This window comes from Tabrizicola sp., from assembly GCF_016792905.1.
In the GTDB taxonomy this organism is placed as follows: domain Bacteria; phylum Pseudomonadota; class Alphaproteobacteria; order Rhodobacterales; family Rhodobacteraceae; genus Tabrizicola.
Window position 1 is genome coordinate 1 of the sequence record NZ_JAEULP010000036.1, and the last position, 54370, is coordinate 54370.

A 54370-nucleotide genomic window follows, 5' to 3' on the forward strand; every position below is an offset into this window, starting at 1 on the left:
CCACATCGCCAAACTCATGAACGACCGCCCCCGCAAAACCCTCGGATGGAAAACCCCCACCCAAGCCCTCGCCGAAGAAATCGCTCTCGCCGCCAAAAGTGTTGCAGTTGGAACTTGAGTTAACCAAGTCTGAACGTCCGCGAACAACCTATTGAAAAAACTATCAGAATCGAAAATGTCCACCGTGGACACATCTCACCCGTTTACATCCACCACCACCCGACCCTGCACCTCTCCCTTCAGGATCGCCGCCCCGAGAGCTGGCAGGTCGGCAAGCACCGCCGGCCGCACCATCGCCTCCAGCTTCCCCATCGGCAGGTCGGTGATGATCCGCCCCCAGGCCCGCACCCGCCGTTCATAGGGAACCGTCACGGAATCGATCCCCAGCAAGTTCACCCCCCGCAACAGAAACGGTATCACGCTGGCGGGCAGCGCAGCCCCCCCCGCCAGCCCCACCGCCGCGACCGAGCCGCCGTATTTCATCTGCCCCAGCACGCGCGCCAGCATCGCGCCGCCCACGGCATCGACGCAAGCAGCCCAGGTCTCGCTCTCCAAGGGCCGCTTCACCGTTTCGGCCAGCTCCGCGCGCGGCACGATACGCGACGCGCCGAGGCCCTTCAGATACCCCTCCGTCTCCGGCCGCCCCGTCACCGCCGCCACCTGATAGCCAAGCTTCGCCAGGATCGCGACCGCCACCGACCCCACGCCCCCCGCAGCCCCCGTCACCAGCACCTCGCCCTTCGCCGGGGTCAGCCCATGCTCCTCCAGCGCCATCACCGCCAGCATCGCCGTGAACCCCGCCGTCCCCACGGCCATCGCCTGCCTTGTCGTCAGGCCCGAGGGCAGCGGCACCAGCCAGTCCGCCCGGACCCGCGCCTTCTGGGCATAGCCGCCCCAGTGGACCTCCCCCACCCGCCAGCCGGTCAGCACCACCTTGTCACCTGGCTTGTAGCGGGCATCGTCCGAAGCCTCGACCGTCCCGGCAAAGTCGATCCCCGCCACATGCGGCCAGGCCCTGACGATCCCCCCGCCGGTCGAAGACAGCGCCAGCCCGTCCTTGTAGTTCAGCGTGGAGTACTCGACCGCCACGGTCACATCCCCCGGCGGAAGCGCGCTGTCCTCAAGTTCCCGCAGCCGGGCCACGGCTGCGTCGCTTTCCTTCTCCAGAACCAGCGCGCGGAACATGTCGGACCTCCCTGTCGAACCACCCCCACTGCGCCTCGCCTCCCACGGATTGTCAACCCGAGGCCACTGCCGCACTCTGCCGACAAACGGGAGACCACAATGACCCAGGAACGGATCGGCTTCGCAGGCTTGGGCCTGATGGGCCACGGCATGGCAAAGAACATCGTGACGAAGGGCTACCCCCTGACCGTCACCGCCCACCGCAACCGCGAAGCCGTGGATGACCTGGTCGGCAGGGGCGCGATCGAGGCCTCACTGGAAGACCTCGCTGCAAGCTCCACCATCATCTTCCTCACCCTCCCCGGCTCGCCGCAGGTCTCCGAAGCCGTTGCCCGCATGGCCCCGCACCTCAAACCCGGCACGGTGATCGTCGACTGCTCCACCTCTGACCCCACCGTCACCACCCGCCTCGCCGCCGACCTTGCGACCCGAAAAGTCCACTTCGCCGACGCCCCACTCTCCCGCACCCCGAAAGAGGCCTGGGAGGGTACGCTCGACTGCATGGTCGGGGCCGACGACGCCATCTTCGCCCGCATCCAGCCCGTCATCGCAACCTGGGCCGCGAAGATCGTCCATATCGGCCGGGTCGGCGACGGCCACCGGATGAAGCTGCTGAACAACTTCCTCTCGCTCGGTTACGCCGCAATCTATGCCGAGGCGCTGGCCTTGGCGAACAAGGTCGGCATCTCCACCGCCACCTTCGATTCCGTGATCCGTGGCGGCCGGATGGACTGCGGCTTCTACCAGACCTTCATGGGCTATGCCCTCGAAGGCAACCGCGAGGCTCACCGCTTCACCCTTTCGAACGCCTACAAAGACCTGCGCTATCTGGAGTCGATGGCCAACGCCGCCACCGTCACCACCACGATGGCGAGTGCGGCAAAGAACAGCTTCGCCGGGGCCGTGGCGCAGGGAGGAGCGGGGCCGGAGGACTATGTGCCCCACTTGACGGATATTGTCGCAAGGGCGAATGGGGTGACGCGCTAGAGTTTCGTGGAGATACCTGCATCCTTAAGGATGCCATTCGCCGTATGTCGGCTGAGAATCTTGTGAGGAACCGTCACTGTCGGCCTACCGTCGTCGTGGCACCATTTCTGATGCTTTGATCCGCCGTCGTGGTAATAACCCGCTTCTCGTAACAGGCGCACGACCTCGTCGTAGTAACCCTTGACCACGTCAGGCTGCCGCAGCGCCGCCGGTCTGCGGTGCGCGGAACCTGATCCAGGGGATCAGCTCGGACAGCGACCGCTGCGCAAGGTCGCGCTTGGTGATATGGTTTTCCACGATCAACTGCGGACCAAGCTCGGCGGCGGCTGCTTCAAATTCCTCTAGCGTCGCGGCCTCAACGTGCAGGCCAATGATGTCGCTCTCCGAAACCCAGACTCCGGCCTCGGCGTCCCAGACGGCCCTGACATAGAACTCAAGGGGTTTCATCAGTTAGGCTCCCAGACCGCTGCCCGCAGTTTCCTGCAGGACTTGGGCCAAGATATGGCCCCGTTTGTCCGGGATGCAACAGGAAGGTTAGCAATGCGTTGCCGACCCGCCCCTCACCCGCACTTCGAATGTCCGCAGGACCCGCAGGTCAGGCACCCCTCCACCATCCGCAAATCATAGCTCCCGCAGGACGGGCAGGCCTTCCCCCTCGGGGCCTCGCCCACCCGCAGCACCTCGGCCTTGGGGTCGGACTTCAGCCCCAGCCCCTCGCCCTCGATGAAGCCGATGTCGATCAGGTGGCGCTCGATCACCCCGCCGATGGCCGCGAGGATCGAGGGGATGTAGCGCCCCTCCATCCAGGCCCCGCCGCGGGGGTCGAAGACGGCTTTCAGCTCCTCGACCACAAAGGAGATATCCCCGCCGCGCCGGAACACCGCCGAGATCATCCGGGTCAGCGCCACGGTCCAGGCGAAATGCTCCATGTTCTTGGAGTTGATGAACACCTCGAACGGCCGCCGGTGCCCCGCCGTCACGATGTCGTTGATCGTGATGTAAAGCGCGTGTTCCGAGCCCGGCCATTTCACCTTGTAGGTCTGCCCCTCCAGGGCGGCAGGCCGGTCCAGAGGCTCCGAGAGATAGACCACTTCGCCCCCCGTCACCGGCTGGGCCGCGGCGGGGGTATCGGCCTTCTCGCTGACGGTCAGCACCGAGCCCGTCACCTCGTTCGGGCGATAGGTGGTGCAGCCCTTGCAGCCCTGATCCCAGGCGGCCATGTAGACCTCCTTGAAGGCGTCAAAGCTGATGTCGGGCGGGCAGTTGATGGTCTTCGAGATCGACGAATCCACCCATTTCTGCGCTGCCGCCTGCATCCGGACGTGATCCAAGGGCGGCAGGGTCTGGGCGTTCACGAAATGCTCCGGCAGCGGCGCGTCGCCGAACTTCTGCCGCCACAACCGCACCGCGTAGTCGACCACTTCCTCCTCGGTCCGCGAGCCGTCCTTCTGCAGGACCTTCCGGGTGTAGGCATAGGCGAAGACCGGCTCGATCCCGGAAGACACGTTCCCCGCATATAGCGAGATCGTCCCAGTCGGGGCAACCGAGGTCAGGAGCGCGTTGCGGATGCCGTGCTTGCGGATCGCCTCGCGCACATCCTTGTCCATCTGCACCATGTTGCCCGAGGCGAGATACCCTTTCGCCTCGAACAACGGAAACGCCCCTTTCTCCTTCGCCAGATCGACCGAGGCCAGATAGGCCGCCCGCGCGATGGCGTGCATCCAGATTTCCGTGACTTTCGCCGCTTCCTCCGACCCGTAGCGCAGGCCGACCATCAGCAGCGCATCCGCCAGCCCCGTGACCCCCAGCCCGATCCGCCGCTTCGCCTGCGCCTCGGCCGCCTGCTCCGGCAGCGGAAAGCGCGAGGCATCGACCACATTGTCCATCATCCGCACCGCGACCCGCACCAGATGGTCCAGCGCCGCCATATCCATCGAGGAATGTGCCTCGAAGGCATCCCTAACCAGCCGGGCCAGGTTGATCGACCCCAGCAGGCAGGCGCCATAGGGCGGCAGGGGCTGCTCGCCGCAGGGGTTGGTCGCGGCGATGGTCTCAGCATAGCCAAGGTTGTTCATCGCGTTGATGCGGTCGATGAAGATCACCCCGGGTTCGGCATAGTCGAAGGTCGACCGCATGATCCGGTTCCACAGGTCGCGCGCCTCGACCGTCTTGTAGACGCGGCCACCGAACACCAGCTCCCACGGCCCATCCGCCTTGACCGCCGCCATGAAGGCATCCGTCACCAGCACCGACAGGTTGAACATGCGCAGGCGCGCCGGGTCCTTCTTGGCCTCGATGAAAGCCTCGATGTCGGGGTGGTCGCAGCGCATCGTCGCCATCATCGCGCCGCGCCGTGATCCCGCCGACATGATCGTCCGGCACATCGCATCCCAGACATCCATGAACGACAAGGGCCCGCTCGCATCCGCCGCCACCCCCTTCACCTCGGCCCCGCGCGGGCGGATGGTCGAGAAGTCATAGCCGATCCCACCGCCCTGCTGCATCGTCAGCGCGGCTTCCTTCAGGCTGTCGAAGATGCCGACCATCGTGTCAGGGATCGTGCCCATGACGAAGCAGTTGAAGAGCGTTACCTGCCGCCCCGTCCCCGCCCCAGCCGTGATCCGCCCGGCGGGAAGGAACCTGAACCCCTCAAGCGCCGCGTAGAACTCCGCCTCCCACTTCGCCGTGTCCTTCTCCACCTCGGCCAAGGCCCGCGCGATCCGCCGCCAGCTGTCCTCGACCGAACCGTCGATGGGTGTCCCGTCCGCTTCCTTGAAGCGGTACTTCATGTCCCAGATCTGCTCGGCGATAGGGGTGTCGAAACGCGACATCGGGGCGAATCTCTCTGTCTCTTGTGGATAACCGTGGCGAAGGGCCCAAGATACGCCCCTGCCCCCCTCGGGTCAACTTGAAGCCCCCGTCGCAAGCCCTATGATCGGCCCATGATCAACATCCTGAAACTCTGCGTCGGGGCCGACTCGGTCGAGGATCTCACGGACTGGCAGACCAGCCAGCGCCCGCACTGGCCCGAGGGCCGGGCGATCCACGTCACCCGCATGTGGCCGAAGCGCGCGGCCGAGGTGCTGGACGGCGGCTCGCTCTACTGGGTGATCAAGGGCGTCGTCCTCTGCCGCCAGCGCATCCTGGACCTGCAGGAGGTGAACCTCGGCGACGGCATCCCGCGCTGCGCCCTGGTGCTGGACCAGGAAGTCATCCGCACCGAAGCTGCCCCCCGACGCCCCTTCCAGGGCTGGCGCTACCTGGACCCGAAGGACTCGCCCCGCGACCTGGCGAAAGTCCGCACCAAGGACGACATCCTGCCGCCTGCGCTGGCCCAGGCGCTCGCCGAACTCGGGCTGCACTAGCTGCCGACAAGACCACTGGCCCTTGCCCGCAAAACCGGCGACAACCGCGCCCATGTCCCGCCCGCTTCTCCTCGCCGCTCCGGTTATCTTCCTGCTCCTCTGGTCGGCCGGGTTCGCCATCGCCAAGATCGGCCTCCTGCACGCCGGACCCTTCACGCTCCTCGCGCTCCGCTACCTGATCGCCGTCCTCGTCCTCCTGCCGCTGATCCCGCTGCTGAAGCCGACCTTCCCGAACAGTCGCGCCGCCTGGCACATCGCCGTCACCGGCTTCTTCATCCAGGTCGCCTATTTCGGCCTCTGCTACATCGCCTTCAAGTCCGGCGTCTCGGCGGGGGGCGTCGCCATCATCGTCTGCCTGCAACCGATCCTCGTCAGCCTGATCGCCCCTTCACTGGTCGGCGAAAGCGTCGGCCGCCTCCGCTGGATCGGCCTCGCCCTCGGCCTGACCGGCGCCCTCACCGTGATCCTCGCCCGCTCCGGCATCGCGCATGAGCCGCCGCTCGGCCTTCTCGCCGCCGTGGGTGGCCTGATCGGCATGACCGCCGCCACGCTCTACGAAAAGCGCCATGGCACCGCGACCCATCCGATCCCCGCGAACCTGATCCAGTATGCCGTCGGTGCCGCCTTCACCCTGCCCCTCGCGCTTGCAACTGAGGGGATGCAGGCCGACTGGACGCCGGAACTGTTCGGCGTCCTCGCCTATCTGGTGATCGGCAACTCGCTGGTGGCGATCACGCTCCTGCTGGCCATGATCCGCGCCGGAGAGGTCGCCCGCGTCTCGGCGCTATTCTACCTCGTCCCGCCGCTTTCGGCGCTCTTCGCCTGGCCGCTCTTGGGCGAGGCGATGCCGCCCCTCGCCTGGGCCGGGATGGCGCTGGCCGGGATCGGCGTCACGCTGGCGCGAAAGTAGGGTGGGTGCCAACCCACCGCCCTTTCAAAACGGCGCCCCGGCAACCCCCAGCTTCGCAGCAAGCCCGGCATAGACCAGCCGGTCTTCCGCCGACCACTCCGCCACCCGGCTGGCCCACAGCACCGCCTCGCTCTGATGGATCAGCCCGTCCGACAGGATGCGCAGGTGGTTCGCCCGCAAAGTTTCCCCCGACGAGGTGATGTCGGCGATCGCCTCGGCAGTCCCGTTCAGCACCGTGCCCTCGGTCGCGCCCTGGCTGTCGACCAGCTGATAATCCGCCACGCCCTGCGCCTGCAGGAAGTCGCGCACCAGCCGGTGATACTTGGTGGCAATCCTCAAGCGGTGGCCATGCGCCTTGCGGAACGCCGCCGCCGCCGCGTCGAGGTCATCGACCGTCTCGACGTCGATCCAGACATTCGGCACCGCGATCACCAGATCGGCCTGGCCGAAGCCCAATCGCGCCACTTCGGCCACTTCGTCCTCGCCCAACTGCTCGCGGACAAGGTCCGAGCCCGTGACCCCCAGATGAATGCGCCCCGCCGCCAGCTCGCGCGGAATCTCCCCCGCCGAAAGAAGCACCGGCACCGCGCCCGCGACCCCTTCGATCACCCCGGAATATTCCCGGTCGGACCCCGCCCGCCGCATGACGACCCCGCGCGAACCGAACCAGTCGAAGCAATCCTGCATCAGCCGCCCCTTGGAGGGCACTCCCACCCGGATCATGCCACCGCCCCCTTCAGCCGCGCGACAAGTCCCGGCCGGATCACGCCGCCAACCGCCGGAATGAAGGCCCCCGCGCCAAGCACCGCCGTCAAGGCGTCATACCTGCCGCCACTGGCAACGGGGGGCATCCCGTCCTTCAGGAAGCTGAAGACGAAGCCATCATAATATTCGAGCGCGGTCCTGCCATGACTCGCCTCGAAAGCCAGAGTTGAGACATCGACCCCCTTCGCCGCAAGCGCCTCCAGCCGGGCCGCGAAACGGTCCACCGCCGGAGCAATCGCAGGAAGCATCGGGGCGATCCCGCGCAGGTGACTCAGCGCATGGGCCGCCGGGGCCTCCAGGCTGAGGAGGTCATAGAGGAGCGCCGCTTCGGTCGCCTTGATCGGCGGCGTCCCGGCATCGGCCACCAACGCCTCGGCCCGCGCCGCAATCTCTTCGGGCCCGCGCAATCCGACGAAGCTGCCCGCCTCCTCGATCAGCTGTGCAGGCGAGCCCGCCTTCAGCCGTTCCAGCAGCGCGAGCCGCCCCGCCGGGACCGGCGCCCGACCGGCGAACCGGTCCAGGAGCGCCTTGAACCGCACTGGCCGCCAGACATGCCGCAACAGCGCCGCCTTCCGCCGCTCGGTCGTCTCCAGCCCCCGGACCGCGGCCATCAGGATGCCGATGTCGCCGGTGACGGGCCGCAGGTCCAGCCCGCTCAGGAGGTCGCGGAACAGCGCGAAGACCTCGGCATCTGCCGCCTCGGGAGAGGTGCGGTCGAAGACCTCATAGCCCACCTGCAGATATTCGCTGGCCCGCCCCGACCCCCGCGCCTGCTTGCGGAACACCTCGCCCAGATAGGCATAGCGCGCAGGCTCCGCCCCATGCGCCATATGCGCCTGCACCACCGGCACGGTGAAATCCGGCCGCAGCATCATCTCGCCCCTTACGGGATCGTCCGTCACATAGGCCCGTGCGCGAATGTCCTCGCCGTAAAGGTCCAGGAGCGTCCCAGCCGGTTGCAGGATGTCGGCCTCGACCGGCACCGCCCCCGCTGCAACGAAGCCCGCCATCAGGCGCTCGCCCTCGGCCCGGATCGCGGCCTTGGGGGTCATTGGCCAAGCATCTTTCTGACAGCAGCCACAAGCTCGGCCCTGGGCACCTCGACCTGCGCGGGCCGGTCCTTCCATTCCTCCAGCGTCGCGCTTTCCGCGATCTTCGCGCCAAGGATCAGGTCCTTCAGGATCACGCTGCCATTGTCAGCCTCGTTGCCACCCTGGATCACCGCCACCGGCGACTGCCGCTTGTCAGCGTATTTGAGCTGGTTGCCGAAGTTCTTCGGATTGCCCAGATAGACCTCCGCCCGGATGCCCGCCGACCGCAGCTCTCCGACCATCGCCATGTAATCCGTCATCCGGTCGCGATCCATCACCGTCACGACGACCGGCCCCGCCGTATCTCCAGTGCTGCGCCCCTTGGCGCGGAGGGCCGCCAACAGCCGGTCGACCCCGATCGAGATGCCGGTCGCGGGCACGTCCTGCCCGGTGAACCGCTTCACCAGCCCGTCATACCGCCCGCCCCCGGCGACCGAGCCGAACTGCCGCTTGCGGCCCTTCTCGTCAAGGATCTCGAAAGTCAGCTCCGCCTCATAGACCGGCCCGGTATAGTAGCCCAGCCCCCGCACCACGCCGGGGTCCAGTACGATCCGGTCCGGGCCGTAGCCTTGGGCTTCCAGAAGCGCTGCTATCCCTTCCAGCTCGGCCACCCCTTCAGCCCCGACAGCCGAGGCTCCCACCAGTTCGCGAAGCCGGGCCACCGTCTCGGCCCCGGTATCGCGCTTGGCCGTGGTGAACCCCATCACCACCTCGGCCTGCTCTGCCGACAGCCCGGCCCCCTTGGTGAAGTCGCCGCTTTCATCCTTCCGGCCCTCGCCCAGGAGCGCCCGCACTCCCTCCGGCCCCAGGCGGTCGATCTTGTCGATGGCCCGCAAGACGATGCCGCGTTCGGCTTCCCTATCGTCTCCGGCCAGCCCCGCGACTTCCATCACGCCGTTCAGGACCTTCCGGTTGTTCACCTTCACCAGGTAGTCACCCCTCGGGATGCCGACCTCTTCCAGGCAGTCGGCCAGCATGGCGCAGATTTCTGCGTCGGCGGCGACGGACCCCGACCCCACCGTATCGGCGTCGCACTGGTAGAACTGGCGGAAGCGGCCGGGGCCGGGTTTCTCGTTCCGCCAGACCGGCCCCATCGCGTACCTGCGGTAGGGGCTGGGGAGGTCGTTGCGGTACTGGGCGGCGACGCGGGCGAGGGGGGCGGTGAGGTCGTATCTCAGGGCCAGCCAATCGGCATCCTCGTCCTGCCAGGCGAAGACGCCCTCGTTGGGGCGGTCGACGTCGGGGAGGAACTTGCCGAGGGCCTCGACCGTCTCGACCGCCGAGGTCTCCAGCGGGTCGAACCCGTAGCGGTGGTAGACCCCGGCGATGCGGTCGAGCATGGCTTTCCGTTCGGTGACCTCGGCCCCGAAATAGTCCCGGAATCCCTTCGGGGTCTCGGCGCGGGGGCGGCGGGGGGGCTTGTCGGCCATGGGGAGGACCTTCGCTTTTGATCGCCGCCCGTGTATCGGAAGGGGGGAGAGGCGGCAAGCGGGGGCGGGGATGGGTACGGTCGATCTGGAAGAGAAGGTGGCCCACCTGATCCGGGCGGTGGAGGACCTGTCGGACGTAGTGGCCCGGCAGGCAACCGAGATCGCGGGGCTGGAGCGGCGGGTTCGGCTTCTGATGGAGCGGGCGGCGGAGGAGGAGGCCCTGCGGGGGGAGACCCCGGAAGCGAACGTCCGCCCGCCTCACTGGTGAGGGGTGTCCACGGTGGACAGATTTTTCGAAGCAATGAAATCAATGACTTGGTCGCGGACATTTACCAGATCTTAGGAAATGGCCGCAGCGTCCGCGATGGATCGACGGCACCTTTCGCTGGGCTTGGGTGCAGAAGTCGGCCGCTTTGACCGCCGAGTTCACACAATGAAAAGCACCGTCGGGTTTCCTGTGGCGAACCCGGAGGTCCCATGTGCCGCTCTTGCTTTGAAAGCTTCATCCGCAACGGAGGAACCAAGACGTTTGTCTTGACCCTTGGCAATCGAGCAACTCTAGAATTCAAGGAGGACGCTTCTGCACAGGCCGACGCGGTTCGCGACTGGGTCGATGAGAACTGGAACCAGTCCTTCGGCGCGACCTCGCAAGCTATCCTGAAGACCAAGCCATTCGAATTTTCTGCTGCCGGTCTTTCGGACCTTGACCAAGAGACACTTCGCGCCGAGGCAGTTGCCGAAGTTGCGGACGCGATGACGCGCGAAGGCTTCACGCTGGAGGATGCGGAAGGCCGGCAGCGGGCGCTTGCGGTGCTGTTCGGTTTCCTCAACCGGGTCCAGCAGGAGGCGATGGGGATCGACTTCTATGTCTGGACCACGCAGAACGACAAGCGGGTCCGGGAGGGACATGCGGAGCGGGACGATAAGGTTTTCCGTTGGGACGATCCGCCCGAGGGCGGACATCCTTCGGAGGATTTCGGGTGCAGGTGCTATGCGCGAGCCTTGGGGATCGAGGGATATTGGGAACGTGTAAAGCCGTCAGTTGACGCCTTTGCTTTTGAAGCCCCCGGGCTGGAGGATAGCATCGACTACATGTATCTCGATTCCGAAGACAATGTGACCGTGGGCATAGGAACGGTGCTGGCGTCGGCGGACGCCGCGGCGGCATTGGGGTTTCGGAACCGGGAAACAGACAACCCCGCAACGGACGAGGAAATACGGGCTGAGTTTGGGCTGATCGACACAATGGCTGGTTCAGAGAAGATCGCAGCAGGATACTATCGCGAGTTTACAAGCCTTTATCTTCCTCAAGCAGAGATAGATCGACTCGTAGTCGATCATATGCGGGGAGATTTTGACGCCCTGTTAAGGGTTTTCCCCTATTTCGGGAACTACCCGGAGTCGGTGCAGATAGCGCTTTGGGACATGAGCTACAACCTGGGTATGGGTGGTTTGCGCGGCAAGTTTCCGAAGTTCTGTCAGGCAATCCAAGATGAAGACTGGGAAAAGGCGGCGGCGGAATCGCACAGGGAGCGCATTGCGGATGAAAGGAATGAGTTTGTTTTCGGTCTGCTCATGGATGCGGTGGAGCTATAGAGTTTCGCTACCTATCCTGATCTCTCTCGGTTCGACTTTGCCCGCCGTTGCAGAGGAGGCAGTCATCCATGTGGGTCCCAATTTCTTGGACCTCGTTTATCTCCCCATGCTTGAGCACAAGACTGTCGGAGAAATCCGACACCGCGAAAACCTGGGCGTCGAGGCCTATGTTCGGGGGATCGGCAGCTGCGAGGAGCTATTGGCCATCCCGAAAGGCGCCGAACCAGCATATGACAACAGCCAGCGCATCTATTCGGTCATCACACGAATCAAGGTCGAATGCTGGGCGTTGGGACAAGTGGATGCGGGCGCGATGGTTGCGGTGTTGGAAGATGCAGACAAGTTGGATGAAGGGGTAGTCTGGAGGATAAGGGAATTCTTTGAAACCTTGCCCGGGCAGCTTGCCTTCCCGGGCGATGTCCTGACCCGGCAGAATGGTTCTACAGTCGGGTGCAACCATCGAGACCTCTGCGCACTCTCAGCGCCTGATGAAAGCGAATGGGGGGATTATAGCATGCACTTTCACTTGTTTTTGGTTGATGGAGACAGAAAGTACATTGCCGTCATGGATAGCTATGAGGGGCGGCCCGGCTTTGTGTTCGGCGTTGTCTGGAGCGACAGCAAAGGCCGGGTGCTGGATATTTTCCCCCGATTGAATTGACTGGCCAGATCGCCGAATGATCGGTGTTCTGACAATCCCCTTGATTGGCGAAGTCTTGTCTTCGCCTGACCGCACTCACTCCCCGCCGAACCACTCCTCCACCTTGTCCAGCACATCGTCGATCAGTCCGGGGCTCTTCGCCTGCGGGCCGGTGAAGCGGAGGAGGTAGCCGCCGTGGCAGGCCTCCCGCGTGATCGTCAGGCTCTGGCGGAGCTTCAGGAGCCTCCGGGGGCGGCGGGTGGTGGGGTTGGTGGGCTCTCGCAACACATCCATGAGGACCGGGCTGAGAGTGGACCATTGGGTCTCGGCCGACTGGCCCATGACGGAGTGGAGGGTGGCGGTGAGGAGGTCCTCGTGGCCGGACTGGAGCGCGGCGGCGAGGGTGTCGAGCTGGCGGATGGTGAGGCTGGAGGGCTCGGTGAGGAGGGGGGCGAGGGCTTCGGCGACGCTCACATGGTTGCGGATGCGGGTGCGGGTGGTGCGGGGAGTGCTGGGGAAGAGGGCGGCGATGGCAGTGTCGGGGGTGTCGAAATGGCCCTCGGCGATGGCGTTGAGGATGAGAGTGGCCTTCTCCCACGGGGTGACGGGTTCGCGGATTTCGTTTTCCGTCACCATGCTGGCGAGAGCCTGGGCGATGGTCTGGGGGGCGCGGAGGAAGGCGGGGATCGTGGGGTGGCCGAGGGCACGGGCTGCGGTGAGGCGGCGGAGGCCGGAGATGAGGCCGTAGCGGTGGCCGTCCTTCGGGGTGGAGAGCTGCCAGACCTCGATGGGGGTGCGGAGGCCCTCGGTGGCGATGGAGTGCTGGAGGAGGTGGAGGGCGGCAGGGTCGAGGGCGGTGCGGTCGCGGAGGAGGGCGTGGGGGGCGATTTCGGTGAGGGGGAGGTGGTGGAGGGGGTCCATGGCGCTGTTCTCCTTTGGCGGGAGGGAAGCGCGGCGGGGTTAAGGCGGGGTAAGGGGAGCGGGCGGTTACATCATCCACTCGACGGGCAGGCGGGCGAGGAGGGCGAGGGCGGCGCGCTTGAAGGCGGTGGTGCCGGGTTCGTCGCCGAGGGGGATGGCGCTGTCGGTGCCGGTCCAGGTGAGGTCGCCTGCGGGGCCGAGGCCGACCTGCCAGGTGGTGGCGGCGCCACGGTCGAGCGCGTCGCTGATGGTGGTGGCGAGGGCGGGGCTTTCGATCCAGAAGCCCATCTCGCAGTTCAGCCAGACGGAGCGGGGGTCGAAGTTGAAGGAGCCGACGAAGACGGCGCGGCGGTCGATGGCGAAGACCTTGGCATGCAGGCTGGCGCCGGAGCTGCCGAGGAGGCCCAGGGCCTTGCGTTCCTCCTCGGTGCGGGGGGTGCGGCGGAGTTCGTAGATCTGGACGCCGGAGGAGAGGAGGGGCTGGCGGTACTTGCCGTAGGCGGCGTGGACGGGGAGGACGTCGGTGGCCTCGAGGCTGTTCGTCAGGATGCGGACGCGGAGGCCCTGGCGGGCGGCATAGGCGAGGCGTTCGGTGCCCTCGCGGCCGGGGACGAAATAGGCGGAGATCACGTCGATGGACTGCCGGGCCTGGCCGACGAGCGGGCCGAGGGCAGTGGCGACAAGGGTGCCGGCGGGGGCCTCGCCGAGCGCCTTGCGCGGATCGTCGGAGAGCAGGGTGACGGGGACCCAGTCGAGGGCGAGGGTCTTGGCGAGCATGTCCTGCACCAGGCGGCTGTCGCTGACCGACTGGGCATAGGTGGCGGTGTCGGGGTCGGCCTGGGCTTCGGCGGAGGCGGTGTCGAGGGCGGCGAGGTCGGAGGGCGGGGTGACGAGAAGCTCGTGCGGATAGGCGCTGGCGCTGTTCCAGTAGGCGTCGAAATCCCGGGCGACAGGGTCGACGACGGCACCGGTGGCGAGGACGTCGAAGTCGGAATACTGCACCTCGGTATCGCGGGCGAAATAGATGTCGCCGATGTTGCGACCGCCGACGATGGTGGCGACGCCGTCGACGGTGAAGGACTTGTTGTGCATGCGCCGGTTGATGCGGGGGAAATCCAGCGGATAGGACAGGGCGCGGGGCGAGCGCAGGGAGAAGGGGTTGAAGACGCGGACCTCGACGGTCGGCAGGATGTTCAGGGCGGCAAGTTCGGCATCGAGGTCGGGGGTGCCGTTGTCATCGACCAGAAGCCTGACGCGGACGCCACGGTCGGCGGCGGCCTTCAACTCATGCAGGAGGGAGAGGCCGGTGCTGTCGCGCTGCCAGATGTAGTAGCGGGCATCGATCGACTGTTCGGCGGCGCGGGCCAGCACCATGCGCGCGGCATAGGCCTCGATCCCCGGCCAGAGCGGACGGATGCCGCTGAGCCCGGGATGGGTGGCGCCCTGTGGCAGGAGGGACCGGCCGAGCGCGGTCTGCGGGTCAGGGGCTAGGGCGTGGGTTTCGGTCCGCCCCTCGTTCGAGGGCAGGCGCAAAAGGTAACGGGCCAGGGCGAGCGCCACCACAAGAAGGACAAGGATGACCACAAGGCGGCGCATCAGATTTCCTCCACCGCGAGGACGCCCTGCACGGCCTTGATCGCGCCCTTGATCTGCGGCGTGACGGGGTATTGACCGGGAAGGTCGATGTCGATCTCGCGGCCTTCGGCGTCTGTGACGCAGAGGGTGATGGCGGCGCGGGTGCGGCCTTCAACCTTGGCGAGGAGGGAGGCGAGGGACGGCACGGCCTCGGGCCTGGCAAGGTGGATGCGGAGGTCTTGGGCGCCTGCGGTGGCGGTGGCGGCATCGATGGGGGTTATGCCTTGCGCGAGGAGCTTGAGACTGTCGCCTTCAAGCTCGGCCTTGACGGTGAGGACGACGTTCGAGCCTGCGTCGAGGTGATCGCGCGAGGCTTCCAGCACCTCGGAGAAGCAGGTGACTTCGTAAAGCCCGGTCGGGTCGGAAAGCTGGACGAAGGCGAAGCGGTTGCCGCGCGCGGACTTGCGTTCCTGTCTTGATGACACACTGCCCGCCAGCTTGGCGATGCAAGGGCCGTTTGCGGCTTTCGCGGTGACTTGCGCGAGGGTTTCGACGCCCTTCTTGCGCAGCGCGGACATGTAGTCATCCAGCGGGTGGCCGGAGAGATAGAAGCCGATGGCCTGATGTTCCTGGGCCAGACGTTCCACCGGCAGCCAGTCGTCGCGGAATGGCAGGCGGGGTTCCGGGATGTCCGCCCCAGCGCTGCCGAAGAGCGAGTTCTGGGCGGACGAAGCGGCCTCATGAATCGCGGCGGAATAGGCGCCGAGGGAATCCAGCGCCTCGAACACACGGGCGCGGTTGGGGTCGAGCTGGTCGAAGCATCCGGCGCGAGCGAGCATTTCGAGGGGTCGCTTGCCGATGCGTTTCAGGTCGACCCGGCGGGCGAAGTCGAAAAGGGTGGCGAAGGGTTTGTCGCGGCCTTCGATTTGGCGGGCCTGCACGATCAGCTGCATCGCATCGACGCCGACATTCTTCAGCGCGCCGAGGCCATAGACGATGGCCCCATCGCGGACTGTGAAGGTGGCGAGGGAGTCGTTGACGGAAGGCGGCACCGTCTTCAGGCCCAGCTTGTCGACCTCACGCTTGTAGACGGCGAGCTTGTCGGTGAGATGGATATCGCAGTTCATCACCGCCGCCATGAATTCGGCGGGGTAGTTGGCCTTGAGATAGGCGGTCTGGTAGCTGACCACGGCATAGGCGGCGGCGTGCGACTTGTTGAAGCCGTAGTTGGCGAATTTTTCGAGGAGGTCGAAGACCTCGCCCGCCTTTTTCGCGTCGATGTTGTGGGTGGCCTTGCAGCCCTCGATGAACTTCGGGCGTTCCTTCGCCATCTCTTCGGCGATCTTCTTGCCCATCGCGCGGCGGAGGAGGTCGGCGCCGCCAAGGGAATAGCCGCCCATGACCTGGGCGATCTGCATCACCTGTTCCTGATAGACGATGATGCCTTGGGTTTCGGCCAAGATGTGGTCGATGGTCGGGTGGATCGACTCAAGGTCGCGCTGGCCGTTCTTGACCTCGCAATAGGTCGGAATGTTCTCCATCGGGCCGGGACGGTAGAGGGCCACGAGCGCCACGATGTCCTCGATGCAGGTGGGCTTCATGCGCCGCAGCGCGTCCATCATGCCGGAGCTTTCCACCTGGAACACCGCCACCGTCTTGGCGCTGGCGTAGAGGTCGTAGCTGGGCTTGTCGTCGAGCGGGATCAGGTTGATGTCGAACTCGATCCCCCGCAGCTTCAGGAGGTCCATCGCGTTCTGGATCACGGTCAGGGTCTTCAGGCCGAGGAAGTCGAACTTCACCAGACCGGCGGCCTCGACCCATTTCATGTTGAACTGGGTGGCAGGCATGGTCGAGCGCGGGTCGCGGTAGAGCGGCACCAACTGGTCAAGCGGGCGGTCGCCGATCACCACGCCTGCGGCGTGGGTCGAGGCGTTGCGGTAGAGGCCTTCGATCTGGGCGGCGTAGTCGAGGAGGCGGCCGACGACCTCTTCCTTCGCGGCCTCGCGCAGGCGGGGTTCGTCGGCCAGCGCCTTGGTGATCGAGACGGGTTTGACGCCTTCGACCGGGATCATCTTGGACAACTTGTCGACGTGGCCGTAGGACATCTGCAAGACGCGGCCCACATCGCGGACGGCGGCCTTGGACAGCAAAGCGCCGAAGGTGATGATCTGGGCGACCTTGTCGGCCCCGTATTTCCCTTGGACGTAGGTGATCACCTCTTCCCGGCGGTCCATGCAGAAGTCGATGTCGAAGTCGGGCATCGAGACGCGTTCGGGGTTCAGGAAGCGTTCGAAGAGAAGGGCGTAACGCAGGGGGTCGAGGTCGGTGATCGTCAGCGCATAGGCGACGAGCGAACCGGCGCCCGAGCCGCGGCCGGGGCCGACGGGGATGTTGTGGTCCTTGGCCCATTTGATGAAGTCGGCCACGATCAGGAAATAGCCGGGGAAACCCATCTTCTCGATGATCGACAGCTCGAAATCGAGGCGCTCCTGGTATTCCTCGGGCGTGGCGGAATGGGGGATGACTTTCAGGCGGGCTTGCAGGCCTTCGTTCGCCTGACGACGGAGTTCGTGGACCTCGTCATCGGCGAATTTCGGCAGGATCGGCTTGCGTTTCGCGGCGGCATAGGCGCAGCGCTTGGCGATCTCGACGGTGTTCTCCAGCGCCTCGGGCAGGTCGGCGAAGAGGGCGGCCATCTCGGCTTCGGACTTGAAATAGTGCTGCGGGGTCAGGCGGCGGCGGGGCTGCTGCTGGTCGACATAGGCGCCTTCGGCGATGCAGATCAGGGCGTCGTGGGCCTCAAAGAGGTCAGCCTTCGGGAAGTAGACGTCGTTGGTGGCGACGATGGGCAGGTTCAGTTCATAGGCGAGGTCGATGGCGCCGCGTTCGGCGAGGGATTCGTGTTCGGGCAGGGCGCCGCCGGGGCCGGGGTGGCGCTGGAGTTCGACGTAAAGACGGTCGGGGTAGATTTCCGCGAGCCTTTCGAGGATCGCGCGGGCCTTGGCCTGCTGGCCGGTGGCATGGAAGCGGCCAAGCGGGCCTTCGGGGCCTCCGGTGAGGCAGATCAAGCCCTCTGCGTTCTGGGCAAGTTCGTCGAGGGTGACCTGCGGCAGGTTGGCGGAGCCGGTCATCGACCCGTCGATGTAAAGCCGGGTGTTGAGCCGCATCAGGTTCATGTAGCCCAGTTCGTTCTGGGCGAGGAGGACGATGGGTGCGGGCAGGCGGGGCTTCTCGCCCGGTTGGGCGGGGTCGTGGGCGATGCTGATCTGGCAGCCGAGGATGGGCTGGACCCCGGCCCCCATTGCAGTGACGGAGAACTCCAGTGCCGCGAACATGTTGTTGGTGTCGGTCACGGCGACGGCGGGCATCCGCGACTTTACGCAGAGATCGACCAGCTTCTTCACCGGTACCGCGCCTTCGAGGAGCGAGTGTTCGGTATGGGTGCGGAGGTGGATGAATCGGGGGTGTGCGCCGGGCATGGACAAGGGTTATCCGGCCCGGCGCGTGCTGTGAAGGGTTTCTCAGGCGGTGCGCGGTACGGGGCGCAGCGCGGCGAGGACGGCGAGCGCGATGACCGAGCCGATGCCGCCGAAGACGGCAAGGTCGCTCCAGCCGGGCTTGGCCACCATCAGGAAGACGATGGCGAACTGGACGGCATAGTCGATCATCGCAAGCCGCTGGGTGCGGCGCAGGATCGGCAGGGCGGAGGTGGCGCCCCAGGCGTCTGCTGTCTTGACGGCCTTCTCGCAGGAGGGGCCGAGGACGAAGGTGCCGAAGCCTGCGGTGAAGATGACGCCCGCGAGCCCGAGGACGGTGAAGGGTTGCCAGCCCCAGCCTGCGACGAAGAGGAGCGTCACGCCGGAGGCCAGCGTGAAGACCGAGGCGGGGATGAAGAGGCGCGGGGCCAGGAGGACGGTGGCGCGGACCACGGCGAGTTGCGTGTCGGCACTGGCGCGGCCTTGCAGCACGATGCCCGCGATGATCACGGTGAAACCGCCGCCGACCCAGAGGATGGCGGCGAAAACATGGGCGAATTTCAGGAGAGTTGCGAAGTCCATGGGAAAATCCATTTGTATGTATGCTAACGGTATGTGGCGTATAGTCGCAGCCGTCGGGGGCGGCGAGTAAGGGATGCCTTACCTTAACGTCAGCTTGCGAAATCGATCGGTTTCGCCGGAAATTTCGGCAAATCCTTCAAAGAGCTTCGCCTTTTCCGGAAGAGTTTGTTCTTGCCTTGAATCGGTTCGGCCTTCTTGATGGAGTGATAACCAGAAGAAGGGGCGCGTGGGTCGCTTTACGCCGCATCGGGCGACCACGCAAAGTGCTCCAACCGGGGAGACCGCGGCGGACAGACGGATGACTGTAGCGTTTCTGTTGAACGGAACGCCGGTTCGTGTCGAGGCGGAGGCCCCGACGCGGACGCTCCTCGATTGGCTGCGGTCTGGCGGCCTGACCGGGACCAAGGAAGGCTGCAACGAGGGCGACTGCGGGGCCTGCACCGTGATGGTGACGGACGCTTCGGGGTCGAAGGCGCTGAACGCCTGCATCCTGTTCCTGCCGCAGTTGCACGGCAAGGCGGTCAGGACGGTCGAGGGGATCTCCGGGCCCAAGGGCGAGATGCATCCCGTTCAGGCGGCGATGGTGTCGCATCATGGGTCGCAATGCGGCTTTTGCACGCCGGGCTTCGTCGTGTCGATGGCGGTGGCGCATCTGAACGGGGCGACCGACCACGACGACCAGCTGGCGGGGAACCTCTGCCGCTGCACCGGCTATGCGCCGATTGTCCGGGCGGCGGAGGCGGCTTCGGGCGAGGCCGTGCCGGAGTGGATGGTCGCGGACCGCGCTTCGGTGGCGGAGTTTGCGGCGGGCGAGGCGGGGGCGTTCCGGCCGGAGGATTCGGATGCCTTGGCCGAGTGGTATCTGGCGAACCCCGACGCCGTGCTGGTGGCGGGCGCGACGGACGTGGGGCTTTGGGTGACGAAGCAACTGCGGGAGTTGACGCCGGTGGCGTTCCTGAACGGGGTCCGCGACTTGCAGGGGATCGAGGCGCGGGGCGGGCAGTTGCATGTCGGTGCCTGCGTGACCATCAACGCCCTGCGCGAGGCGGTGGCGGAGCGCTTGCCGTCCTTCGGCGAGATGCTGCGGCGCTATGCGTCGGTGCAGGTGCGGAACGCGGCGACGATTGGCGGGAACATCGCCAATGGCTCGCCCATCGGCGACGGGCCGCCGGCGCTGATTGCCCTCGGGGCCACGCTGCATCTGCGGCGCGGTGACGAGATGCGGTCGATGCCGCTGGAGGACTTTTTCATCGAATACCGCAAGCAGGACCGGAAACCGGGCGAGTTCGTGGCGGGCGTGTCCTTCCCGGAGCGGGCCCCGGCGCTCCGCTGCTACAAGATTTCCAAGCGGTTCGATCAGGATATCTCGGCGGTCTGCGGGTGTTTCAATGTGACGGTCGAGGGCGGCCGCGTGAGCGAGGCCCGGATCGCCTTTGGCGGCATGGCCGGGGTGCCGAAGCGGGCCTCGCTGGCCGAGGCGGCGCTGGTCGGCAAGGACTGGACCGAAGCCGTGGTGAACGCGGCGGCAGAGGCGATGGCGGGGGATTTCACGCCGATGACCGACATGCGGGCGTCGGCGGGCTACCGGATGCTGACCGCGCAAAACCTGCTGCGGCGCTATTTCCATGACCTGAACGGGACGGCGGTCTCGGTGCTGGAGGTGTCGGCATGAGCATGGGCAAGCCCCTGCCGCATGATGCGGCGCCGCTGCATGTGACCGGGCAGGCGCGGTATATCGACGACCTGTCTTTCCCGGCGAATGCGCTGCACCTGGCCTTTGGCCTGTCGACGGTCGCGCATGGCGAGATCACTTCGCTGGACCTGTCGGCGGTGCGGGCGGCCCCGGGGGTGGTGGCGGTGCTGTCGGCGGAGGATTTGCCGGACATGCCGGACTGCTCGCCTTCGATGCATGACGAGCCTTTGCTGGCGATGGGGACGGTGCATTACGTCGGCCAGCCGGTGTTTCTGGTCATCGCCGACAGCCATCTTGCGGCGCGGAAGGCGGCGCGGCTGGGGAAGATCACCTGTCGCGAACTGCCCGCGCTGCTGACGGTGGACGCGGCGCTGGCGGCGGACAGCCGGTTCGAGGGCGGGCCGGTGATCTGGGCGAAGGGCGATGCGGCGACAGCGATTGCCGGGGCGCCCCGCGTGGTGGAAGGGTCGTTCGAGGTCGGCGGGCAGGAGCATTTCTACCTGGAGGGCCAGGTCGCGGCGGCGATCCCGCAGGAGGGGGGCGACATGGTCGTCCATTCCTCGACCCAGCATCCGACCGAAGTGCAGCACAAGGTGGCGCATGCGCTGCACCTGCCGATGTCCTCGGTGCGGGTGGAAGTGCGCCGGATGGGCGGGGGATTCGGGGGCAAGGAATCCCAGGGCAACGCGCTGGCCATCGCCTGTGCGGTGGCGGCGCGGCTGACCGGGTGCCCGTGCCGGATGAGATACGACCGGGATGACGACATGGTGATCACGGGGAAGCGGCATGACCTGCGCATCCTGTATCGCGCGGGGGTGGATGATCAGGGGCGGATTCTGGGTCTGGAGTTCACCCATCTGTTCCGCTGCGGCTGGTCGCAGGACTTGTCGCTGCCGGTGGCCGACCGGGCGATGCTACATGCCGACAACTGCTATCACCTGGCGCATGTGCGGATCGAGAGCCACCGGCTGAAGACCAACACCTGTAGCGCCACGGCCTATCGCGGCTTTGGCGGGCCGCAGGGGATGATCGGGATCGAGCGGGTTCTCGACCACGTCGCCTTTGCGGTCGGGCGGGAGCCGCTGGAGGTGCGCAAGGCCAACTTCTATCGCGGGATGGCGAGTGCGGATGCCTCCGGCGGGGATATTTCGGCCAGTATGAAAGCTGAAGGAAGCTCCAAGGGTGGAGAGGTCGACCTGACCTCTCGGGGCGCGGCGTTGCCGGTGGGGTCGCATGACCTGCCTGCGGATGGGGCGGTGCAGACGACGCCCTATCACATGCCGGTGGAGGATTTCATCGGGCATGAGCTGGTGGCGGAGCTGGAGCGCACCAGCGGTTATGCGGCGCGGAAGGCGGAGATTGCCCGCTGGAACGCCGGGTCGAAGGTCCTGAAACGGGGGATCGCGCTGACGCCGGTGAAGTTCGGGATTTCCTTCACGCTGACCTGGCTGAACCAGGCGGGGGCGCTGGTGCATGTCTATCAGGACGGCTCGGTCGCCTTGAACCACGGCGGGACCGAGATGGGACAGGGGCTGTTCCAGAAGGTGGCGCAGGTGACGGCCTCGGTCTTTGGCCTTGATGCGGACAGGGTGAAGATCACCGCGACGGATACCGGGAAGGTGCCGAACACCAGCGCCACGGCGGCCTCGTCGGGGTCCGACCTGAACGGGATGGCGGCCAAGGCGGCGGCGGAGACCATTCGCGGGCGGCTGGCGGAGTTCATGGCCGAGAGGCATCAGGTGCAGCCTTCGGCGGTGACCTTCGCGGACGGGACGGTGAAGGTCGCGGGCGAGAGCTACGGTTGGGAGCAGGTGGTGGCCTGGGCCTATCAGGCGCGGGTCTCGCTGTCCTCGACCGGCTATTATGCGACGCCGAAGATCGTCTGGGACCGGGTGAAGGGGACCGGGCGGCCGTTCTTCTATTTCGCCTATGGCGCGGCGGTGACGGAAGTGGTGATCGACCGGCTGACCGGCGAGAACCGGATTTTGCGGGCGGATTTGCTGCATGACACGGGGACGTCCTTGAACCCGGCTTTGGATATCGGGCAGGTCGAGGGCGCCTATGTACAGGGAGCCGGGTGGCTGACCACGGAAGAGCTGGTCTGGGACGGCAAGGGGCGGCTGGCGACGCATGCGCCGTCGACCTACAAGATCCCGGCCTGTTCCGACCGGCCGCGGGATTTCCGGGTGAAGCTGTGGGGCAAGCCGAACCGGGAGGACTCGGTCGGCAAGTCGAAGGCGGTGGGCGAGCCGCCGTTCATGCTGGGCATCTCGGCGCTTTATGCGTTGTCGGATGCCGTAGCGGCTTGCGGGGATGGAACGGTCTACCCGGCGCTGGACGCTCCGGCGACGGCGGAGCGGGTGCTGATGGCGGTCAGGAGGGTTGAAGGTGTTTGACCTTTCCGCCTTGTCGCAGGCTTTGGCTGCCCATGGCCGGGTGGCGCGGGTGGTGATCGCCGCGCATGACGGGTCAAGCCCGCGCGAGGTGGGGGCGGCGATGCTGGTCTGGGATCAGGGCCAGTCCGGGACGATCGGCGGCGGGGCGCTGGAGTTCGAGGCGGTGTTGCGGGCGCGGGCTTGGCTAGTGTCGCTCCCCCCCACCCCATCCCTCCCCCACGCGGGGGGAGGGAGTCGCTTCGCTGGAAGCGTGACAGAAGTTGACGGGCGCGACAGGCCCCCTCCCCCCTCTGTGGGGGAGGGATGGGGTGGGGGGGCTCGCGTCGAGCGGATCGCCCTTGGTCCGTCCATCGGCCAGTGCTGCGGCGGAGCGGTGACGTTGTGGACCGAGGTTTTCGACGCGGCTCCGGAGGCGGTGGCGGGCGTGGTCGCGCGCGGGCCGGGGACCATGCCGCTGGCGGTGAAGCGCATTCTGGTGGCGGCGCGGGGGCAAGGGATGCGGCCGGAGCCGGGGCTGGTGCAGGGCTGGCTGGTCGAGCCGGTCATGGAGGCGGAGCGGCAGGTCTGGGTCTGGGGTGCGGGGCATGTGGGTCGGGCGCTGGTGGCGGTGCTGGCGCCGCTGCCGGGGATCGCGATCACCTGGGTCGATACCGGGCCGGAGCGGTTTCCCGAGGCGATCCCGGACGGGGTGACGCCGGTCTGGGCGGCTGCGCCCGAGGCTCTGGTGGCGCATGTGCCGGTATCGGCGGAGCATCTGGTCGTGACCTATAGCCATGCGCTGGACCTGGAACTGTGCCACCGGCTTCTGGGTCGGGGGTTCTGCTGGCTGGGGCTGATCGGCAGTGCGACGAAATGGGCGCGGTTCCGGTCGCGGCTGGCGGCGCTGGGGCATTCCGGCGTGGAGATCAACCGAATTACCTGCCCCATCGGGGACGTGAGCCTGGGCAAGCATCCGCAGGCCATCGCCATCGGTGTGGGGTTGCAACTGCTGAAGAACAAACACAAATCCGAGACGGAGATCGCGGATGACAGGGACGGAAACACACGGCGGGGGCGTCAGGCCTGAGCTGTTGCGCATCGAGGGGATCACCAAGGCCTATCCGGGCGTGGTGGCGAACAGCGACGTCTCCTTTGCCATCGGCGAGGGGGAGATTCACGCGCTTCTGGGCGAGAACGGGGCGGGCAAGTCGACCATGGTCAAGATGATCTATGGTCTGATCCGGCCCGACTCTGGCCAGATGACCCTGCGGGGGGCGGCCTATCAGCCGGGCAAGCCGGCTGAGGCGCGGCGGCTGGGCGTGGCGATGGTGTTCCAGCATTTCAGCCTCTTCGAGGCGCTGAACGTGGCGGAGAACGTCGCCTTGGGCATGGAGAACCCGCCGCAGATGCGGGAGCTTTCCGCGCGGATCAGGGCGGTGTCCGAGGAATACGGGCTGCCGCTGGACCCCAGCCGGATGGTCGGCGACCTCAGCGCCGGGGAGCGGCAGCGGGTTGAGATCATCCGGTGCCTGCTCCAGGACCCGAAGCTTCTGATCATGGACGAGCCGACATCCGTGCTGACGCCGCAGGAGGTGGAGATCCTGTTCAAGACGCTGCGGCAGTTGTCGTCGGAGGGGACGGCGATCCTGTATATTTCTCATAAACTTGAGGAAATCCGCAGCCTTTGCGACGCGGCGACGATCCTGCGGCGGGGCAAGGTGGTGGCGACCTGCACGCCTCGGGAACGGACGGCGCGGGAGATGGCGGAGCTGATGGTCGGGGCGACCCTCAAGACGCCGGAGCGGCGGGTGGCGGAAAAGGGCGAGGTGGCGCTGGGGGTCAGCGATCTTTCGGCGGCCTCGCCCATTCCGTTCGGCACCTCGCTGAAGGGGATCAGCTTCACCGTGGCCAAGGGCGAGGTTCTGGGCATCGCAGGAGTGGCGGGGAACGGACAAGACGAGCTTTTGCTCGCATTATCCGGCGAGCTGAAAGCGGCGCCGGACAAGGTGCGGGTGGCGAGCCATGCGGTCGGCGATCTGGGGCCGGTGGAGCGGCGGAAGGCGGGCCTCGTGGCGGCGCCGGAGGATCGCTATGGCCATGCGGCGGCGCCGGACATGTCGCTGGTGGAGAACGCTTTCCTGACGGCGGGGGTGCGCAAGGGGCTGGTGAGGAACGGCTTCGTGGACTGGGCGGAGACGCGCAGGTTCGCCGAGGAAATCATCGCCGCCTATGACGTGCGGACACCGGGGCCGGACGTGGCGGCGCGGGCCTTGTCGGGAGGGAATTTGCAGAAGTTCCTGATGGGGCGCGAGCTGATGCAAGGGGCTTCGGTCATCGTCATCAACCAGCCGACCTGGGGGGTGGACGCGGCGGCGGCGGCCTCGATCCGGCAGTCGATCCTCGACCGGGCGGGCGAAGGCGCGGCGGTGGTGGTGATCAGCCAGGACCTGGATGAACTGCTGGAAGTGTCGGACAGCTTTGCCGTGCTGAACGAGGGGCGGCTGACCAAGCCAAGGCCGACGGAGGGGCTGACGATGGACCAGATCGGGCTGATGATGGGCGGCGCCCACGGGATGGAGGTCGCGCATCATGTGGGATAGGGGCCAAAACTCTTCGATGCGTTTTGCAAATTCCTTCGAAGGAATTTGGCGCGGGGAGGATGTGTCGTGCTGAGGCTTGAGAAGCGCCCCTCGCCCAGTCGGTTCTGGCTGTATGCGACGCCGCCGGTAGCGGTGCTGCTGACCATGGTGGTCGGCGGTATCCTGTTTGCCACGATGGGCAAGAACCCGTTCGAGGTGATCCGCACCATCTTCTGGGACCCGGTCTTCGGCGAGTTCGCCTTCTATCTGCGCGGGCAGCTTCTGGTGAAGGCGGGGCCGCTGATCCTGATCGCCATCGGGCTGGCTTTGGGGTTCCGGGCGGGAATCTGGAACATCGGGGCGGAAGGCCAGTACATCATGGGCGCGATCTTCGGCGCGTCGGTGGGGCTGGCAGTGTTTCCGACCGAGAGCCGACTGATCTTTCCGGTGATGGTTGTGGCGGGGGCCTTCGGCGGCTGGGTCTGGGCGATGATCCCGGCGATATTGAAGACGCGGTTCAATACCAACGAGATCCTTGTCAGCCTGATGCTGGTCTATGTCGCCGAGACGATCCTGGCCAAGGCCTCGACCGGGTTCCTGAAGAACCCCGAGGGGATGGGCTTTCCGGGCAGCCGCAACTTTTCCAGCTATCCGGCGGCGGCGAACCCGGAGCTGATCGCGGGGTCCGGGCTGCATTGGGGCGGCGTGGCGGCGCTGGTGACGGGAGTTCTGGCCTATATCCTGCTTACCCGGCACCAGGCGGGGTTCCAGATCAAGCTGGCCGGTCAGGCGCCCCGCGCAGCGCGGTTCCACGGGGTTTCGCCCACGCGGCTTGTGGTGATGTGCATGGGCATTTCCGGCGCGCTGGCCGGGTTGGCCGGGTTGTTCGAGGTGACGGGGCCTGCCGGGCAGATTTCGATCGACTTCAACACCGGCTACGGGTTCACCGCGATCATCGTGGCCTTTCTGGGCCGGCTGAACCCGCTGGGGATCGTGCTGGCGGGATTCCTGATGGCGCTGACCTATGTGGGCGGCGAGATGGCGTCGACCAACCTTGGCCTGCCGGATGCGGCGATCCAGGTGTTCCAGGGGATGCTGCTGTTCTTCCTGCTGGCTGTCGATGTGTTGACGAACTATCGGTTTCGGTTGGCTGTGGGGGCGCACTGATGGACTTTGGCGGTATCAATCCGATCATCCTGATCGCAACCCTCATGGCTTCGGCGGTGCCGATCCTTCTCGCCGCCCTGGGCGAGACGGTGGTGGAGCGGTCGGGCGTGCTGAACCTCGGTGTCGAGGGGATGATGATCATCGGGGCGCTGGGCGGCTTCGTCGTGGCGGTGGCCACGGGAAGCCCGTTTCTGGGCTTTGTCGGCGGGGCGGTGGCCGGGGCGGCGCTGAGCCTGATCTTCGCGCTCTTGACGCAAGTGTTCCTGGCGAACCAGGTGGCGACGGGGCTGGCGCTGACGCTTTTCGGGCTGGGGGTCTCCAGTCTTGGCGGGCAGGGCTACAACGGGATCAAGCCGCCGCGAACCGGGCCGCTGTTGCCGGATGCGCTGGCGGACCTGCCGGTGGTGGGGCCGATCCTCTTCGGGCATGACTGGGTGGTGTATTTCAGCATCGCAATGACGGCAGTGCTGTGGTGGGTGCTGAAGGCAAGCCGCGTCGGGCTGATCATCCGGGCGGTCGGCGAAAGCCATGAGGCGGCTCATGCGCTGGGCTACAAGGTGAACCGCATCCGGCTGATGTGCATCGCCTTCGGCGGCGCGATGGCGGGGATGGGCGGGGCTTACGTCTCGCTTGCAAGGGTGCCGCAATGGGTGGACGGGATCACAAATGGTCAGGGATGGATTGCTTTGGCTATTGTCGTCTTCGCCAGTTGGAGACCTTGGCGAGTAATGATCGGCGCCTACCTCTTCGGTGGTATCACAGTGCTTCAACTAAACCTGCAGGCGGCTGGATCGCAGTTTCCTGTTTGGCTGCTGCCTACGCTCGCCCTGCTCGCCCTCGCCGGAGACATAATCCTTAGAGAAATCAACGGAAAAAACTATTCCGACCTGCGCAAGGTTTTCTATTTCTTTGCAACAGTGAATGCCCTGCAACTACTCTATCTGTCTTGGGGCAAATGGATTCCTATGCCGGTCGACTACTTGTCCATGTCCCCCTATCTGATAACCATCCTTGTGCTGGTCATCATGTCGGCGGGACGCAGGGGCACGGCCAACGGGGCCCCGGCCTCGCTGGGACAGAACTTTCACGCCTCGCGCTGAGGCTCATAACCGCAGGGCGGAAAGCCTTGCCACCAACGGGAGTAACGAGATGAAACGTAGAAATCTGCTGGCAAGCGCGGCGATGGGGCTGATGATGGCCACCGGCGCCTTTGCGCAGGGCATGGACCATGTGAAGGCCTGCTTCGTCTATGTCGGCCCGATCGGCGATGGCGGCTGGACCTTCCAGCACCATCAGGGCGCGCTGGCGGTGCAGGAGAAGTTCGGCGACAAGGTCGAGATCCAGTACCAGGAAAGCGTGCCGGAAGGTGCCGACGCCGAGCGGGTGCTGACCCAGATGGCTTTGGGCGGCTGCAACATCATCTTCACCACCTCGTTCGGCTACATGGATGCGACCAACGCGGTTGCCGCCAAGTTCCCGGACGTGAAGTTCGAACACGCGACGGGCTTCAAGCGCGACACGCCGAACGTGTCGACCTACAACGCCCGGTTCTATGAAGGCCGGGCGGTGGAAGGGCTGATCGCGGGCCGGATGACCAAGTCGAACAAGATCGGCTACATCGGGTCCTTCCCGATCCCGGAAGTGGTGATGGGGATCAACAGCTATTACCTGGCTGCCAAGAAGGTGAACCCGGATGTGCAGCTTTCGGTGGTCTGGGCCTTCACCTGGTTCGACCCGGCAAAAGAGGCGGATGCGGCGAAGGCGCTGATCGACCAGGGCGTGGACGTGATCGCCTCGCACACCGATTCGACCGCCGTGCTGGCCGAGGCCGCGAAGACCGAGGGCAAGGTGATCGGCTTCGGCCAGGCGTCGGACATGGCGGAATACAAGCCCAGCCCGCGCGTCAGCTCGGTGATCGACAACTGGGGCCCCTATTACATCGAGCGCGTCGGCGCGCTCTTGGACGGGACCTATCAGCAGGCCGACATCTGGGCCGGGATCAAGGGCGGCGAAGTGCTGATCGGCGAGATCACCGAGGCGGTCCCGCCGGAAGTGAAGGCCGAGGCCGAGAAGCTGCGCGACGACATCGCGGCGGGCACGGTGCATCCGTTCACCGGGCCGCTGAAGAAGCAGGACGGGTCGGACTGGCTGGCCGACGGCGCGACGGCCCCGGATGGCGATCTGTTGGGGATGAACTTCTTCGTCGAGGGGATTGTCGGCGACATTCCCCAGTGATTTCGGTCGGAGCGGGGGTTTCACACCCCCGCACCCCCGTGGGATATTTTCACCAGTATGAAAGGGGCATGGGAGATTCCGTGCCCCTTTTCGAATGAAGGGAGATGCGGCATGGACGCGGATTTTCTGATCATCGGGGGCGGGATCGCCGGGGTCTCGGCAGCAGCGCGGCTGTCGGAGTTGGGGTCGGTGATCGTGCTGGAGGCGGAGGAGGCGCTGGCGCATCACGCCAGTGGGCGGTCGGCGGCGCTGTTCGAGCCGCGTTACGGGGCACCGGCGGTGGTGGGGCTGTCGATGGCCTCGGAGGCGTATTTCCGGTCGCTGCCGGGGGTGTTGTCGCCGCGGGGGCTGTTGCTGGTCGGCAAGGCAGAGGGGGTGGAGGCGTTCGAGCGGGATCTGGTGGAGATGGCTTTCGACCGGATCAGCGTCGAGGAGGCGCGGGGGATCGTGCCGATCCTGAACCCCGGGACGGTGGCGATGGCGGGCTATGCGGCCCATGCCGAGGATGTGGATACCGACCTTCTGGTGCAGGGCTTTGCACGCGAGGCGAAGGGGCGCGGCGCGCGGGTGCTGACCAAGGCGCGGGTCACGGGCGTTGCGAAGGAGGAAGCGGGCTGGCGTGTCAGCGCGTCCGTGGGGGAGTTCACCGCGCGGATGCTGGTGAACGCAGCGGGGGCCTGGGTCGACCAGGTGGCGGCGATGGCCGGGGTGCGGCCGCTGGGCTTCACGCCCTACCGCCGGTCGATGGCGCGGATTCCGGCGCCGGGCGGACTTGACGTGAGCAAGTGGCCGATGATGTTCGGGCCGGGCGAGGACTGGTACGCCAAGCCCGACGCGGGGGCGTTGATCGTCTCGCCCGCCGAGGAAGACCTGATGGAACCGCATGATGCCTGGGCCGACGACATGGTGCTGGCAGAAGGCCTCGCGCGGTATGAAGAGATGGTGACCGAGCCGGTGACGCGGCTCCTGGCGAGCTGGGCAGGCCTGCGCACCTTCTCGCCCGACCGGGTGCTGGTGATCGGGCCGGATGTGCGGGAACCGTCCTTCTTCTGGCTTGCGGGCCAGGGCGGCTACGGGTTCCAGACCTGCCCGGCGGCCAGCCGTTTGGCGGCGGACCTGATCGGGGAACGGACGCCGGACCTGGAGGCAGGGCTGGTCGCGGCGCTGGCCCCGGCGCGCTTCGGATGAGGGTTTCCGCCGACGGGTGAAAATCCCTCGTGACAGGGGGCGGGAGGCTTGGCAGCATCGGCCCATGATCCGTATGCTGTCGATCCTGTCCCTGGCTATTCTGGCCGCCTGTGGCGGTCGGTCTTCGCGTGTCGAGGCGACAGCCCCCGCAGAAGTGACCGTCATCAGTTCGAACTTTCAGGACAGCGATCCGACCGACTGGCCGGGGCGGTCGCCTGACCGGTATCCGGTGCATGGGATCGACGTCTCACGGTTCCAGACCGGGATCGACTGGCCGACGGCCCGCGCGAACGGGGTGAACTTTGCCTTCATCAAGGCGACCGAGGGCGGCGACCGGGTCGATCCGATGTTCGAGGAGCATTGGCGCCGGGCCGGGGAGGCGGGCGTGAAGCGCGGGGCCTATCATTTCTTCTACCATTGCCGACCGGCAGCGGAACAGGCGCGCTGGTTCATCCGCCATGTGCCGCGTGAGCTGGGTGCCCTGCCCCCGGTCCTGGACATGGAATGGACTCCGACCAGCCCGACCTGCGCCATCCGCCGCGACGGGGCGACGATCCGGGAAGAGGCGCGCATCTTCATCGACATCATCGAGCGGCACTATGGCCAGCGCCCGATGATCTACACCACGGTCGATTTCTTCCAGGATACCGAGCTGTGGCGGCTGAAGGGCGTGGAGTTCTGGCTGCGCTCGGTCGCGGATCATCCGCATGGGGCCTATGACGGAAGCGACTGGAGTTTCTGGCAATATACCTCGACCGGGCTGGTCCCGGGCGTTTCGGGACCGGTGGACGTGAATGTCTTCGCCGGATCAAGCCGCGCGTGGTCGGGGTGGCTGGATGCCCGCGCTCAGTAAGGCGAACCGGCAGCATTAATTCCCGCTTAAATTGTGTGGAAGAAACGGACACGGATTGTCGCCAAATGAGCGCAAACCAGACGCAGCATTTGTCCTAGCATGCCTTAGTCCTGCCGCGCTTGCGCAGGACACAAGGGTATGACCGAAAGGACGGCCCAAATGAAAAAGACCATCATGCTGCTGAAGAAGATTGGCCTTGGCCGCGTCAAACGGGCCGAGGTGGATGAGCCATTTGAAAAGCGTCTGAAGAAGGTGAACCGGACCCTGGTGGTCAACCATCGCGGGCTGGGCGGTCCGGTGTTCAGAAGCCGACAGTCAGAGACGGAAGCCTGAGCCCGGTCATCAGATCGCGCAGTTCCTGTCGGGCGGCAATGTTCGACAGGTTCAGCTGATCGACGCCGGTATCCTTGAGGTCAAGAAGGGTCAGACCGCGCGGGAACAGTTCACGAAAGATAACCCGTTCGGAAAACCCGTTCAGCACGCGAAAGCCGATGCGGCGGGAAAGCTCCTCCAGCGCGGCGCCGACCTTCTTCTTGTTGTGCATCTGCTGCGCGCCAAGCCGGTTGCGGACGACGATCCAGTCGATGGGCGCCAGCCCCGCTTGCGCCCGCATCTGACGCGCGCCCCAGACCATTTCGGAATAGATCGACGGCCCCTTGATCTTGCCGGTCAGCCCATCGACCCGGGCCAGAAGGTCGAAATCGACGAAGCTGTCGTTCAGGGGGGTGATCAGCGTGTCGGCCAGCGTGTGGGCCACCTGCGACAGGCGGGTGTGGCTGCCGGGGCAGTCGATGACGATATAGTCCTTCTCGGCGTCCATGGCCTCGATGGCACGGGTCAGGCGCTGGTCCTGGGCGTTCTCGCCTTCGGCCAGGGTGGCCGCGTCGATGTCGGGCAGAGGGCGATAGTCGGGGGTGGGCAGGTCGAGACCGGCCTGGGCCAGCCAGGCGTGGCGGTTCTCGATATAGCGGCCGAAGGATCGCTGGCGGAGGTCAAGGTCCAGCGCACCGACCTTGTGGCCAAGGCGGGACAGCGCGGTGGCGACATGCATGCAGGTGGTGGACTTGCCGGAGCCGCCCTTCTCGTTCCCGACGACGATGATCCGCGCCATGCTGTGCTGTTCCCTACCCTGCGTCCCGGCGCTTTCTTATGCGGGGAGTTGGGCAGGGGGAAGCGGGATTTCGCCGAAGGGAGACGGCGATTTCTTCGAAGTAATCGTGCCGGAGCCTTTGAAGGCTCCGGTCCGGAGTTCTGGAAAACACCGGTGTCAGGGGACGTTGCATTGAAGAAGGGGGGCGCCTGGCGGCACGCCCCCTGATCTTCGCGTCGGACGGGATCAGAACCCGAGGCCCGCGTATTTGTTCTTGAACTTCGACACGCGGCCGCCGGTGTCCAGCAGTTTCGCCTGCTGGCCGGTCCAGGCCGGATGCGCCAGCGGGTCGATGTCGAGCGACAGGGTGTCGCCGTCCTTGCCCCAGGTCGAGCGCGTGGTGTAGGTCGAGCCGTCGGTCATCTTGACGGTGATCGTGTGGTAATCGGGGTGAATCTCGGCTTTCATTGTCCCGCTCCTTATTCGGCTTTGGCTTTGTAGCTGGAGTCTTCGGCGATCCGGGCGGATTTGCCGCGACGCGAGCGGAGGTAGTAGAGCTTGGCGCGACGGACCTTGCCGCGACGCACGACCTCGATCGAGTCGATGTTGGTCGAGTAGAGCGGGAACACACGCTCCACGCCTTCGCCGAAGGAGATCTTGCGGACAGTGAACGAGGCGGCGATGGTCAGCCCGCCGTTGCGGCCGATGCAGACGCCTTCATAGGCCTGCACGCGCGAACGGGTGCCTTCCGTCACCTTGTAGCCGACGCGGATGGTGTCGCCGGCCTTGAAGTCGGGGATGGTCTTGCCGAGGGCGGCGATCTGTTCCGCCTCGATCTGCGCGATGAGGTTCATGCGCGGTTTCCTTTTCTGCCTGCGGTATGTCCGCAGAGGTGGGGCCTGCGCCAGAGCTTCCGGTCTTCGTCCGGGTCCCCCCTGGTTGCCCAGGAAGCCCGCCGCAGGTGGCGCCTGCTGATTTGTGTGCCGCCCCGTCGCGATGACCCTGCGGAAGAAGGCAGGCAGGCAAAGGGAATCGGGTCCGATGAGCTGAACGCCCCGGACCGGGCGCGTATAGGCCCGGAGCGGGAACGGGTCAAGGGGCGGGGCGGATCAGCGGCCCCGTTTCTCCCACAGGTCGGGACGGCGGGCGCGGGTCAGGGCCTCGGCCTCGGCGCGGCGCCATCTGTCGATCTCGGCGTGATTGCCGGATTGCAGGACGGCGGGGATTTCCTGGCCCTCCCAGGTGGTGGGTCGGGTGTACTGCGGGTGTTCGAGGAGGCCGTCGGAGAAGCTTTCCTCCTCGGTCGAGGCGGCGTTGCCAAGGACACCGGGGATCAGGCGGACCGTGGCGTCAAGGAGCGCCTGGGCGGCGATCTCGCCCCCGGTCAGGACGAAATCGCCAAGGCTGATCTCTTCTATCTGGTGGTGGTCGAGGACACGCTGGTCGACACCTTCGAACCGGCCGCAGAGGAGGGTGATTCCCTCGGCTGCGGCAAGGCGGTGGGCGGTCGCTTGCGTGAAGGGCGCACCGCGGGGGGAGAGGTAGACGACCGGCCAGCGGGCGCGGTCGACGGGGGTGCCTTCCCGGGCGTGGCGGAGCGCCGCATCGACCACATCGGCGCGCAGGACCATGCCGGCACCACCACCGGCGGGCGTGTCATCGACGTTGCGGTGCTTGCCCTCGCCAAACTGCCGCAGGTCGATGGCTTCCAGCCGCCAGAGCCCGAAGTCCAGCGCCTTGCCGGTCAGCGACAGGCCCAACGTGCCGGGGAAGGCTTCGGGGAAAAGGGTGATGACCTTGGCAATGAAGGCGCCCTTCACCAGCCGCGGCTCCTCCATCAGGTCGCGGGGCTGCAGGCTGGCACGGAGCTGCAGGCGCCCGTGGCTTCTGGATTGGCTTTTCGGTTTGTCATCGGCATCGGACATGGGCCGGGCTTAGCGCGAAAGCCCGATGCGGGGAAGCCCCGCGTCAGGCGTGGCGGGCGGTCCGGCGCCGCAGGGGCTGTGGCTCTGCCGCTGCCGGTGCCGTTTCAGCGGCGCCAGTGCCGAGCGCGGCTTCCACGGACCGGGCCAGAACCCGCAAACCCTCGCGCAGGTCGACTTGCAGATGGGCTGGCAGGTCCGATTCGGGATCGGGCTCGGCATCGGCGGCCTCGCGCAGCCGTGACGGTTCGGGAAAATCGGCTGCCCGGTTCGGAAACGCGGCGATCAGCGCCATCGCGCGGGGGACGTAGAGGCGCAGCAGGTCGAAATTGCCGTTGGCAATGCTGAAGGCGCTGTCCATGCTGCCCGCGATCTGGCCGGGAGCCACGATCTCGGGCTCGGTCGCCCAGAGGATCAGCGCGCGGCGCAGCGCGGCATGACTGCGGTCCGGATGTGCCAGCGCTGCCGTCGCCGCGTTGAGCCGCAGATCGGCGGTCGGGACATCCAGAGCCGCCGCGACGGCCGCCGTCACCTGGACATCGGGTGCGCCGTCGGGGAGGTTGAGCAACGGAATGATCGCCGTCACGGACTGGCCGGCCAGACTGCCGGAATAGGCGGCTTCGGCCTCTTCATCGAGGAAATAGCCCATGCTGGCCGCTTCCCGCGAATCCCAGAGCATCCGACAGAGCGGGATCGACAGGAACGACACGGCCAGAGGCAAGGTTGGGTTGACGGTAAGCGGGCCGATGTCGGCCAGCCCGCCAAGGCCGCGCCCGACACCGAAAAGGACCGTGACCAGCAGGATCTGCGACAGGACCTGCGCCAGGGCGGCAAGCCAGGCCGAGCCGGACAGCCATTCGCCGGGGGTTGCAGGCCATTGCTCGGGGCGCAAGACCATGAGCCAGACGACGAAAATGGCTGAGAAGGAGGCAACCATCTCCCAGCCGAAGCCGCAGAGCCCGGCGATCAGCGGCCCGATGTACAGAAGTGCCGTCGCACCCTTCACAAGGCGCATGCGCGTCAGCATGTCCCCTCCTTTCCGTCCTATGCGCGCCTGCGCGCGCATCACCGTTACTCTTCGGTTTCTTCCGGCAGGTTCACAACAATACGTCCCGCCGCCAGATCGACATTGGGCACGATTGCTGTGGTAAAGGGCAAAAGCAGGGCCGATTTATGACGGTTGGTCGCTATTTCAACGATATCGCCCGCGCCATGGTTGTAAATAGCGCTGACCTTGCCGATCAGCGCGCCGCCCGTGTCGTAAGCGGAGAGGCCGATCAGGTCGGCATGGTAGAACTCGTCGTCGGGCAGCGAGGGCAGCCGGTCGCGGGACACGTAGAGGCTGGTGCCGCGCAGGGCATCGGCCTGTTCCTTGCTGTTGACGCCCTGGATGCGTGCGCCGAGACCGCCGGAAACCGGGCGGGTCAGGGTGATCTGGAACATGCGGCTGCCGTCTTCGGTGGAGAGCGGGCCATAGGTGCCGATGTCGGTGGGTTCCGAACAGAAGCTTTTCAGCCGGACCTCGCCCGACACGCCGAAGGCCCCTGCGATGGCGCCGATGCAGATGAGGTCAGACATCAGCGGCTCTCCAGATGCAGGGCGGGGGCGCGGGTTTCCCATCCGGCGCGTTCCAGTTCGGGCACGGTATCCTCCTTCTCCGGCCAGCCGATGCAGAGGTAGCCGATGAAACGCCAGCCGGGCGGAACGTCAAGGTCGCGCGCAAGGCGCTGGCGGTCAAGGATCGAGACCCAGCCGAGACCCAGGCCTTCGGCGCGCAGCGCGAGCCAGAGGTGGATGATGGCACCAACCACGGAATAGGCGCGGGTTTCGGGCATGGTGGCGGCGCCGAGGCCTGAGCCCTTCGGGGTGGCGTCGTCGCAGAAGATGGCAAGTTGGACGGGGGCTTCCGCCATGCCGGTCAGCTTCAGTCGGCTGTAGATGGCGGCGCGGTCACCGTCGAAACCGTTCAGCGCCTGGGCGTTGCAGTCGCGGAAATTGGCAAGGCAGGCAGCGCGCGCGGCGGGAGAGTCGACCCGCAGGATGCGCCAGGGTTCGCAGAGTCCCACAGAGGGGGCGAGCGCGAAGGCCTGCAAGCTGCGGGCCAGAAGGTCTTCGGGCACGGGATCGGTGCGGAAGCGGCGCACGTCGCGCCGCCACCGCATGAGGGCGGCCAGCTCCTCCCGGAATGCGGGGCTGAACTGGCCGGTCACAGGGTCACTCGGCAGCCGGTTCGGCAGCGCGGGCGGCCTTCTTGGCGGCGCGCTCGGCCATCGCCTTGCCGGGGGTGCCGGTCTTGGGGTTCGAGCGGGCGGCCTTCGGGCGGGCGCCGGCGGCTTCCAGGAAGCGGGCGACGCGGTCGGTCGGCTGGGCGCCCTGCGACAGCCAGTGCTGCACGCGCTCCATGTTCATCACCACGCGCTTTTCGTCGTCCTTGGCGAGCAGCGGGTTGTAGGTGCCGAGCTTTTCCAGGAAGCGGCCGTCGCGCGGCATGCGCGAGTCAGTCGCGACGATGGAATAGAACGGGCGCTTCTTGGAACCACCGCGCGCAAGACGGATTTTCATGGCCATAGTGTAGTCTCCTTGGGTTTTGAGGCATGGGCGATCCGCCCAGGCATGGGGTTGTTATTTCTGCAGTTTCTCGTGATGCCTGATCACTTCGCCGATGATGAAGGCCAGGAATTTCTTGGCGAGGTCGGGTTCGAGGTCGGCCTCGGTCGCCAGTTGGTGCAGCCGCGCCATCTGGCGCGACTCGCGGTCGGGGTCGGAGGGCGGCAGGCCGTGTTCGGCCTTCAGCCGTCCGACGGCCTGGGTGTGCTTGAACCGTTCGGCCAGCGTGTAGACGAGGATCGCATCGAGCCGGTCGATCGAGGCGCGATGGTCCTTCAGAAGCTCGGATGCGCGGGTGGCGGCGTCCATCAATCCCCCCTTTTCGGCGTCTGGAAAGCGTCTGGCTTCGATATGGAAACCGTATGGGCGTATGTATGGCCTGCCTCCCGCGCAACGGGGGCCGGGTGGCGCCAGACGGTTATGGTCTTGTCATGGAAGACCGCCTCGCGCTCGGGCCGGGCGCCGAGACGTTCGGCCAGAGCCCGCGACCGCAGGTTGGCCGGGTCGATGTAGCTGATCGGCGGATTGGGCGAGACGCGGGCATGGTAGTCGGCGCGGGCGGCGCGGGCGGCTTCCAGTGCGTAGCCCTTGCCTTCGAACCCGTCGAAGAGGTGCCAGCCAAGCTCGGGCTCGTCCCAGCCGTCGTGGTAGATCACGCCGACCCGGCCGATGAAGTCACCCGCCTTGGTGTCGACCGAGAAGAAGCCGTAGCCGCGCAGCGCCCAGTGGCCGATGTTGGCCAGGACGCCGCGCCAGATCCAGCGGCGTTCCAGCATGCCGCCGACAAAGACGTTGCGCGGGCTGTCGTTGAAGGCGAGCGCGGCGGTGAAATCCGCCTCGCGCGGTTCGCGCAGGATCAGGCGGTCGGTTTCCAGAACCGGGATCGGCAGGGGGAAGGCGTAGGTCATGTCGCCCCCCGCAGGTCGTGGCGGATCACGACGTCGGTCGGGTCGATGCCGGGAAGGGTGGGGTCGATCACCCCGCCGAGCCGCAGGCCAAGCGCGATGGAGCGGGCGTTGGCGGGTTCGATGATGTTGGTGATGTGCGGCCAGTCGAAGCTGCCCCGGACCCAGTCGAGAACGGCGCGGGCTGCCTCCAGCGCGAAGCCACGGCCTTCGGCTTCGGGCACCACGAACCAGCCGAGTTCCGGGGCGGGGTAGCCTTCGCCGTGGTAAAGGCCGACTTCGCCGAGATAGGCGCCGGTTTCGCGGTCATCAACACCGAACGGTCCGTAGCCCTTGAGCGTCCAGAGCGCCACGTCGGCGGCCCAGTGCTGCCAGGCTGCCAGCCGATCCTTGAGCCCGCCTTCGTGGACCGAGCGGTCCGAGGCGAAGAAGGTGGCGAAGGCTTCGAAATCCTCCAGCCGGGGAGCGCGCAGGCGAAGCCGTTCGGTCAGAAGGACCGGCACGGCTTGCGTGATCTGGCGCGGGGCTTCGGTCATTTCTTCTTCATCAGCCCCGACAGGCCCGCAGGCAGGGTGATCCCGCGCGGCAGGCCGCCCATGCCGGGGGGAAGGCCGCCCCCCATGCCGCCAAGTCCGCCGCTCTGCTGCATGCCCTTGGCCATTTCAGCCAGCTGCTCGGGCGACATCTTCGACGGGTCGGGCATGCCGCCCTTGCCAAGGAACTGCTTGATCATGTTCTTCATCATGCCGCCCTTGCCCATCTTCCTCATCATGTCCGCCATCTGCTTGTGCTGTTTCAAGAGGCGGTTGAGATCAGCAACATCCAGCCCCGAACCGGCGGCGATGCGCTTCTTGCGCGACGCGGCGAGGAGGTCGGGGTTCGCGCGTTCCTTCTTGGTCATGGAATTGATCAGCGCGATCTGGTGATGCAGCATCTTGTCGTTGATGCCTGCGGCCTCGGCCTGACCGGCCATCTTGCCCATGCCGGGCATCATGCCCATCAGGCCCTGCATCCCGCCCATCTTCAGCATCTGGTCAAGCTGCATCTTCAGGTCGTTCATGTTGAACAGGCCCTTGGCAAAGCGCTTGGCCATGCGTTCGGCCTGTTCGGCCTCGAACGTCTCCTGCGCCTTTTCGACGAGGGCGACGATGTCGCCCATGCCAAGGATGCGGCCTGCGACGCGTTCGGCCTCGAAGACCTCGATCGCGTCCATCTTTTCGCCAAGGCCGACGAAGCGGATCGGCTTGCCGGTGACGGCGCGCATGGACAGCGCGGCGCCGCCGCGACCGTCGCCGTCCATCCGGGTCAGGACGACGCCCGAGATGCCGACCTTGCCGTCGAATTCGCTGGCGACGTTGACGGCGTCCTGGCCGGTAAGGCCGTCGACGACCAGCAGGGTTTCGCGGGGGCTGGCGATGTCGCGGACGGATTGCACCTCGTCCATCAGGACTTCGTCGATGTGGAGGCGCCCGGCGGTGTCGAGGAACACGACATCATAGCCGCCGAGGTTGGCTTGCGTCTTCGCCCGTTTGGCGATCTGGACCGCGGTTTCGCCCTTGACGATGGGGAGGCTATCCACCCCGATCTGGGTGCCGAGGATGGCAAGCTGCTCCATCGCCGCCGGGCGGTTGGTGTCGAGCGAGGCGAGGAGGACCTTCTTGCCGTTCTTTTCCTTGAGCCGCTTCGCAAGCTTCGCGGTCGTGGTGGTCTTTCCCGAGCCCTGCAGGCCGACCATCAGGATCGTCGCGGGCGGGTTGTCGATCTTCAGCGCCTCGGCGGGGCCTTCGCCGGAGAGGACGCGGATCAGTTCATCGTGGACGATCTTGACGACCATCTGGCCGGGGGTGATCGACTTCGTCACCGCCGCGCCGGTGGCCTTTTCGGTGACGCGCTTGATGAAGTCGCGGGCGACCCGCAGCGAGACGTCGGCCTCCAGGAGCGCCACGCGAACCTCGCGCAGTGCGGTGACGACGTCGGCCTCGGTCAGGGCACCGGCCTTGGTCAGGCGGTCGAACACGCCACCAAGGCGTTCTGACAGGCTTTCGAACATCGCGTCACCTCAACTTTGCATCTGCCCCGATATGGGGCGGCGAAGCCCAAGCACAAAGCGGAAGCGCACCCGTGGGCGCAGACGCGCTGACGGATGGCGATCCCGGGCAATGCCCTAGGGACCGGAAGCGCATGCCTCCGGGGAATTGCGGCGGGGATTACGCGTGCGAGGCGGGAGAGTCAAGCAGGATGGGTCAGCGTTCGGCCAGGGCTAGGCGCGCGCCCAGCGCGACAAAGGCCGCCGCAAAGCCGCGGCGCAGCCAGGTCAGCACGGCGGGGCGGGTAAGGACGTGGTCACGCATCCGCGCGGCAAACAGGCCGTACAGCGCGAAGACAAGGAACGTCATCGCCATGAACACCAGTGAAAGCAGGACCATCGTCCCGAGCGGGGCAGGATCGGCCGTGGACACGAACTGCGGCAGGAAGGCGAAGAAGAAGATCGACAGCTTGGGGTTCAGGAGGTTGATCATCACGCCCTCGACAAGCATGGCGCGGGCTGGCCGGGGTGCGCGACCTTCGACCTGGAGGGGGCCGTTCTCCTGCAAGGTCATCCAGGCCATCCAGAGCAGGTAGGCGACGCCGGCATATTTGATCACGTCAAAGACGAGGGCGCTTTGGTGCAGGAGCGCGGCAAGGCCAGTCACCGCGGCGGCCATGTGGGGAAGGATGCCAAGGGTGCAGGACAGGGCGGCAAGGGTCGAGGTCCGCGCGCCTTGCGTCAACCCGGCGGCGACGGTGTAGATCGCCCCGGTCCCCGGCGAGGCGACGACGATCAGCGAGGTCAGAAGAAACTCGGGCGACAGGAGGGGCATCGGGCGGACTTTCTACAGGGAACACCCCATCATCCGCGAGATTGCCGACCCCAGTCTTGAACGAAATTGCGGGCGAAGAGGCCGGGCGTCATCCCGTAGCTGCGCGCGAAAAGCCGGGTCAGGTGGCTTTGATCGGCAAAGCCCGCCTCGGCGGCCACGGCGGCAAGCGGCTGTCCGGTCATGATCAGGCGGCGGGCCAGGTGCAGGCGGGCCTGTACCCGGAAGGCATGCGGTGTCAGCCCAGTGGCCAGGGCAAAGCTGCGCAGGAAGTGGAACCGCGACAGTCCGGTCATGTCCGAAAGCTCGGCAAGCGTCAGCGACCGGGCGGGATCGTCCTGGAGGGCCTGGATGGCATGCGATACGCGCGCCGGTTTCAGCCGTTGCACGCGCCGGTCGTCGAGCGCCACGCGCAGCATGACCAACTCGGCTTCGGCGGCGAGGCGGCAGGACGGGTCGGAAACCGAACGGAACAGACGGCGGAAGCTCTCGGCCAGCGCGGCGTCGCGACGCGCGGGAAAGGCGAACTCTCCGACGCTGCCGGTCAGGGCGTCCATCGCCACGGGATCGATGTAGATCATGCGCCAGGACCGGCCGCGGTCATCGACCGGAAGGCCATCATGGACTTCCCCCGGATTGACGGTGATCAGGTCGCCGGCAGTGACATCGACCTGTCCGCGCCCCGAGGCCGAGGTTTGCGCCCCCCGGTCGACAAGGCCGATCCCGAACTGGTCATGGGTGTGGCGCGCAAAGCCGCGGGCCGAGCTGGCCGTGACGACCTGCGCCCCGACGAGCGTCGTGGGCCGGGCTTCGATCCGGTGCGAGTTCATGGTCGCCAGTCTTGCAGGAGCTTGCGGCAGGTCAACCCCGATTGGCCGGACGTCGCGGCCTTTGGGGAAGTGCCGCCGGGATCATGTCGGACCGGCGGCACTGTCGATCATTGCGAGCATGTCGACGGCGAGAGTGGCGCTGGCGAGCGCCTGCACCGGCACCCCGGTCGAGGCGGGACCGGGCATCGGAAAGCGGGCATGGCGCACCGCAAGGTTGGCGTGCAGATCCTGCGGGTTGGGGCCGCCCCGATAATGCGTGGTCGCCTTGAGAACGGTCAGCCCGGGGATTTCGGGCAGCGACAGGGCATCCATCGCCTGATGTGCGGCGGCGGCAAGATCGGGCGCGGTGCCCTGTGCGGAAAGCCATGCAAAGCGACCGGCCCGGCGCAGGACCGCGCCTCCCGGCGTGGTTTGCGCGGCAACGGGATCGGGCGCGAGGGTCAGGACCGCCGACACGCCCCCGCCCGGCGGAAGGACCCGGGCGGCAGGGTCGGGCAGATGCGAGGCGGGGGGCTGTTCGGCGGAGAACCACTGGGCAGAGAGAAGATGCCGGGCGTCGATCCCCGAAAGGAGAGGCAGCGCCGAGGCGATGTCCGGAGCAGAGAGGTGGACCAAGGTCAGCGGCCCGCCCTCGATCCGCGCCAGCCGGGCGGGGCCGTTCTGCGCGATGGTCCGGCGCGGCGGCGCTGCGGTCGCGTAAAGGTCGACCTCGATCCGCATGCCAGGGTAGTAGAAATGCGGCAGGCGGATCGGGGCGAGTTCGGCCCCCGGAAAGGCACGCCCGAGCGGGACGAGAACCTCGGCCGGATCGGCGCAGTCGTGGTAGACGACCAGAAGCGCGGCGTGGTGATCCTTCGGCAGATGGCCGAGCACCCCCTGCCCCATCGTCGTCACCAGCGCCGCCTGCGCCGCCGCGTCGCCCGGCGCAAGGACGCGCCCCTCGGCATCCAGCGGGCACTGGCCGCAGGTGACGGCCAGCCCGTCCGTCGCGACGGCAAGCGAACAGGCTACCGGAATCGGCATGTTCCACATCAGGCCCATCGGCAGGTGGTGGATCATCGCTGAAACCTCCTTGCCAGGCCGGGCGGGTCAATGGCCATCATCGGCTTTCGCGGCAAGCGGGCCCGCCTGTGCGGTCTGACAGTTCTTCGAGCTTGGCGCCACCTTTCCCGCGCTTTCGCCCGGTCCCGGGTGCCTGTCGCGGTGCCGCGAGGGAGGGCGACCGGGGTCAAGGCACGAATGGCGCATCAGGCCACCGGCGGAAGGTCGGCCATGCCCTTGATCGCATCACAGCGCCCGATGAGGCCGTCGAGCGTTATCCTGTCGATCCATGGGAAGCCTGCGGCAAGGCGGCGGTCGACTGCGAGTGCATGTCTTGCGCCACGTCGGCTGGCCCGTTCACGTTGAAGACCGACCAGAATCCGGTCCTGACGCGCGACGGTATCATTGTCGAAATGCTGGGTGCGGATATGGGCGGTGAAGCTTGGGTCCGACACGACCGGCCAGCGGGTCCAGACATTGCCGTGCATCATCTGGAACGGATTCTTCTGGAAGCGGCCTCCGTTCACCGTGGCGAGCCCGATCGCCGTCAGAAAGCGCTGCTGCACCATCGAGGTTCCCACCGGCTCCGTCGCGGAGGCGGGAAACAGGATAAGGCCGCTTGGAAAGGTTATGTGGGTCGAGGGCGACAGGACGCGACTGATCTCGCGCAGACGGGCGATATAGTTGACCGAGACGGCGTCGTCGTCGTCGAGCCGGAAATGCACGGACTGTCCGCGCCCCTTGTAGCCCGAAGCCTCGACCATGAACTTCTGGAAGGCGCGGTCGCCGCGTGTGTAGGGCGAGAATTCCACCACCGCACCGGGCAGGCGCCGGGCAAGCGCGGTCAGCCGCTCCTTGTACGGGTCGGGCATGACGGTTGACGACATGATGACGGTGCGGAAATCGCGGTCGGTCTGGTTGACGAGGCTGGGCAGCGTGATGTTCTCGAACAGGAAGAACCGGCGGGCCATGCGGGTTTCGTCATACAGCCGGGCGAGGGTGCTGCCGTCGCTGTCCGGCTTCGCGCGCGTGTCGGTGACGCCATAGAATGAAAACCGGATATGTCCGTAGATCGGTCGGGTGTCGAACACGCGGCCTCCTGCTTGCTGCCTTGCGTAGAGGAGCAACGAACGGGGCTGGCAAGTCAAGCGGCTGGTCCCCGTAGCGGGCACCTGCGCCGTCGCCGATGTTGCGGCCGACCGGGGCCTTGCGCCGGGAGGAAAAACCGGCTGATGTGCGCAGGCGCACAAGCCGGGGGACGGAATGGAGAATTGGGATGAGATCCGCACGGCCTTCCAGGTGGCGCGTCTGGGCACGGTCTCGGGTGCGGCCGAGGTGCTGGGGGTGCACCATGCGACGGTGATCCGCCACATCGACGCGCTGGAGAAGCGGCTGGGGGTGAAGCTGTTCCAGCGCCATGCCCGGGGCTACACGGCAACGGAATCGGGCCGCGACCTCCTCGCGGTGGCGCAGACGACCGAAGAGCAGTTCGCGCATCTGGTCAGCCGGATCAAGGGCCAGGGCGAGACGGTCTCGGGCGAGCTGGTGGTGACGTCTATCGCCGGGATTGCGGACCTCCTGACCCCGGTGATGGTGGGGTTCCAGGAGAAGTTTCCCGAGGTGCAGGTGCGGTTCCTGACCGACATGCGGGTGTTCCGGCTGGACTACGGCGAGGCACATGTGGCGATCCGGGCGGGCAACGGGCCGGAAGAGCCGGACAATGTGGTGCAGCCGCTCACGCGGATGAAGGCGGGGCTTTACGCGGCGCGGTCCTATGTCGACCGTTTCGGCATTCCCGCCTCGGAGGCGGAGTTTCCGGGGCATCGCTTTGTCTGCACCGATGCCGAGGTCACGCGCGCGCCGTTCCACCGCTGGCTGCGGGCGACGGTACATCCCGACCAGATCGCCTATGCCGCGACCGAACCGGCGGCGCTGGAACAGGCGGTGCGGCAGGGCGCGGGCATCGGCTTCATGATGAGCTTCCGCGCCTCCGAAGACCCGAACCTCGTCGAGGTGCTGTCGCCGCGGCCGGAATGGGAATCGGCGCTGCGGATCGTGACCCATGTCGACTTGCACCGGACGCGGAAGGTGCAGGCCTTCCTGACCCATCTGAAGGATGCGGCGAAGGAGTGGAAGTTCTGCGTCTGATCTTGGCGGGGCTGTCGCAACCGGCGCGCGGGCATCTGGCGATGCTGGCGTTTTCGGCTTTGGTGGCAGGGTCGTTTTCCCTGGGGGTGCTGGCCGCGCCGCATATCGACCCCGGTGCGCTGTCGGTGCTGCGCTTCCTGCTGGCGGGGCTGCTGGTCGGCGCGGCGGCGCTGGCGACGACGGGGATTCCGCGGTCCGCCTTCGTGGCGCCCTGGCGCTATCTGGTGCTGGGGGGGCTCTTGGCGGCCTATTTCGTGCTGATGTTCGAGGGGCTGAAGACGGCGCCTCCGGTCTCTGCCGCCGCGGTCTTCACCCTGACGCCGGTGATGGCGGCGGGGTTCGGCTGGCTGTTCCTGCGACAGCGGCTGACCGGGCGGATGGCCTTCGCGCTGGCCGTGGGGGGCCTTGGCGCCCTGTGGGTGATCTTCCGGGCCGACCTTGCGGCGCTGAGGGCGATGGCGATCGGGCGGGGCGAGGCGATCTATTTCGTCGGCTGCGTCGCCCATGCCGCCTATGCGCCGCTGATCCGACAGCTGAACCGGGGCGAGCCCGCGGTGGTCTTCACTTTCGGGATGATGCTGGCCGGGACGGTCCTGCTGGCGCTTTACGCCGGACCCGCCGTGCTGGCGACCGACTGGGCAGCCCTGCCGGGCGTGGTCTGGGTGACGCTGGTTTATGTGGCGGTGGCGGCGAGTGCGCTGACCTTCGTCCTGTTGCAATACGCCTCGCTGCGGCTGCCGGCGGCAAAGGTTATGGCCTATACCTATCTGGTGCCAAGCTGGGTGATCCTTTGGGAAATCGCCCTGCACGGGGCGGTGCCGCCGGTTCTGGTGCTGGTCGGCGTGGCGCTGACGGCGCTGGCGCTGGGGCTGCTGTTGAAGGAATAGCGGCTCGTCGGAGACTTCGTTCCTCCTCGCGGGCGACGAGGAGTCGAAGGCGAACAAGGAGCGCTCAGGGGAGGAAGGCGCTGAGGCCGTCGGTCAGGTAGCGGTCCGCCAGCACCAGCGTCCCTTGCGTGTAGGCCGGTCCGCCGAAGCCTTGCGCGGTGTCGCTGTCGGCGCGGGTGGAAAGCCAGGCGGTCAGAAGCACCCGGCGCAGGAAGATGAGCGACGGGATCATCGCGCGGTCCCCGGGGCGCAGGGGCGCGATGCGGGTGTAGCCCTCGACCCAGCGGGCGATGAGATCGGGGAGGCGCGGGTCGGTCTCGTAGAACGACAGCGCGGCGGCGAGGTCATAGGCCCACCAACCAAAGCCGCAGTCGTCGAAGTCGATGGCGGTGAGGCGGTCGCCGTCCACCATCAGGTTGGCAAGGCGAAGGTCGGCGTGGATCAGGCCGAAGGTCTCGGGCCCGGTGCCGTAGGCGTTCAGCGTCGCTGCAAGCCTGTCGGTGGCTCGGGCAAGCAGGGCCTCGCCCTGCGGGTCGAGGCCCTGCGCCTGTCGCCAGTGGCCCCAATGCGGGTTCGGGCCAAGAATGGTCTCCACGTCCCAGCGCTTGCGGGTGAAGCCCGGCGGCGGGGTCCATTGTCGGGCGTGCAGGTGCAGGCGGGCGGTGATTTCCCCGAGCGGCGCGAACCAGCGGGCGAGGTCGTCGCCGGGTTGCAGTTCCTGTCCCCCGATGGGGGCGAAGGCGACGAGGAAGCGACCGTCAACTTCGGTGACCAGGCCCTGTGCGCCGGCGACGGGTTTGACCGCGTTGAGGCCGGGCAGGTCTTGCAATGCGGTCAGCCAGGCGAGTTCGGAGGCGATCTCGGATTTGGCATGGTAGCCTTGGCGATGCAGGCGGAGGATCAGGGGGCCCGCGCGCCAGGTCTCGTTCTCCGAGCGGTTGAGGAGAGTCAGCGGGGTGTCCTCCGCCAGCCCGTAGACCGGCAGCGCGCGGGCGATCAGGTCAGACATCGCTGCCACGGCGGAGGAGGTAGATGTCCATGATCCAGCCGTGTTCGGCGCGCAGCCGGGCGCGGGTGGCAAGGATTGCTTCGGAAACCTGCGATAGCGGGCCGTGGATAAGACATTCCTCCGGCATGCCGACATAGGCGCCCCACCAGATATGTGTGTCGGCGGGGTCGAGGGTGGTGAAGGCGCCGCCCTTGTCGAGCATCACAACGAGGGTGGTTGCGCCCGAGGGCCAGCCGTTCTCGCGCAGTTGCCTCCCGGTGGTGATGGTGACGGGGGCGGCGAGGGTGTTGAGCGGGATGGCATGGGCCGCCGTCAGGGCCTGCAGGCTGGTGATGCCGGGGATGACCTTGACCGCAAAGCCCGGCAGCCGGGCGGCGATGCGCAGCGTGCTGTCGTAGAGCGAGGGGTCGCCCCAGACCATCAGGGCGACGTTCCGTGCGTCGGGTCGGGTGGCGATGGCGTCCGCCCAGGCTCTCGCGATGGCGTCGTGCCAGTCGTTGACGGCGCCAAGATAGTCATCCTGGTCGGCGCGCTGCGGCACATCGTATTCGGCCACGGGGACAGGCGAGGTGAGAACCTGCGACAGGATCTGGCGGCGGACGTCGGCGAGGTCGGATTTCGCCGCGCCCTTGCGGGGGATCAGGATCAGGTCGGCGGCGTTCAAGGCGCGGATGGACTGGCCGGTGACGTGGTCCGGGTTGCCGGTGCCGATGCCGATGAGGAAAAGGGTGGTCATCGTGGTCTTTCGGGTGCTGCGGCCCGGGCTGCGGGCCGCAGTCTGGTTAGCGCAGTCAGGCGGGTTTGTCTGCCGCCCAGAGATGGCCCGCGACCCAGCCCATCAGGGCCCAGACCGCAAGGCCGACGCCGAGAACCCGCGCCGCGAATGCGGCGGAGACCTCGGGCGGGGCGACGCCGCTGAAGCCCTCCAGCTCCGGCGCGCCGATGACATGCGGCGCGGCCAGAAGCACCACGGCCAGGGCGGCGGTCACGAGACTGCGGCCATAGGCGAGGAGCCCGAGCGCTACCGCCGTCGAGGCCGCCGTGCCCCACCACCAGACCTGCCGCTCGCCCAGATCGGCGGCGAGCGTGCCGGGCAGTTCCGGGGCAAGGCCCATCGCGGGGGCAAGCTGGAAGGCAGCAAACCCGGCGATGCCCCAGAGCAGGCCTTCGCGCGCGGTGATGACCTTGCCGTAGACCCGGGCAAGGCCGAAGCCCGCGACGAGGATCAGGGCATAGGCGACGTAGACAAGGCCGAAGAACACGGTCGTCCAGAGATCGCGGGTGAAGGTCGAAACCTCGCCGCCGCCATGCGAATGGCCCGCTTCGGCACCATCATGGCTGTGGCCCTCTTCCTCGACTGCGTCGTGGGTATGACCCTCTTCCGCAGTGGCGTCGTCGTGGCTGTGGGCGTCTGTCGCCGCAGCCTCGGCTGGGGGGGCGGCACCACCGAAATGGACCATCGCCCCGCTTTCATATTCCTCGCCCAGAAGGATGTACTTCTGCACGAAAGCGAAATGCAGCACGGCCGCAAGCAGCCATGCCGCACAACCAGCGCCAATCGCGCTGGTCAGCATTTTCGGGAACATGTCTAGTGGCGCGTCAGTGGCAGGGGAAGCCGCTCGCGTGACGCACGTCATGGGCGGCGTCATGCAGGGTGGCCGACTGGGCATGGCCCGCGGCAAACAGGATCACCATGCCCAGCATCAGCATGCCCAGAACGGACAGGAGGGCCTTGGTCTTGTCGGAAGCGCGGGTCGAGGTCGAGATCGTCGTGTTCATCTTATGCTCCTTGCCGTCACACCCGACGGCAGTTCGGGTTTCCTTTGCCTGGCCGGTCTCCTGACTCGCGGGTCGAAGCTGCTTTCCGCCTTCCCAGCCCTTGGGGGCCAGTGGCCGATGGAAAGCCGCTCTCCGCATACAGTCGCGGGGGCGGTTGAGTTCAGGGCGCTGTGATCAGTACGCCCCTTCCCATTCCCGTTTCAGTCCGAACGCTTTGCGTCTCGCCGGACACCATGCCCCTTCAGTTGCCATCATGACCGCGCCCCGGTCAAGGCGATTTGCGTCCATTGCGGGCGGTTTGCGACCGATCAGCCCGGAATCCGCGCGATGGCCTTCATCCTGAGCCCGCCGAGGACGCGGGCATCGGGAAGGTTTCCATCGGGCGAGGCGGCGTAGTGCCGGGCGAAGGTGACAAGGTCGGGCAGGTCCTCGACCGTCAGGTCGCCGAAGAGATAGGCGGTCTTGCCGGGCGCGCGGAAAGCGCAGGTCGAGGGGCGGGTGCAGCCGGACATGCAGTCGGTCGTGGTGACGCGGGCGGGAAGGCCCTCGGCTTCCAGCGCGGCTTGCAAAGGCAGGGCAAAGCCCGCCTGCCCGAGGCCGCAACTGGCGCAGAGGGTGACGATCACAGCGACCCCTCGGCCAGCGCGCCAAGGATGATCAGGCCGGGGCGGGACGAGCGGTCCTCGGCCAGCAACCGGGCCAGTCCGGCGATGGTGGAGCGGTGCAGGTACTGCTCGGGCGTCGAGACGGCTTCGGCCAGCAGCGCGGGCGTATCGGGGGAAAGGCCCGCTGCGACCAGTTTCTCCGCCAGCGCCGGGAAAGTGCGCTTTCCCATGTAGATGACGGTCGTCGCCTGCGGGTCGGCGAGTGCAGGGATGTTCAGGCCGGGCGGCAGGTTGCCGGTGACATCGGCGGCGGTGATGAACTGGATCCGCTGGGCCTCCTGCCGACGGGTCAGGGGGATACCCGCAGCAGCAGCGGCAGCGGCGGCAGAGGTGACACCGGGGATGATCTCGCAGGGGATGCCCGCGGCGCGGACGGCGGTCAGCTCTTCCTCCAGCCGCCCGAAGATGCCGCTGTCGCCGGATTTCAGCCGCACCACATTGGCCCCGGTGAGGGCGTAGTCGACCAGCAGGCGGCTGACATGGTCCTGCTTCGGCGAGGCGCGGCCCGCCCGCTTGCCCACGCCCACCATGTCGGCCCCGGGCCTTGCCAGCGCCAGGATCGGGCCCGAGGAGAGGTCGTCGTACAGTACGGCATCGGCGGCGGCCAATGCCTTCACCGCCCTAACGGTCAGGAGGTCCGGGTCGCCGGGTCCGGCGGAAACGAAGGTGACGAAGCCCGTCTTGGTGGTGCCGGTCATCCGCGCCCCCGATTTCTTCGAAGAAATCGGACCGGAGCCTTTGAAGGCTCCGAACCGGAGTTTTCGAAAACTCCGGGGCCAGGGCGGTGAGGTCGGGTCATGACGCGCCTGCGATCAGGTGGAAGAAGGTGCCGGTCGATAGCCCGCCCCCCGGCTGGAGTCGAGTGCTGCCGGTTTCCGGCACGGTCTCGCCATTGGCATCCGTCACATCGGCGAGCGGCGCATCGGGCTGCGACAGGATGGTGGAATAGTGGAACTCGTGGCCCCGAAGCGCGCTGCCGGCGGGGTGGCCGGGGATCGCCTGCCGCAAGGTGGCCAGGCGGTAGCCGAGATGCATCTTCCGCTTCTCGTAGCTGGTCACCAGCCCCAGGAGACCGGCCATCGGGTGGCGGATGCCGTCCTTGTCGATCAGCGCCTCGCCCATCGCCATGTAGCCCCCGCATTCGCCGTGGACCGGCTTCGTCTCGCCAAAGGCCTTGAGGCCGGTGCGGAACCGCTCCGCCTGTGCCAGCGTGGCCCCGTGCAGCTCCGGGTAGCCGCCCGGCAGCCAGCAGGTATCGGCGGAGGGATCGGGGGCCTGATCGGCGAGGGGAGAGAAGGGCAGCACCTCGGCCCCGGCCGCGCGCCAGCCCTGCAGGAGATGCGGGTAGAGGAAGCTGAAGGCCGCATCCCGGGCAAGCGCGATGCGCTGGCCCGGAGGGGTAATCCGGGGCGTCGATGAAGGGGTTGCCGTGCTGTTGGCGGCGGCAACCAGCGCGTCAAGGTCCACGCCCTCGCGCATCAGCCGAGCGGCGTCGGCGATCAGGGCTTGCAGCGCGGGTTGTTCCTCGGCCTGCACCAGCCCGAGGTGCCGCTCCGGCATGGCGATGGCCGCCTGTTTCGGCAGGGTGCCAAGCACCGGCAGTCCCGCCTCCGCCATCCCGGCGCGGACCAGCGCCTCGTGTCGGGGCGAGGCGATGCGGTTCAGGATCACGCCCGCCACGGTGACGCCGGGCCGGAACCGCGCCAGCCCCTGCGCCACTGCCGCTGCCGTCTGCGCCTGCCCGGAGGCATCCAGCACCAGCACCACCGGCCAGCCCATTAGCGCTGCAAGGTCCGCTGCGGCACCGTTGCCGGTCGCACCCTTTGCCGCGACCCCGTCGAAGAGGCCCATCGACCCTTCGGCGAGGATCAGGTCCGCGTCCTGGCCCGCGCTTGCCAGTCCCGCCAGCGTCTCCGGCCCCATCGCCCAGGTGTCGAGGTTCAGCGACCAGCGCCCCGAGGCCGCCCGATGAAAGGCCGGGTCGATGTAGTCGGGCCCGTTCTTGAACGGCTGCACCACGAGCCCCCGGTCCCGCAGCGCCGCCAGAAGCCCCAGCATGACCGTGGTCTTGCCGGTGCCGCTGGCAGGCGCTGCGATCAAAAGACCGGGGGTCATGTGCCGGTGCCGGGAAAGCGGGGATGGGTGCCGACGGGCCGGTAGCGGCGGTCGTAGTCTCCGGCATAGAGGCGGCTTTCCTCGAAGCCTTCCTGCGCCAGCGAGGGGCCGACGAGGATCAGGGCGGTGCGCTCCACCTCCTCCGGGACCGAGGCCTTCAGCGTGGCCAGTGTCGCCCGGATGATCCGCTGCTCGGGCCAGCTGGCGCGCCAGACGATGGCGACGGGGCAGTCAGGGCCGTAGTGGGGGATCAGCTCCTCGGTCAGCTTGTCGATCAGGTGGATGGAAAGGTGCAGGGCCAGCGTCGCCCCGGTGGCGGCAAAGGCGGGCAGGTTTTCGCGGGATGGCATCCGGGTGGCGCGGCCTTCGGTGCGGGTCAGCACCACCGATTGCGCCAGTCCGGGCAGGGTCAGCTCCACCCCGAGCGCCGCGGCGGCGGCGGCGAAGGAGGGCACGCCGGGAGTCACATCGTAGGGGATGCCAAGGTCGCGCAGGCGGCGGAGCTGCTCGCCCATCGCCGACCAGACCGAGAGGTCGCCGGAATGAAGGCGGGCGATGTCGTGACCGGCTTCGTGGGCGGTCTGGATTTCAGTGATGATCTCGTCCAGCGACAGGGGGGCGGTGTTCACGATCCGGCAGCCGGGCGGGCAATGTGACAGCACGCCCTCGGGGACCAGCGAGCCCGCGTAGAGGCAGACCGGCGAGGCGGCGATCAGGTCGCGTCCGCGCAGGGTGAGGAGGTCCGGCGCGCCCGGCCCGGCGCCAATGAAATGGACGGTCATCGCTTCCCCATGCAGAGGCGCGCCCCTGCCCTTTCATACTGGTCCAAATATCCCCGCCGGAGGCTCTTCATCCCGCACCCTCCGCGATCGCTGCCGTTGCCATACCGTCTCCCGACACCGCCCGAGCGCCCCGAAGGCGCGCATCCGGACCCGCCGCCACGAGAGCAGCGGCTTCCGCGACCGATCCGGTGCCGAACAGCGTTTGAACGCGGTCGGACTTGGTGGGTGTCGGAACACCGTGCAAGACTTCTGGCTCCAGCGCCAGGACTGGCAGGCCCAGCGCTCCGGCCAAGGGTGCCAGCCCTTCGGCCTTGGTCGCCAGCACGGCCAGATGCGTCACGCCCTCCGGCCCCCCGGCCTTCGCCAGCGCGTCCTGCAGCGCGGCAAGGGTCGCCCCTGACCGAAAGCCGAAGCCCGCGACGATCATCGGGTGATGCTCCATTGCAGGATCGGCAGGGCGGCTTTCCAGCCGCGTTTGCCGCCGATGGAGGTTGGTTCGGACAGGTCGATCTTGAGAAGATGGCCGCCGTGGCGGGTCGACCAGTCAAGGACCAGCGCCTCGGTTTCCAGCGTCACGGCGTTCATGACAAGGCGGGTGCCGGGCGGGATCAGGTCCCAGAGCCGGGAGAGAAGCGCGTCGGAGGCGCCGCCGCCGATGAAGACGGCGTCGGGGGTGGGCAGGGTGGACAGGACCTCGGGTGCGCGGGCCTCGTGCAGGCGGTGGCGGTGGCCAAGGCCGAAGCTTTCGACATTGCCCCGCGCGCGGGTGGCGCGGGTGGGGTCGGCTTCCAGCGCCTCGACCCTTGCGCCGCCCGCCAGCAACCATTCGATCCCGATTGAGCCGGAGCCCGCGCCGATGTCCCAGAGCGTCTCGCCGGGGCGCGGGGCAAGGGCGGAGAGTGTCAGGGCGCGCACCGGGCGCTTGGTGATCTGGCCGTCGTGGTGGAACAGGTCGTCGGGAAGTCCCGAGGCTTGGGGGAGGCCGGGGTCGGTCGCCTCGATGGCGACGGCGACGGGGGCGGCGATGTCCGGCGGGGGATCGCCGGCGATCGGGCGGATGCGTTCCTGCGGGCCGCCGAGGCGTTCGAGGACGGTCAGTCGGGCGTTGGGGTGGCCGTTGTCGCCGAGCCAGCGGGCAAGCTCGCCGACCGCCGCGCCGTCCCGGATGGTGCAGATCGCACGGGTGCCATTGCCCAGAACGGGGCGGAGGCGGGAGAAGGGGGCGGCGTGGAGGCCGAGGCAGAGGGCCTCCTCCAGCCGCCAGCCGAGTCGGTTCGCGGCGAGCTGGAAGGTGGAGGGGGCGGGCTGCGAGGTCCATTCGCCGGGGGCAAGGTAAGCCATGAGGCTGCCGCCCGCGCCGAACCAGAACGGGTCGCCCGAGGCGAGGACGACGGTGGGCTGGCCCCGGTGGGCAAGGACCGGGGTGGGGTCGAAGGGCACGGGCCAGGGCTGGCCCTTGTCTCCCGCGCCTGTCAGCGTCAGGTGGCGGGGGCCGCCGAAGATGGCCGTCGCGGCGGAGAGCGCAGCACGGCTTGCGGGCGACAGGGCGTCCGGTCCATCTTCGCCCAGACCGATGATCGTGAGCCAGGGATCAGCCATGACCCGCGTCCTGCTTCTGGGCGGAACCACCGAGGCCGCCCGCATGGCCCAAGCCCTGGCCGAGGCGAGGGTTGATGCGGTCTATTCCTATGCGGGCCGGACCGAGGCGCCGGTGGCCCAGCCCCTTCCCGTCCGCGTGGGCGGATTCGGCGGGGTGGCGGGGCTGGTGGACTACCTCCGCGCCGAGGGGATCGGCCATGTGATCGACGCCACCCACCCTTTCGCGGCGCAGATGAGCCGAAACGCGGTGGACGCCTGCGCCGAGGCGGCTGTGCCGCTGGTCGCGCTGGAGCGGGAGCCGTGGCAGGCGGGCGAGGGCGACCGCTGGACCCATGTGCCCGATCTCGCCGCTGCCGTCGAGGCCTTGGGAGAGGCCCCGCGTCGGGTGTTCCTGGCGATAGGTCGGCAAAATCTCGGCGCTTTCGCCAGCGCGCCGCAACACCACTATCTGCTGCGGCTGGTCGATCCGCCAACCGAGGCCTTGCCGCTGCCCCACGCCGAGGCGGTGATTGCCCGCGGGCCGTTTGATGTGGCGGGCGACCGGGCGCTGCTGGAAAGCCATGGGATCGGGGTGATCGTGGCCAAGAACGCGGGCGGGGCGGGGGCCGAGGCCAAGCTCATCGCCGCGCGGGAACTGGCGCTGCCGGTGGTGCTGATCGACCGGCCCTGGGTGCCGGAGCGTCGGCTGGCGCGGACCGTGGGTGAGGTCATGGCCTGGCTGAACGGTTGATCCGGGAGCAAGACTTTTCGAAAAGTCTTGCAAAATCCTTCGAAGGATTTTGGCCCCGATCATCGCGCGCTCCGGGGGGAATAGACGAAAGGTCCGACGCGGCGGGTGGCGGAGTTGCCGACGATCACCACGGTGCGCATGTCGGCCATCTCGGGGGTGGCTTCGCCGAGGGTGGTGGTGGTCAGGCGTTGGTCTGGGGTCGAGACGGCGCGGGCGAAGGTGATCAGGCGGTCGGGGCCGCATTCCTGTAGCAGGGTGGCGAGGGCCTTGGCGAAGCCTTCGGGGCGGCTGGCGGAGCGGGGGTTGTAGAAGGCCATGGCGAAATCGGCCTTCGCGGCGTGGCGGAGGCGGGTTTCGATCACCTCCCAGGGCTTCAGGTTGTCGCTGAGGTTGATGCAGCAGAAGTCATGGCCAAGCGGGGCACCGGCGGCAGCGGCGGCGGCGAGCATGGCGGTGATCCCGGGCAGGACGCGGATATCGAGTGCCTGCCAGTCGGAGCGGCCCTCCAGCGCCTCGAACACGGCGGAGGCCATGGCGAAGACGCCGGGGTCGCCGGAGGAGACCACCACGACACGCTGGCCCGCCGCCGCCATCTCCAGCGCGGCGCGGGCGCGGTCGAGTTCCACCCGGTTGTCGGAGGGGTGGAGGGTGAGGCCCGGTCGCGGGGCGACGCGGGCGACATAGGGGATGTAGCCGACCACGTCGGTCGCTTCGGCCAGAGCGGCCGTGACCTCCGGCGTGACCAGCCGGTTGTCGCCGGGGCCGAGGCCCGCGATGCAAAGCCAGCCCG

Annotated in this window: 56 protein-coding genes, 1 pseudogene and 1 riboswitch (1 of these 58 cut by a window edge); of the genes and pseudogenes, 19 read left to right on the forward strand and 38 right to left on the reverse strand. The window is 67.2% G+C overall.

Translation table 11 applies throughout. The features are described from left to right. Positions 1-195 precede the first annotated feature (195 nt). Positions 196-1185, reverse strand: coding sequence for an MDR family oxidoreductase (locus JNL31_RS07610; protein ID WP_294971845.1), 990 nt, complete (start codon positions 1183-1185; stop codon positions 196-198). A 66-nt stretch (positions 1186-1251) separates the two neighbouring features. On the opposite strand from JNL31_RS07610, the gene JNL31_RS07615 reads away from it, so the two are divergent. Further along, entirely contained in the window at positions 1252-2172 is a 921-nt protein-coding gene (locus JNL31_RS07615) for an NAD(P)-dependent oxidoreductase (protein WP_366928933.1), read from the forward strand. Here the strand turns inward: JNL31_RS07615 and JNL31_RS19140 are convergent. The 3 genes from JNL31_RS19140 to JNL31_RS07625 form a co-directional block, all read right to left on the reverse strand. Then, positions 2169-2360 carry a type II toxin-antitoxin system HicA family toxin gene (locus JNL31_RS19140; protein ID WP_366928929.1) on the reverse strand — a complete coding sequence of 64 codons (192 nt, stop codon included), beginning with the start codon at positions 2358-2360 and terminating at the stop codon, positions 2169-2171. The two genes, JNL31_RS07615 and JNL31_RS19140, sit on opposite strands and share 4 nt — an antisense overlap. A 1-nt stretch (position 2361) precedes the next feature. Then, the gene (locus JNL31_RS07620; protein ID WP_294971852.1) at positions 2362-2619 is read right to left on the reverse strand and encodes a DUF1902 domain-containing protein; all 258 of its coding nucleotides are present in this window, start codon (positions 2617-2619) and stop codon (positions 2362-2364) included. A 113-nt stretch (positions 2620-2732) separates the two neighbouring features. Further along, positions 2733-5003 (reverse strand): adenosylcobalamin-dependent ribonucleoside-diphosphate reductase, encoded by a 2271-nt coding sequence (locus JNL31_RS07625; RefSeq protein WP_294971855.1) that lies wholly within the window; start codon positions 5001-5003, stop codon positions 2733-2735. A 111-nt stretch (positions 5004-5114) separates the two neighbouring features. Between JNL31_RS07625 and JNL31_RS07630 the strand changes: the two genes are divergently transcribed. Both JNL31_RS07630 and JNL31_RS07635 read left to right on the forward strand, forming a co-directional pair. Next, complete coding sequence (locus JNL31_RS07630) at positions 5115-5537, forward strand: DUF1489 domain-containing protein (RefSeq protein ID WP_294971858.1); 423 nt, start codon at positions 5115-5117, stop codon at positions 5535-5537. 52 nt (positions 5538-5589) lie between these two features. After that, on the forward strand, positions 5590-6447 hold the full coding sequence (locus JNL31_RS07635) for a DMT family transporter (RefSeq protein WP_294971860.1): 858 nt from the start codon (positions 5590-5592) through the stop codon (positions 6445-6447). Between the two features lie 24 nt (positions 6448-6471). Here the strand turns inward: JNL31_RS07635 and hisG are convergent, their stop codons facing one another. From hisG to hisS, 3 genes are read right to left on the reverse strand one after another with little or no spacing between them, the layout of a single operon-like run. Beyond that, a complete protein-coding gene (gene hisG, locus JNL31_RS07640; RefSeq protein ID WP_294971863.1) occupies positions 6472-7170 on the reverse strand; it encodes an ATP phosphoribosyltransferase in 699 nt (232 codons plus the stop codon). After that, the gene (locus JNL31_RS07645) at positions 7167-8264 is read right to left on the reverse strand and encodes an ATP phosphoribosyltransferase regulatory subunit (protein WP_294971866.1); all 1098 of its coding nucleotides are present in this window, start codon (positions 8262-8264) and stop codon (positions 7167-7169) included. Before JNL31_RS07645 ends, hisG begins: the two co-directional genes overlap by 4 nt. Continuing rightward, a complete protein-coding gene (hisS, locus tag JNL31_RS07650) occupies positions 8261-9733 on the reverse strand; it encodes a histidine--tRNA ligase (protein WP_294971869.1) in 1473 nt (490 codons plus the stop codon). The genes JNL31_RS07645 and hisS overlap by 4 nt, the downstream gene beginning before the upstream one ends. Positions 9734-9803: 70 nt before the next feature. On the opposite strand from hisS, the gene JNL31_RS07655 reads away from it, so the two are divergent. The 3 genes from JNL31_RS07655 (at position 9804) to JNL31_RS07665 (ending at position 11990) form a co-directional block, all read left to right on the forward strand. Next, positions 9804-10001 carry a SlyX family protein gene (locus JNL31_RS07655; protein ID WP_294971871.1) on the forward strand — a complete coding sequence of 66 codons (198 nt, stop codon included), beginning with the start codon at positions 9804-9806 and terminating at the stop codon, positions 9999-10001. A 209-nt stretch (positions 10002-10210) separates the two neighbouring features. Beyond that, positions 10211-11329 (forward strand): phage minor head protein, encoded by a 1119-nt coding sequence (locus JNL31_RS07660; RefSeq protein ID WP_294971873.1) that lies wholly within the window; start codon positions 10211-10213, stop codon positions 11327-11329. A 106-nt stretch (positions 11330-11435) separates the two neighbouring features. After that, positions 11436-11990: a hypothetical protein gene (locus tag JNL31_RS07665; protein WP_294971876.1), complete on the forward strand. Its 555-nt coding sequence runs from the start codon at positions 11436-11438 to the stop codon at positions 11988-11990. Between the two features lie 75 nt (positions 11991-12065). Here JNL31_RS07665 and JNL31_RS07670 read toward each other — a convergent pair whose 3' ends face one another. From JNL31_RS07670 to JNL31_RS07685, 4 genes are all read right to left on the reverse strand, one after another. Beyond that, positions 12066-12890 carry a ParB N-terminal domain-containing protein gene (locus JNL31_RS07670; protein WP_294971879.1) on the reverse strand — a complete coding sequence of 275 codons (825 nt, stop codon included), beginning with the start codon at positions 12888-12890 and terminating at the stop codon, positions 12066-12068. A gap of 66 nt (positions 12891-12956) precedes the next feature. After that, complete coding sequence (locus tag JNL31_RS07675) at positions 12957-14486, reverse strand: phosphatidylserine/phosphatidylglycerophosphate/cardiolipin synthase family protein (protein ID WP_294971880.1); 1530 nt, start codon at positions 14484-14486, stop codon at positions 12957-12959. Next, complete coding sequence (gene dnaE / locus JNL31_RS07680; protein ID WP_294971882.1) at positions 14486-17944, reverse strand: DNA polymerase III subunit alpha; 3459 nt, start codon at positions 17942-17944, stop codon at positions 14486-14488. Before dnaE ends, JNL31_RS07675 begins: the two co-directional genes overlap by 1 nt. A gap of 42 nt (positions 17945-17986) precedes the next feature. Next, positions 17987-18523, reverse strand: a complete 537-nt coding sequence (locus JNL31_RS07685) for a DUF2269 family protein (protein ID WP_294971884.1) — start codon at positions 18521-18523, stop codon at positions 17987-17989. A 298-nt stretch (positions 18524-18821) separates the two neighbouring features. Here JNL31_RS07685 and xdhA point away from each other — a divergent pair, with 298 nt between their 5' ends. The 10 genes and pseudogenes from xdhA (at position 18822) to JNL31_RS07735 (ending at position 30946) form a co-directional block, all read left to right on the forward strand. Further along, positions 18822-20195, forward strand: a complete 1374-nt coding sequence (xdhA, locus tag JNL31_RS07690) for a xanthine dehydrogenase small subunit (protein ID WP_294971886.1) — start codon at positions 18822-18824, stop codon at positions 20193-20195. After that, positions 20192-22612 (forward strand): xanthine dehydrogenase molybdopterin binding subunit, encoded by a 2421-nt coding sequence (gene xdhB / locus JNL31_RS07695; RefSeq protein WP_294971888.1) that lies wholly within the window; start codon positions 20192-20194, stop codon positions 22610-22612. Before xdhA ends, xdhB begins: the two co-directional genes overlap by 4 nt. Beyond that, positions 22605-23678 (forward strand): xanthine dehydrogenase accessory protein XdhC, encoded by a 1074-nt coding sequence (gene xdhC, locus JNL31_RS07700; RefSeq protein WP_294971891.1) that lies wholly within the window; start codon positions 22605-22607, stop codon positions 23676-23678. The genes xdhB and xdhC overlap by 8 nt, the downstream gene beginning before the upstream one ends. Next, entirely contained in the window at positions 23638-25191 is a 1554-nt protein-coding gene (locus JNL31_RS07705) for an ABC transporter ATP-binding protein (RefSeq protein WP_294971893.1), read from the forward strand. The genes xdhC and JNL31_RS07705 overlap by 41 nt, the downstream gene beginning before the upstream one ends. 66 nt (positions 25192-25257) lie before the next feature. Next, positions 25258-26337: an ABC transporter permease gene (locus tag JNL31_RS07710; protein WP_294971895.1), complete on the forward strand. Its 1080-nt coding sequence runs from the start codon at positions 25258-25260 to the stop codon at positions 26335-26337. Further along, positions 26337-27128: pseudogene (locus tag JNL31_RS07715) on the forward strand (ABC transporter permease); the annotation flags it as partial. The gene JNL31_RS07710 and the pseudogene JNL31_RS07715, both read left to right, overlap by 1 nt. 358 nt (positions 27129-27486) lie before the next feature. Then, positions 27487-28572, forward strand: coding sequence for a BMP family ABC transporter substrate-binding protein (locus JNL31_RS07720; protein ID WP_294971897.1), 1086 nt, complete (start codon positions 27487-27489; stop codon positions 28570-28572). Positions 28573-28683: 111 nt separating this feature from the next. Further along, positions 28684-29760 carry an FAD-binding oxidoreductase gene (locus JNL31_RS07725; RefSeq protein WP_294971900.1) on the forward strand — a complete coding sequence of 359 codons (1077 nt, stop codon included), beginning with the start codon at positions 28684-28686 and terminating at the stop codon, positions 29758-29760. Between the two features lie 64 nt (positions 29761-29824). Beyond that, the gene (locus JNL31_RS07730; protein ID WP_294971903.1) at positions 29825-30613 is read left to right on the forward strand and encodes a GH25 family lysozyme; all 789 of its coding nucleotides are present in this window, start codon (positions 29825-29827) and stop codon (positions 30611-30613) included. A 159-nt stretch (positions 30614-30772) separates the two neighbouring features. Further along, positions 30773-30946 carry a hypothetical protein gene (locus JNL31_RS07735; RefSeq protein ID WP_294971906.1) on the forward strand — a complete coding sequence of 58 codons (174 nt, stop codon included), beginning with the start codon at positions 30773-30775 and terminating at the stop codon, positions 30944-30946. Here the strand turns inward: JNL31_RS07735 and JNL31_RS07740 are convergent. From JNL31_RS07740 to JNL31_RS07815, 16 genes are all read right to left on the reverse strand, one after another. Next, positions 30915-31724: a division plane positioning ATPase MipZ gene (locus JNL31_RS07740; protein ID WP_294971908.1), complete on the reverse strand. Its 810-nt coding sequence runs from the start codon at positions 31722-31724 to the stop codon at positions 30915-30917. The two genes, JNL31_RS07735 and JNL31_RS07740, sit on opposite strands and share 32 nt — an antisense overlap. Positions 31725-31949: 225 nt before the next feature. Next, positions 31950-32171 carry a 50S ribosomal protein L31 gene (gene rpmE, locus JNL31_RS07745; RefSeq protein ID WP_294971911.1) on the reverse strand — a complete coding sequence of 74 codons (222 nt, stop codon included), beginning with the start codon at positions 32169-32171 and terminating at the stop codon, positions 31950-31952. Positions 32172-32182: 11 nt separating this feature from the next. Next, positions 32183-32557 carry a 50S ribosomal protein L19 gene (gene rplS / locus JNL31_RS07750; protein WP_294971914.1) on the reverse strand — a complete coding sequence of 125 codons (375 nt, stop codon included), beginning with the start codon at positions 32555-32557 and terminating at the stop codon, positions 32183-32185. A gap of 255 nt (positions 32558-32812) precedes the next feature. Beyond that, positions 32813-33628, reverse strand: coding sequence for a tRNA (guanosine(37)-N1)-methyltransferase TrmD (gene trmD / locus JNL31_RS07755; RefSeq protein ID WP_294971916.1), 816 nt, complete (start codon positions 33626-33628; stop codon positions 32813-32815). Between the two features lie 43 nt (positions 33629-33671). Next, positions 33672-34652: a hypothetical protein gene (locus JNL31_RS07760; protein ID WP_294971918.1), complete on the reverse strand. Its 981-nt coding sequence runs from the start codon at positions 34650-34652 to the stop codon at positions 33672-33674. Between the two features lie 44 nt (positions 34653-34696). After that, positions 34697-35203 (reverse strand): ribosome maturation factor RimM, encoded by a 507-nt coding sequence (gene rimM, locus JNL31_RS07765; RefSeq protein ID WP_294971920.1) that lies wholly within the window; start codon positions 35201-35203, stop codon positions 34697-34699. Further along, positions 35203-35835: a 5,6-dimethylbenzimidazole synthase gene (gene bluB / locus JNL31_RS07770; protein WP_294971922.1), complete on the reverse strand. Its 633-nt coding sequence runs from the start codon at positions 35833-35835 to the stop codon at positions 35203-35205. The genes rimM and bluB overlap by 1 nt, the downstream gene beginning before the upstream one ends. A 4-nt stretch (positions 35836-35839) precedes the next feature. Continuing rightward, positions 35840-36193, reverse strand: coding sequence for a 30S ribosomal protein S16 (gene rpsP, locus JNL31_RS07775; RefSeq protein WP_294971925.1), 354 nt, complete (start codon positions 36191-36193; stop codon positions 35840-35842). 54 nt (positions 36194-36247) lie between these two features. After that, on the reverse strand, positions 36248-36544 hold the full coding sequence (locus JNL31_RS07780) for a chorismate mutase (protein WP_294971928.1): 297 nt from the start codon (positions 36542-36544) through the stop codon (positions 36248-36250). Next, the gene (locus JNL31_RS07785; RefSeq protein ID WP_294971930.1) at positions 36541-37140 is read right to left on the reverse strand and encodes a GNAT family N-acetyltransferase; all 600 of its coding nucleotides are present in this window, start codon (positions 37138-37140) and stop codon (positions 36541-36543) included. The genes JNL31_RS07780 and JNL31_RS07785 overlap by 4 nt, the downstream gene beginning before the upstream one ends. Continuing rightward, on the reverse strand, positions 37137-37673 hold the full coding sequence (locus tag JNL31_RS07790) for a GNAT family N-acetyltransferase (RefSeq protein ID WP_294971932.1): 537 nt from the start codon (positions 37671-37673) through the stop codon (positions 37137-37139). The genes JNL31_RS07785 and JNL31_RS07790 overlap by 4 nt, the downstream gene beginning before the upstream one ends. After that, positions 37670-39187 carry a signal recognition particle protein gene (ffh, locus tag JNL31_RS07795; protein ID WP_294971935.1) on the reverse strand — a complete coding sequence of 506 codons (1518 nt, stop codon included), beginning with the start codon at positions 39185-39187 and terminating at the stop codon, positions 37670-37672. Before ffh ends, JNL31_RS07790 begins: the two co-directional genes overlap by 4 nt. Before the next feature lie 193 nt (positions 39188-39380). Continuing rightward, the gene (locus JNL31_RS07800; RefSeq protein WP_294971937.1) at positions 39381-39998 is read right to left on the reverse strand and encodes a LysE family translocator; all 618 of its coding nucleotides are present in this window, start codon (positions 39996-39998) and stop codon (positions 39381-39383) included. Positions 39999-40027: 29 nt separating this feature from the next. Then, positions 40028-40825, reverse strand: coding sequence for an AraC family transcriptional regulator (locus JNL31_RS07805; protein WP_294971938.1), 798 nt, complete (start codon positions 40823-40825; stop codon positions 40028-40030). Between the two features lie 81 nt (positions 40826-40906). Continuing rightward, a complete protein-coding gene (locus JNL31_RS07810) occupies positions 40907-41884 on the reverse strand; it encodes a hypothetical protein (RefSeq protein WP_294971939.1) in 978 nt (325 codons plus the stop codon). 188 nt (positions 41885-42072) lie between these two features. After that, the gene (locus tag JNL31_RS07815; RefSeq protein ID WP_294971940.1) at positions 42073-42957 is read right to left on the reverse strand and encodes a glycosyltransferase; all 885 of its coding nucleotides are present in this window, start codon (positions 42955-42957) and stop codon (positions 42073-42075) included. Positions 42958-43129: 172 nt separating this feature from the next. On the opposite strand from JNL31_RS07815, the gene JNL31_RS07820 reads away from it, so the two are divergent. Together JNL31_RS07820 and JNL31_RS07825 are read left to right on the forward strand one after the other, a co-directional pair. Further along, positions 43130-44014, forward strand: coding sequence for a LysR family transcriptional regulator (locus tag JNL31_RS07820; RefSeq protein WP_294971941.1), 885 nt, complete (start codon positions 43130-43132; stop codon positions 44012-44014). Further along, positions 43996-44901, forward strand: coding sequence for a DMT family transporter (locus tag JNL31_RS07825; RefSeq protein ID WP_294971942.1), 906 nt, complete (start codon positions 43996-43998; stop codon positions 44899-44901). The genes JNL31_RS07820 and JNL31_RS07825 overlap by 19 nt, the downstream gene beginning before the upstream one ends. Before the next feature lie 64 nt (positions 44902-44965). Here the strand turns inward: JNL31_RS07825 and JNL31_RS07830 are convergent, their stop codons facing one another. The 10 genes from JNL31_RS07830 to cbiE all read right to left on the reverse strand — a co-directional run bounded on the left by JNL31_RS07830 (position 44966) and on the right by cbiE (position 52850). After that, positions 44966-45910: a phosphotransferase gene (locus JNL31_RS07830; protein ID WP_294971943.1), complete on the reverse strand. Its 945-nt coding sequence runs from the start codon at positions 45908-45910 to the stop codon at positions 44966-44968. Beyond that, complete coding sequence (cobF, locus tag JNL31_RS07835) at positions 45903-46646, reverse strand: precorrin-6A synthase (deacetylating) (protein ID WP_294971944.1); 744 nt, start codon at positions 46644-46646, stop codon at positions 45903-45905. Before cobF ends, JNL31_RS07830 begins: the two co-directional genes overlap by 8 nt. Before the next feature lie 55 nt (positions 46647-46701). After that, on the reverse strand, positions 46702-47496 hold the full coding sequence (locus JNL31_RS07840) for a CbtA family protein (RefSeq protein WP_294971945.1): 795 nt from the start codon (positions 47494-47496) through the stop codon (positions 46702-46704). Positions 47497-47509: 13 nt separating this feature from the next. Further along, the gene (locus tag JNL31_RS07845) at positions 47510-47689 is read right to left on the reverse strand and encodes a CbtB domain-containing protein (protein WP_294971947.1); all 180 of its coding nucleotides are present in this window, start codon (positions 47687-47689) and stop codon (positions 47510-47512) included. 32 nt (positions 47690-47721) lie between these two features. Continuing rightward, a riboswitch (cobalamin riboswitch) is annotated at positions 47722-47940 on the reverse strand. A 57-nt stretch (positions 47941-47997) separates the two neighbouring features. Then, a complete protein-coding gene (locus tag JNL31_RS07850) occupies positions 47998-48315 on the reverse strand; it encodes a DUF1636 domain-containing protein (protein ID WP_294971949.1) in 318 nt (105 codons plus the stop codon). After that, entirely contained in the window at positions 48312-49052 is a 741-nt protein-coding gene (gene cobA, locus JNL31_RS07855; protein ID WP_294971951.1) for a uroporphyrinogen-III C-methyltransferase, read from the reverse strand. The genes JNL31_RS07850 and cobA overlap by 4 nt, the downstream gene beginning before the upstream one ends. 97 nt (positions 49053-49149) lie before the next feature. Next, positions 49150-50469, reverse strand: coding sequence for a cobyrinate a,c-diamide synthase (locus JNL31_RS07860; protein WP_294971953.1), 1320 nt, complete (start codon positions 50467-50469; stop codon positions 49150-49152). Beyond that, positions 50466-51251, reverse strand: a complete 786-nt coding sequence (gene cobM / locus JNL31_RS07865) for a precorrin-4 C(11)-methyltransferase (RefSeq protein WP_294971955.1) — start codon at positions 51249-51251, stop codon at positions 50466-50468. The genes JNL31_RS07860 and cobM overlap by 4 nt, the downstream gene beginning before the upstream one ends. 67 nt (positions 51252-51318) lie before the next feature. Continuing rightward, a complete protein-coding gene (locus tag JNL31_RS07870; protein ID WP_294971957.1) occupies positions 51319-51693 on the reverse strand; it encodes a cobalamin biosynthesis protein in 375 nt (124 codons plus the stop codon). Further along, positions 51675-52850 (reverse strand): precorrin-6y C5,15-methyltransferase (decarboxylating) subunit CbiE, encoded by a 1176-nt coding sequence (cbiE, locus tag JNL31_RS07875; protein WP_294971959.1) that lies wholly within the window; start codon positions 52848-52850, stop codon positions 51675-51677. The genes JNL31_RS07870 and cbiE overlap by 19 nt, the downstream gene beginning before the upstream one ends. Between cbiE and JNL31_RS07880 the strand changes: the two genes are divergently transcribed. Beyond that, entirely contained in the window at positions 52849-53580 is a 732-nt protein-coding gene (locus JNL31_RS07880; protein WP_294971961.1) for a cobalt-precorrin-6A reductase, read from the forward strand. The two genes, cbiE and JNL31_RS07880, sit on opposite strands and share 2 nt — an antisense overlap. 59 nt (positions 53581-53639) lie before the next feature. Here JNL31_RS07880 and cobJ read toward each other — a convergent pair whose 3' ends face one another. After that, positions 53640-54370, reverse strand: the 3' portion of a protein-coding gene (gene cobJ, locus JNL31_RS07885) for a precorrin-3B C(17)-methyltransferase (protein ID WP_294971962.1). Its footprint extends 19 nt past the window's final position; the window shows 731 of its 750 coding nt (coding positions 20-750); its start codon lies off the right edge, out of view — the gene reads right to left on this strand; the stop codon is at positions 53640-53642.

What these genes read in the sequence shown, in the direction of transcription:
- JNL31_RS07840 (WP_294971945.1), bottom strand. Translation starts at nt 47,496, where the DNA reads ATGTTCCCGAAAATGCTGACCAGCGCGATTGGCGCTGGTTGTGCGGCA.
- rpmE (WP_294971911.1), bottom strand. Translation starts at nt 32,171, where the DNA reads ATGAAAGCCGAGATTCACCCCGATTACCACACGATCACCGTCAAGATG.
- JNL31_RS07790 (WP_294971932.1), bottom strand. Translation starts at nt 37,673, where the DNA reads ATGACCGAAGCCCCGCGCCAGATCACGCAAGCCGTGCCGGTCCTTCTG.
- JNL31_RS07740 (WP_294971908.1), bottom strand. Translation starts at nt 31,724, where the DNA reads ATGGCGCGGATCATCGTCGTCGGGAACGAGAAGGGCGGCTCCGGCAAG.
- JNL31_RS07735 (WP_294971906.1), top strand. Translation starts at nt 30,773, where the DNA reads ATGAAAAAGACCATCATGCTGCTGAAGAAGATTGGCCTTGGCCGCGTC.
- cobA (WP_294971951.1), bottom strand. Translation starts at nt 49,052, where the DNA reads ATGACCGGCACCACCAAGACGGGCTTCGTCACCTTCGTTTCCGCCGGA.
- cobM (WP_294971955.1), bottom strand. Translation starts at nt 51,251, where the DNA reads ATGACCGTCCATTTCATTGGCGCCGGGCCGGGCGCGCCGGACCTCCTC.
- JNL31_RS07610 (WP_294971845.1), bottom strand. Translation starts at nt 1,185, where the DNA reads ATGTTCCGCGCGCTGGTTCTGGAGAAGGAAAGCGACGCAGCCGTGGCC.
- hisS (WP_294971869.1), bottom strand. Translation starts at nt 9,733, where the DNA reads ATGGCCGACAAGCCCCCCCGCCGCCCCCGCGCCGAGACCCCGAAGGGA.
- rimM (WP_294971920.1), bottom strand. Translation starts at nt 35,203, where the DNA reads ATGTCTGACCTCATCTGCATCGGCGCCATCGCAGGGGCCTTCGGCGTG.
- JNL31_RS07635 (WP_294971860.1), top strand. Translation starts at nt 5,590, where the DNA reads ATGTCCCGCCCGCTTCTCCTCGCCGCTCCGGTTATCTTCCTGCTCCTC.
- dnaE (WP_294971882.1), bottom strand. Translation starts at nt 17,944, where the DNA reads ATGCCCGGCGCACACCCCCGATTCATCCACCTCCGCACCCATACCGAA.
- JNL31_RS07625 (WP_294971855.1), bottom strand. Translation starts at nt 5,003, where the DNA reads ATGTCGCGTTTCGACACCCCTATCGCCGAGCAGATCTGGGACATGAAG.
- JNL31_RS07860 (WP_294971953.1), bottom strand. Translation starts at nt 50,469, where the DNA reads ATGACCCCCGGTCTTTTGATCGCAGCGCCTGCCAGCGGCACCGGCAAG.
- JNL31_RS07645 (WP_294971866.1), bottom strand. Translation starts at nt 8,264, where the DNA reads ATGACCCCCAAGGCCGCGATCCGGGCCGAGGGCGAGCGCCTGATGGCG.
- JNL31_RS07880 (WP_294971961.1), top strand. Translation starts at nt 52,849, where the DNA reads ATGACCCGCGTCCTGCTTCTGGGCGGAACCACCGAGGCCGCCCGCATG.
- JNL31_RS07725 (WP_294971900.1), top strand. Translation starts at nt 28,684, where the DNA reads ATGGACGCGGATTTTCTGATCATCGGGGGCGGGATCGCCGGGGTCTCG.
- trmD (WP_294971916.1), bottom strand. Translation starts at nt 33,628, where the DNA reads ATGTCCGATGCCGATGACAAACCGAAAAGCCAATCCAGAAGCCACGGG.
- JNL31_RS07660 (WP_294971873.1), top strand. Translation starts at nt 10,211, where the DNA reads ATGTGCCGCTCTTGCTTTGAAAGCTTCATCCGCAACGGAGGAACCAAG.
- JNL31_RS07760 (WP_294971918.1), bottom strand. Translation starts at nt 34,652, where the DNA reads ATGCTGACGCGCATGCGCCTTGTGAAGGGTGCGACGGCACTTCTGTAC.
- JNL31_RS07620 (WP_294971852.1), bottom strand. Translation starts at nt 2,619, where the DNA reads ATGAAACCCCTTGAGTTCTATGTCAGGGCCGTCTGGGACGCCGAGGCC.
- xdhA (WP_294971886.1), top strand. Translation starts at nt 18,822, where the DNA reads ATGACTGTAGCGTTTCTGTTGAACGGAACGCCGGTTCGTGTCGAGGCG.
- JNL31_RS07685 (WP_294971884.1), bottom strand. Translation starts at nt 18,523, where the DNA reads ATGGACTTCGCAACTCTCCTGAAATTCGCCCATGTTTTCGCCGCCATC.
- xdhB (WP_294971888.1), top strand. Translation starts at nt 20,192, where the DNA reads ATGAGCATGGGCAAGCCCCTGCCGCATGATGCGGCGCCGCTGCATGTG.
- JNL31_RS07805 (WP_294971938.1), bottom strand. Translation starts at nt 40,825, where the DNA reads ATGAACTCGCACCGGATCGAAGCCCGGCCCACGACGCTCGTCGGGGCG.
- cbiE (WP_294971959.1), bottom strand. Translation starts at nt 52,850, where the DNA reads ATGGCTGATCCCTGGCTCACGATCATCGGTCTGGGCGAAGATGGACCG.
- hisG (WP_294971863.1), bottom strand. Translation starts at nt 7,170, where the DNA reads ATGATCCGGGTGGGAGTGCCCTCCAAGGGGCGGCTGATGCAGGATTGC.
- rpsP (WP_294971925.1), bottom strand. Translation starts at nt 36,193, where the DNA reads ATGGCCATGAAAATCCGTCTTGCGCGCGGTGGTTCCAAGAAGCGCCCG.
- ffh (WP_294971935.1), bottom strand. Translation starts at nt 39,187, where the DNA reads ATGTTCGAAAGCCTGTCAGAACGCCTTGGTGGCGTGTTCGACCGCCTG.
- JNL31_RS07630 (WP_294971858.1), top strand. Translation starts at nt 5,115, where the DNA reads ATGATCAACATCCTGAAACTCTGCGTCGGGGCCGACTCGGTCGAGGAT.
- JNL31_RS07830 (WP_294971943.1), bottom strand. Translation starts at nt 45,910, where the DNA reads ATGTCTGACCTGATCGCCCGCGCGCTGCCGGTCTACGGGCTGGCGGAG.
- JNL31_RS07810 (WP_294971939.1), bottom strand. Translation starts at nt 41,884, where the DNA reads ATGATCCACCACCTGCCGATGGGCCTGATGTGGAACATGCCGATTCCG.
- JNL31_RS07705 (WP_294971893.1), top strand. Translation starts at nt 23,638, where the DNA reads ATGACAGGGACGGAAACACACGGCGGGGGCGTCAGGCCTGAGCTGTTG.
- JNL31_RS07730 (WP_294971903.1), top strand. Translation starts at nt 29,825, where the DNA reads ATGATCCGTATGCTGTCGATCCTGTCCCTGGCTATTCTGGCCGCCTGT.
- JNL31_RS07845 (WP_294971947.1), bottom strand. Translation starts at nt 47,689, where the DNA reads ATGAACACGACGATCTCGACCTCGACCCGCGCTTCCGACAAGACCAAG.
- JNL31_RS07720 (WP_294971897.1), top strand. Translation starts at nt 27,487, where the DNA reads ATGAAACGTAGAAATCTGCTGGCAAGCGCGGCGATGGGGCTGATGATG.
- JNL31_RS07655 (WP_294971871.1), top strand. Translation starts at nt 9,804, where the DNA reads ATGGGTACGGTCGATCTGGAAGAGAAGGTGGCCCACCTGATCCGGGCG.
- JNL31_RS07820 (WP_294971941.1), top strand. Translation starts at nt 43,130, where the DNA reads ATGGAGAATTGGGATGAGATCCGCACGGCCTTCCAGGTGGCGCGTCTG.
- cobF (WP_294971944.1), bottom strand. Translation starts at nt 46,646, where the DNA reads ATGACCACCCTTTTCCTCATCGGCATCGGCACCGGCAACCCGGACCAC.
- JNL31_RS07670 (WP_294971879.1), bottom strand. Translation starts at nt 12,890, where the DNA reads ATGGACCCCCTCCACCACCTCCCCCTCACCGAAATCGCCCCCCACGCC.
- JNL31_RS07870 (WP_294971957.1), bottom strand. Translation starts at nt 51,693, where the DNA reads ATGGAGCATCACCCGATGATCGTCGCGGGCTTCGGCTTTCGGTCAGGG.
- JNL31_RS07785 (WP_294971930.1), bottom strand. Translation starts at nt 37,140, where the DNA reads ATGACCTACGCCTTCCCCCTGCCGATCCCGGTTCTGGAAACCGACCGC.
- JNL31_RS07675 (WP_294971880.1), bottom strand. Translation starts at nt 14,486, where the DNA reads ATGCGCCGCCTTGTGGTCATCCTTGTCCTTCTTGTGGTGGCGCTCGCC.
- JNL31_RS07665 (WP_294971876.1), top strand. Translation starts at nt 11,436, where the DNA reads ATGCTTGAGCACAAGACTGTCGGAGAAATCCGACACCGCGAAAACCTG.
- JNL31_RS07800 (WP_294971937.1), bottom strand. Translation starts at nt 39,998, where the DNA reads ATGCCCCTCCTGTCGCCCGAGTTTCTTCTGACCTCGCTGATCGTCGTC.
- rplS (WP_294971914.1), bottom strand. Translation starts at nt 32,557, where the DNA reads ATGAACCTCATCGCGCAGATCGAGGCGGAACAGATCGCCGCCCTCGGC.